General features: G+C 26.9%; 47 protein-coding genes, 1 other RNA gene and 2 pseudogenes (1 of these 50 running past the window's edge). 33 read left to right on the top strand and 17 right to left on the bottom strand.

Annotated elements, in window-relative coordinates; translation table 11 throughout:
• A protein-coding gene (folD, locus tag CRV12_RS03450) for a bifunctional methylenetetrahydrofolate dehydrogenase/methenyltetrahydrofolate cyclohydrolase FolD (protein WP_136131262.1) crosses the window boundary here: on the top strand, window positions 1–590 show its 3' portion. Its footprint begins 268 nt before the window's first position; only the last 590 of its 858 coding nucleotides appear in the window; its start codon lies off the left edge, out of view; its stop codon occupies window positions 588–590.
• Between the two features lie 30 nt (window positions 591–620).
• Here the strand turns inward: folD and cysS are convergent, their stop codons facing one another.
• Entirely contained in the window at window positions 621–2018 is a 1398-nt protein-coding gene (cysS, locus tag CRV12_RS03445) for a cysteine--tRNA ligase (RefSeq protein WP_136131249.1), read from the bottom strand.
• Between the two features lie 376 nt (window positions 2019–2394).
• On the opposite strand from cysS, the gene purE reads away from it, so the two are divergent.
• On the top strand, window positions 2395–2901 hold the full coding sequence (gene purE / locus CRV12_RS03440) for a 5-(carboxyamino)imidazole ribonucleotide mutase (protein WP_136131248.1): 507 nt from the start codon (window positions 2395–2397) through the stop codon (window positions 2899–2901).
• On the top strand, window positions 2901–3965 hold the full coding sequence (gene purK / locus CRV12_RS03435) for a 5-(carboxyamino)imidazole ribonucleotide synthase (RefSeq protein ID WP_136131247.1): 1065 nt from the start codon (window positions 2901–2903) through the stop codon (window positions 3963–3965). Before purE ends, purK begins: the two co-directional genes overlap by 1 nt.
• A 12-nt stretch (window positions 3966–3977) precedes the next feature.
• Here the strand turns inward: purK and proC are convergent, their stop codons facing one another.
• Window positions 3978–4793, bottom strand: coding sequence for a pyrroline-5-carboxylate reductase (proC, locus tag CRV12_RS03430; protein WP_136131246.1), 816 nt, complete (start codon window positions 4791–4793; stop codon window positions 3978–3980).
• A gap of 450 nt (window positions 4794–5243) precedes the next feature.
• Here proC and brnQ point away from each other — a divergent pair, with 450 nt between their 5' ends.
• The 10 genes from brnQ (at window position 5244) to thiL (ending at window position 15574) form a co-directional block, all read left to right on the top strand.
• Complete coding sequence (gene brnQ, locus CRV12_RS03425) at window positions 5244–6548, top strand: branched-chain amino acid transport system II carrier protein (RefSeq protein WP_136131245.1); 1305 nt, start codon at window positions 5244–5246, stop codon at window positions 6546–6548.
• Window positions 6549–6632: 84 nt separating this feature from the next.
• Complete coding sequence (queA, locus tag CRV12_RS03420) at window positions 6633–7706, top strand: tRNA preQ1(34) S-adenosylmethionine ribosyltransferase-isomerase QueA (RefSeq protein WP_136131244.1); 1074 nt, start codon at window positions 6633–6635, stop codon at window positions 7704–7706.
• A 60-nt stretch (window positions 7707–7766) separates the two neighbouring features.
• Window positions 7767–8888: a tRNA guanosine(34) transglycosylase Tgt gene (tgt, locus tag CRV12_RS03415; protein ID WP_136131243.1), complete on the top strand. Its 1122-nt coding sequence runs from the start codon at window positions 7767–7769 to the stop codon at window positions 8886–8888.
• Window positions 8889–8934: 46 nt separating this feature from the next.
• Window positions 8935–9267, top strand: coding sequence for a preprotein translocase subunit YajC (yajC, locus tag CRV12_RS03410; protein WP_136131242.1), 333 nt, complete (start codon window positions 8935–8937; stop codon window positions 9265–9267).
• 19 nt (window positions 9268–9286) lie between these two features.
• Window positions 9287–11131, top strand: a complete 1845-nt coding sequence (gene secD, locus CRV12_RS03405; RefSeq protein ID WP_136131241.1) for a protein translocase subunit SecD — start codon at window positions 9287–9289, stop codon at window positions 11129–11131.
• A gap of 68 nt (window positions 11132–11199) precedes the next feature.
• Window positions 11200–12060, top strand: coding sequence for a protein translocase subunit SecF (secF, locus tag CRV12_RS03400; RefSeq protein ID WP_420022065.1), 861 nt, complete (start codon window positions 11200–11202; stop codon window positions 12058–12060).
• Between the two features lie 377 nt (window positions 12061–12437).
• Entirely contained in the window at window positions 12438–13547 is a 1110-nt protein-coding gene (gene ribD, locus CRV12_RS03395) for a bifunctional diaminohydroxyphosphoribosylaminopyrimidine deaminase/5-amino-6-(5-phosphoribosylamino)uracil reductase RibD (protein ID WP_136131239.1), read from the top strand.
• Window positions 13548–13626: 79 nt separating this feature from the next.
• Window positions 13627–14097: a 6,7-dimethyl-8-ribityllumazine synthase gene (gene ribH, locus CRV12_RS03390; RefSeq protein WP_136131238.1), complete on the top strand. Its 471-nt coding sequence runs from the start codon at window positions 13627–13629 to the stop codon at window positions 14095–14097.
• 19 nt (window positions 14098–14116) lie between these two features.
• Entirely contained in the window at window positions 14117–14536 is a 420-nt protein-coding gene (nusB, locus tag CRV12_RS03385) for a transcription antitermination factor NusB (protein ID WP_136131237.1), read from the top strand.
• A 48-nt stretch (window positions 14537–14584) separates the two neighbouring features.
• Window positions 14585–15574 carry a thiamine-phosphate kinase gene (gene thiL, locus CRV12_RS03380; protein ID WP_136131236.1) on the top strand — a complete coding sequence of 330 codons (990 nt, stop codon included), beginning with the start codon at window positions 14585–14587 and terminating at the stop codon, window positions 15572–15574.
• Window positions 15575–15587: 13 nt separating this feature from the next.
• On the opposite strand, the gene dxs is transcribed toward thiL, so the two are convergent.
• Window positions 15588–17453 carry a 1-deoxy-D-xylulose-5-phosphate synthase gene (dxs, locus tag CRV12_RS03375; protein WP_136131235.1) on the bottom strand — a complete coding sequence of 622 codons (1866 nt, stop codon included), beginning with the start codon at window positions 17451–17453 and terminating at the stop codon, window positions 15588–15590.
• Between the two features lie 276 nt (window positions 17454–17729).
• Here dxs and thiI point away from each other — a divergent pair.
• A pseudogene (gene thiI, locus CRV12_RS03370) lies at window positions 17730–18029 on the top strand (thiazole biosynthesis protein); the annotation flags it as partial.
• Here the strand turns inward: thiI and CRV12_RS03365 are convergent.
• The 6 genes from CRV12_RS03365 to cyoA all read right to left on the bottom strand — a co-directional run bounded on the left by CRV12_RS03365 (window position 18019) and on the right by cyoA (window position 24286).
• Window positions 18019–19398, bottom strand: coding sequence for an MFS transporter (locus tag CRV12_RS03365; protein WP_136131233.1), 1380 nt, complete (start codon window positions 19396–19398; stop codon window positions 18019–18021). The pseudogene thiI and the gene CRV12_RS03365 sit on opposite strands and share 11 nt — an antisense overlap.
• A 56-nt stretch (window positions 19399–19454) precedes the next feature.
• Window positions 19455–20324, bottom strand: coding sequence for a heme o synthase (cyoE, locus tag CRV12_RS03360; protein WP_136131232.1), 870 nt, complete (start codon window positions 20322–20324; stop codon window positions 19455–19457).
• A 14-nt stretch (window positions 20325–20338) separates the two neighbouring features.
• Complete coding sequence (locus CRV12_RS03355; protein ID WP_136131231.1) at window positions 20339–20668, bottom strand: cytochrome o ubiquinol oxidase subunit IV; 330 nt, start codon at window positions 20666–20668, stop codon at window positions 20339–20341.
• Window positions 20668–21252: a cytochrome o ubiquinol oxidase subunit III gene (cyoC, locus tag CRV12_RS03350; RefSeq protein WP_136131230.1), complete on the bottom strand. Its 585-nt coding sequence runs from the start codon at window positions 21250–21252 to the stop codon at window positions 20668–20670. The genes CRV12_RS03355 and cyoC overlap by 1 nt, the downstream gene beginning before the upstream one ends.
• Window positions 21242–23233, bottom strand: coding sequence for a cytochrome o ubiquinol oxidase subunit I (cyoB, locus tag CRV12_RS03345; RefSeq protein ID WP_136131229.1), 1992 nt, complete (start codon window positions 23231–23233; stop codon window positions 21242–21244). Before cyoB ends, cyoC begins: the two co-directional genes overlap by 11 nt.
• Before the next feature lie 81 nt (window positions 23234–23314).
• A complete protein-coding gene (gene cyoA / locus CRV12_RS03340; RefSeq protein WP_136131228.1) occupies window positions 23315–24286 on the bottom strand; it encodes a ubiquinol oxidase subunit II in 972 nt (323 codons plus the stop codon).
• A 1049-nt stretch (window positions 24287–25335) separates the two neighbouring features.
• Between cyoA and bolA the strand changes: the two genes are divergently transcribed.
• The 7 genes from bolA to ppiD all read left to right on the top strand — a co-directional run bounded on the left by bolA (window position 25336) and on the right by ppiD (window position 34076).
• The gene (gene bolA, locus CRV12_RS03335) at window positions 25336–25653 is read left to right on the top strand and encodes a transcriptional regulator BolA (protein WP_136131227.1); all 318 of its coding nucleotides are present in this window, start codon (window positions 25336–25338) and stop codon (window positions 25651–25653) included.
• 153 nt (window positions 25654–25806) lie between these two features.
• Window positions 25807–27129 carry a trigger factor gene (tig, locus tag CRV12_RS03330; protein ID WP_158676345.1) on the top strand — a complete coding sequence of 441 codons (1323 nt, stop codon included), beginning with the start codon at window positions 25807–25809 and terminating at the stop codon, window positions 27127–27129.
• 85 nt (window positions 27130–27214) lie between these two features.
• Window positions 27215–27838, top strand: coding sequence for an ATP-dependent Clp endopeptidase proteolytic subunit ClpP (gene clpP, locus CRV12_RS03325; RefSeq protein ID WP_474117065.1), 624 nt, complete (start codon window positions 27215–27217; stop codon window positions 27836–27838).
• A gap of 97 nt (window positions 27839–27935) precedes the next feature.
• Window positions 27936–29216: an ATP-dependent Clp protease ATP-binding subunit ClpX gene (gene clpX / locus CRV12_RS03320; RefSeq protein ID WP_136131225.1), complete on the top strand. Its 1281-nt coding sequence runs from the start codon at window positions 27936–27938 to the stop codon at window positions 29214–29216.
• Between the two features lie 189 nt (window positions 29217–29405).
• The gene (gene lon, locus CRV12_RS03315) at window positions 29406–31742 is read left to right on the top strand and encodes an endopeptidase La (protein WP_136131224.1); all 2337 of its coding nucleotides are present in this window, start codon (window positions 29406–29408) and stop codon (window positions 31740–31742) included.
• 136 nt (window positions 31743–31878) lie between these two features.
• Window positions 31879–32151, top strand: coding sequence for an HU family DNA-binding protein (locus CRV12_RS03310; RefSeq protein WP_136131223.1), 273 nt, complete (start codon window positions 31879–31881; stop codon window positions 32149–32151).
• A 92-nt stretch (window positions 32152–32243) separates the two neighbouring features.
• Window positions 32244–34076, top strand: a complete 1833-nt coding sequence (gene ppiD, locus CRV12_RS03305) for a peptidylprolyl isomerase (RefSeq protein ID WP_136131222.1) — start codon at window positions 32244–32246, stop codon at window positions 34074–34076.
• Between the two features lie 23 nt (window positions 34077–34099).
• Here the strand turns inward: ppiD and queC are convergent, their stop codons facing one another.
• Window positions 34100–34795 (bottom strand): 7-cyano-7-deazaguanine synthase QueC, encoded by a 696-nt coding sequence (gene queC, locus CRV12_RS03300; RefSeq protein WP_136131221.1) that lies wholly within the window; start codon window positions 34793–34795, stop codon window positions 34100–34102.
• Between the two features lie 456 nt (window positions 34796–35251).
• On the opposite strand from queC, the gene CRV12_RS03295 reads away from it, so the two are divergent.
• The 3 genes from CRV12_RS03295 (at window position 35252) to ffs (ending at window position 39054) form a co-directional block, all read left to right on the top strand.
• Window positions 35252–37006 carry a SmdA family multidrug ABC transporter permease/ATP-binding protein gene (locus CRV12_RS03295; protein ID WP_136131220.1) on the top strand — a complete coding sequence of 585 codons (1755 nt, stop codon included), beginning with the start codon at window positions 35252–35254 and terminating at the stop codon, window positions 37004–37006.
• A 13-nt stretch (window positions 37007–37019) separates the two neighbouring features.
• Window positions 37020–38762 carry a SmdB family multidrug efflux ABC transporter permease/ATP-binding protein gene (locus tag CRV12_RS03290; protein ID WP_136131219.1) on the top strand — a complete coding sequence of 581 codons (1743 nt, stop codon included), beginning with the start codon at window positions 37020–37022 and terminating at the stop codon, window positions 38760–38762.
• A gap of 195 nt (window positions 38763–38957) precedes the next feature.
• Window positions 38958–39054: signal recognition particle sRNA small type (gene ffs / locus CRV12_RS03285), an RNA gene on the top strand.
• 125 nt (window positions 39055–39179) lie between these two features.
• Here the strand turns inward: ffs and CRV12_RS03280 are convergent.
• Window positions 39180–39395 (bottom strand): HHA domain-containing protein, encoded by a 216-nt coding sequence (locus CRV12_RS03280; RefSeq protein WP_136131218.1) that lies wholly within the window; start codon window positions 39393–39395, stop codon window positions 39180–39182.
• 646 nt (window positions 39396–40041) lie between these two features.
• Between CRV12_RS03280 and dnaX the strand changes: the two are divergent.
• The 5 genes and pseudogenes from dnaX to hemH all read left to right on the top strand — a co-directional run.
• A pseudogene (gene dnaX, locus CRV12_RS03275) lies at window positions 40042–41118 on the top strand (DNA polymerase III subunit gamma/tau); the annotation flags it as partial.
• 178 nt (window positions 41119–41296) lie between these two features.
• Window positions 41297–41626: a YbaB/EbfC family nucleoid-associated protein gene (locus CRV12_RS03270; protein WP_136131216.1), complete on the top strand. Its 330-nt coding sequence runs from the start codon at window positions 41297–41299 to the stop codon at window positions 41624–41626.
• A 329-nt stretch (window positions 41627–41955) separates the two neighbouring features.
• The gene (htpG, locus tag CRV12_RS03265; RefSeq protein WP_136131215.1) at window positions 41956–43830 is read left to right on the top strand and encodes a molecular chaperone HtpG; all 1875 of its coding nucleotides are present in this window, start codon (window positions 41956–41958) and stop codon (window positions 43828–43830) included.
• 239 nt (window positions 43831–44069) lie between these two features.
• On the top strand, window positions 44070–44729 hold the full coding sequence (gene adk, locus CRV12_RS03260) for an adenylate kinase (RefSeq protein ID WP_136131214.1): 660 nt from the start codon (window positions 44070–44072) through the stop codon (window positions 44727–44729).
• 66 nt (window positions 44730–44795) lie between these two features.
• On the top strand, window positions 44796–45758 hold the full coding sequence (gene hemH / locus CRV12_RS03255; RefSeq protein WP_136131213.1) for a ferrochelatase: 963 nt from the start codon (window positions 44796–44798) through the stop codon (window positions 45756–45758).
• A 9-nt stretch (window positions 45759–45767) separates the two neighbouring features.
• On the opposite strand, the gene ybaL is transcribed toward hemH, so the two are convergent.
• The 3 genes from ybaL to CRV12_RS03240 form a co-directional block, all read right to left on the bottom strand.
• Window positions 45768–47432: a YbaL family putative K(+) efflux transporter gene (gene ybaL, locus CRV12_RS03250; protein WP_136131212.1), complete on the bottom strand. Its 1665-nt coding sequence runs from the start codon at window positions 47430–47432 to the stop codon at window positions 45768–45770.
• Window positions 47433–48054: 622 nt separating this feature from the next.
• The gene (hpxK, locus tag CRV12_RS03245; protein ID WP_136131211.1) at window positions 48055–49323 is read right to left on the bottom strand and encodes an allantoate amidohydrolase; all 1269 of its coding nucleotides are present in this window, start codon (window positions 49321–49323) and stop codon (window positions 48055–48057) included.
• On the bottom strand, window positions 49320–50552 hold the full coding sequence (locus tag CRV12_RS03240) for a pyridoxal-phosphate-dependent aminotransferase family protein (protein WP_136131210.1): 1233 nt from the start codon (window positions 50550–50552) through the stop codon (window positions 49320–49322). Before CRV12_RS03240 ends, hpxK begins: the two co-directional genes overlap by 4 nt.
• Before the next feature lie 363 nt (window positions 50553–50915).
• Between CRV12_RS03240 and CRV12_RS03235 the strand changes: the two genes are divergently transcribed.
• Genes CRV12_RS03235 through CRV12_RS03225 form a run of 3 tightly spaced genes read left to right on the top strand, consistent with a single transcriptional unit; the run spans window position 50916 to window position 54133 of the window.
• On the top strand, window positions 50916–52511 hold the full coding sequence (locus CRV12_RS03235) for a gamma-glutamyltransferase family protein (RefSeq protein WP_136131209.1): 1596 nt from the start codon (window positions 50916–50918) through the stop codon (window positions 52509–52511).
• 36 nt (window positions 52512–52547) lie between these two features.
• The gene (hpxX, locus tag CRV12_RS03230; protein WP_136131208.1) at window positions 52548–52733 is read left to right on the top strand and encodes an oxalurate catabolism protein HpxX; all 186 of its coding nucleotides are present in this window, start codon (window positions 52548–52550) and stop codon (window positions 52731–52733) included.
• Window positions 52730–54133 carry an AtzE family amidohydrolase gene (locus tag CRV12_RS03225; protein ID WP_136131207.1) on the top strand — a complete coding sequence of 468 codons (1404 nt, stop codon included), beginning with the start codon at window positions 52730–52732 and terminating at the stop codon, window positions 54131–54133. The genes hpxX and CRV12_RS03225 overlap by 4 nt, the downstream gene beginning before the upstream one ends.
• A gap of 55 nt (window positions 54134–54188) precedes the next feature.
• On the opposite strand, the gene puuE is transcribed toward CRV12_RS03225, so the two are convergent.
• The 3 genes from puuE to dnaQ all read right to left on the bottom strand — a co-directional run bounded on the left by puuE (window position 54189) and on the right by dnaQ (window position 57024).
• Window positions 54189–55142, bottom strand: coding sequence for an allantoinase PuuE (gene puuE, locus CRV12_RS03220; protein ID WP_136131206.1), 954 nt, complete (start codon window positions 55140–55142; stop codon window positions 54189–54191).
• Between the two features lie 33 nt (window positions 55143–55175).
• Window positions 55176–55910, bottom strand: a complete 735-nt coding sequence (locus tag CRV12_RS03215; protein WP_136131205.1) for an aspartate/glutamate racemase family protein — start codon at window positions 55908–55910, stop codon at window positions 55176–55178.
• A 349-nt stretch (window positions 55911–56259) separates the two neighbouring features.
• Window positions 56260–57024 (bottom strand): DNA polymerase III subunit epsilon, encoded by a 765-nt coding sequence (gene dnaQ, locus CRV12_RS03210; protein ID WP_136131204.1) that lies wholly within the window; start codon window positions 57022–57024, stop codon window positions 56260–56262.
• A 57-nt stretch (window positions 57025–57081) separates the two neighbouring features.
• On the opposite strand from dnaQ, the gene rnhA reads away from it, so the two are divergent.
• Entirely contained in the window at window positions 57082–57549 is a 468-nt protein-coding gene (gene rnhA, locus CRV12_RS03205; RefSeq protein ID WP_136131203.1) for a ribonuclease HI, read from the top strand.
• Window positions 57550–57671: the final 122 nt, after the last annotated feature.

The following is a 57671-nucleotide window of genomic DNA, read 5'->3' as shown; positions in this document are numbered from 1 at the left end:
ATAAAATTGATGGTATTTTAGTGCAATTACCGTTGCCAAAAAATATTGATTATTTAAAAATTTTAGATAAAATTCAACCTGATAAAGATGTAGATGGTTTTCATCCTTATAATATAGGTAGTTTATGTCAAAGAATACCTAAACTGAGTCCATGTACTCCTCATGGTATTATAACTTTACTTAAATATTATAATATTAATACTTATGGACTCAATGCTGTAATAATAGGTGCTTCTAATATTGTTGGTCGACCAATGAGTATGGAATTACTATTGGTAGGATGTACTACTACAGTTACACATCGTTTTACTAAAGATCTTTATAAACACGTAAAAAATGCAGATCTTTTAGTTGTAGCAGTTGGTAAGCCAAATTTTATTCCTGGTAATTGGATTCAACATGGAGCTATAGTTATTGATGTAGGAATGAATCGTCTCAAAAATGGTAAATTAGTTGGTGATATTGATTTTGAAATAGCATATAAAAGGGCTTCTTTTATTACTCCTGTACCAGGTGGAGTTGGTCCTATGACTGTAGCCATGCTAATGCAAAATACTTTAAAAGCATGTGAAAATTTTCATGATAAATAAATTTAATTAATTTAAAAGCAATGGTATTTGTCATTTATATCTCCATGTAGATTGATGTAAGTGGTCTTCTATTATCACTCCGATTTCATTAAGTTTGTTACGTGCAATATCAGCTGTTATCCAATTTTTAGATCTTCTTGCTTCGTCACGAATTATCATTAAACGATTAATTTCAGCTATTTTATTAGTATTGATTTTATAATGTTGTTGTAAAAAAAGTTTTGGATCTTGTTGTAAGATCCCTAATACATTACCAATTTCACGTAATTTTGAAGCAATTGTATTAGCTAATACAGTATTTTTCTTTTTAAGTCGATTTATTTCATGTGCCATATCGAATATTATGGCATAGACTTCTGGTATATTAAAATCATCATTCATCGCATTAAAAAAACGATTTTCAAAATTTCTATTAATTACATTATGTTCTAAAAGTTCAGTACTTACATTAGTATCACGTAAGGCAGTATATAAACGTTCTAAAGCTATATGAGACTGAACTAAATTAGTTTCAGAATAATTTAGTTGACTACGATAATGAGAAGACATTAAAAAATATCTTATAGTTTCTGGATCATGCTTAGATAATACATCACGCAAAGTTAAAAAATTTCCTAATGATTTTGACATTTTTTGATTATTTACAATTACCATACCAGAATGTATCCAGTAATTTACAGTAGTATTGTCATGTGCACAAATTGATTGTGCTAATTCATTTTCATGATGTGGAAATATTAAATCTGACCCCCCACCATGAATATCTAGGTTCAACCCAATTTGTTTATATTTTATAGCAGAGCATTCTATATGCCATCCGGGACGACCATAACCCCAAGGAGAATTCCAGTAAGGTTCATTTTTTTTAGAAATTTTCCATAAAACAAAATCTGTAAAATTACGTTTTATTTTTGCCACATCATTACGGTTAGTAATATATAATTTTTTTAAATCTTGACGAGACAACATACCATAATTAAGATATTTTGTTACATCAAATATTACATCACCATTATGAGCAATGTATGCATAACCACGTTTAATAAGTTTTTCTATTAAATAAATAATTTCTACTATATGATTTGTTACTCTTGGTTCATGATTTGGTGGTAATATATTGATTGAAAAAAAATCACTATGCATATTGTTAATCATTCGATCGGTAATATCTTGAATATTTTCATTATTATGATTAGCACGTTGTATAATTTTATCATCTATATCAGTTATATTACGTACATAATTTAAGTTATAACCTATATAACGTAAATATCGTGAAATTACATCAAAAATAACAAATGTTCTTCCATGACCTATGTGACAAAGATCATATACTGTCACTCCACAAACATACATATTGATTTTATTTGGATTAATCGGTTTAAATATTTCCTTTTTACGACTTAAAGTATTATAAATTTTAAGCATATAAAACTTCCATTATTAAATGCTAATATTTAAGTTTATTCATGAAAATTGTTTGTTAAATTAATTTAAATTTCTTTTAAAAATTTATGTAATGATTATATCGAATATATTTATTTTATACAGTAAAGTAAATAAATCATTTGCAATAAATAGTAAAACTTTATATCATCACACATTTAATTAAGTAATATAAGTAATATATTTAACAGAACAATTCAAATCTTATAATTATTTTATTACTAATTGTATTAATTAATATATTATAATAAAAAGTAAAGTACTTGTTAGTTAATTTATTATATTTACATTTAATATTAAAACTATTTTTTATAATGATCTTTTTTAATTATATATTTTATTTTAAGAGTTATTTGATATGTCCTATAGTATAATTCCAGTTAATATAGCAATTATTATAGGCTCTAAAAGTGACTGGTCTACTATGAAATACGCTGTAGAAATTTTAAAAAAATTAGAAATACCATTTCATGTAGAAATAATCTCAGCTCATAGAACTCCAGATAAATTATTTAATTTTGCTGAAAATGCATTAAATAACAATTATAAAGTTATAATTGCTGGCGCTGGTGGTGCAGCACATTTACCAGGAATGTTAGCATCAAAGACTATAATTCCAGTATTGGGTGTACCAATACCAAGTACTTATCTTAATGGTATTGATAGTCTTTACTCTATTGTACAAATGCCCATCGGTATTCCAGTTGCTACATTAGCTATTGGCAAACCAGGAGCTATAAATGCTGCCCTATTAGCTTTACAAATACTTGCAAATGATAATAAAGATTTGGCATCACGTCTTATAGATTGGCGTCAATCACAAACTGATATTATATTGCAAAATTTAGATCCAAAGGAAAGTTAATGCAATCAGTTGTTGTTTTAGGCAATGGCCAGCTTGGGCGTATGTTACGTCAAGCTGGAGAATTGTTGGGTGTTATTGTTCATTTAGTTAATTTTAATAGTGATATTAATAAAATACCTATATCAGATAGCATTATTATAGCTGAAATAGAGTATTGGCCTAAAAATATTTTAACAGAAACTTTAAAAAATCATTTTTCTTTTTTAAATAGAAATTCCTTTCCATTTATAGTTGATCGTTTAAAACAAAAAAAATTATTAGATTCTCTTCATATTAATACCGTACCATGGCTATTTTTATCTAATAAAAAAGACTGGAAAAGTATATTTGATATGTTAGGTGAATCAGTTATTGTTAAAAATCGAAGAGGAGGATATGATGGACATGGTCAGTGGTATATTAATAGAACCCATTTTCAAGAAATACCTAATTCATGCTATGGTAAATGCATTGTTGAACAAAATATTAATTTTTTTCATGAAGTATCACTTATAGGTGCACGTAATAAAGAAGGCATGACTGTATTTTATCCTCTTATTAATAACTTACATCAAAAAGGCATACTCCGTATAAGCAGCACATTACCAAAAATTAATCAAATATATCAGAAACAAGCAGAAAATATACTTAAAATAATAATGCAAAAACTTAATTATATTGGAGTAATGACAATGGAATGCTTTATTACTTCAAAAGGATTGATAATCAACGAATTAGCACCAAGGGTACATAATAGTGGACATTGGACACAAAACGGTGCTTCTATCAGTCAATTTGAGTTACATTTAAGATCAGTACTAAATTTAGATTTACCAAAACCTATAATATTTGGACATTCAGTAATGATAAATATCATTGGCATATTAATAAATTTTGCTTGGCTTAAACAACCTATGCTACATCTCCACTGGTATAACAAGCAAGTTATAGCTGGAAGAAAGGTAGGACACTTAAATTTAACAGATTTTGATCAAAAACGCCTTAGATTAGCTTTAAATGCTTTAATAACAGAGATGCCTAAAGAATACTCAAGTGCAATTAAATGGGCCATATCTAATCTATAAACAAGATGTTTATTATTCATATATTTTGCTTAATTCAGTAGACTTTATTATACACTTTTGTATAGCTTCCATTATTATACCATTAAAATTATTTTTTTCTAAAATTTTTATTGCTTCTATTGTTGTACCTCCTGGTGAACAAACCATATTTTTGAGTTCTTCAGGATGTTTTTTTGTTTCTAATAACATCTGAGCAGAACCTTTTACTGCCTGAGCAGCAAATTGGTATGCTTGTGAATATGTCATACCATTTTTTATTGCTACAGTAGCCATAGCTTCTATAAACATAAAAACATATGCTGGAGCAGAACTACTTATACCGACTACAGAATGAATTAAGTGTTCTTTTATAATGTTAGTTTTACCGATGCATTTAAATATATTTACTATTAGATTAATATCGACTTGATTTAATAAATTGTTAGGAGTTATTGCAGTCATACCTTCAAGAACAATTGATGGAATATTAGGCATGACCCTAATAATTTTATGATATTCACCAATTATTTGTTCTATAGTATTAATAGTGATTCCAGCCATAGTTGACACTACTATCATATCTTTTTTGATATAATTAGCAATTTTTTTTAATACTTTTAATGCAATAGTAGGTTTTAATGTTATAAATAGAATATCGATTTTTTGGACTAAATCTTCACTACTTGTACAATAATTAACATTATATTTATCAGTGATGAATTTAATATTCATTAACTTATGATCATAAATCCATATTACAGAACTTGAAATATGCTTATTTTTAAGTAAACCTTCAATGATAGATCTTGCCATACGACCTATACCAATAAAACCTATTTTCTTTTGCAATTTACTGTTTCCTTTATTATTATTAATAATAATTTATTGTAAAATCAAAAATACTTTTAATATATAATTTAGTATTATACAATTAATCCTAATTTCATTTATACAAAACTATATTATTTTATACATATTATTAGTGTAATATGATTTAAATAAATTTTATTAATTATTGATAATAGTTGTGCGTATACCTAATTAATGGTATACAGTGCATATCGTATATTATTATTTAAAATAGTTTGATAACTTATAACACTATAATTAAATATTTAAATTGGTATATCTTATTTGAAATTTCATTATAGCCAAAAAAGCTTATTTCATCTATTTTTTTGTTGCTTTAAAATAAAGTAATTAATTTTATACGTATAATATTTCATAATTGATTATTAAATACATAATTATTTATGTTAATTCCGATAATAAAACAACAATTTGATAAATAAAAATTTTATGATACATCGCTTATCTTTTAAAGATATTATAGCTTTAGGTTTTATGACATTTGCACTATTTGTTGGTGCAGGTAATATAGTATTTCCTCCTGTAGTTGGTATGCAATCTGGTGATTATATTTGGATAGCTGCTGTTGGTTTTTTAATTACCTCAGTTGGGTTACCAATTTGTACTATAGTTGCTTTAGCAAGAGCAGGTGGAGGCATTGAAACAATCAGTGCTCCAATAGGTAAAATAGCAGGATTGATTTTAACAATTATATGTTATTTATTAATTGGTCCTATGTTTGCTATACCACGTACTGCAACTATTTCTTTTGAAGTTGGTATTATACCGCTAATTTCTACTAATAGTAATATTGCATTGTTGTTATATAGTTTAATTTACTTTGTATTTGTTACACTACTTTCTTTATATCCAAGTAAATTATTAGATGTTATTGGTTATTTTCTTGCACCGGTAAAAATAATAGCATTAATTTTACTCAGTATTTCAGTAATAATTTGGCCAATAGAAGGTAATTTATTGGTTTTAGCAACTAAAGATTACCAGACATCTGCTTTTTGTAGTGGATTTATTAATGGTTATTTGACTATGGATACATTGGGTGCATTAGTATTTGGTGTTGTTATTATTAATACAATTAAAGCTCGTGGTATACAGGCACATAAATTAATAATACGTTATGCTACTATGTCAGGATTCATTGCTAGTATTGGTTTAATAATAGTTTATTTAGGTCTCTTCAAGTTAGGTTATAATATTGGCAAAATATCAAATCAAAACTTAGATGGTGCAAGTATTTTAAATATTTATGTTCATAATACTTTCGGACATATGGGTACTTTATTTCTTGCTATATTAATTTTTATTGCTTGCATAGTTACAGCAGTAGGTTTGACTTGTGCATGGGCTGATTTTTTTGCAAAATATCTTGGATTATCTTATAAGTATTTAGTTTGTATATTAAGTATATTTTCAATGTTAGTATCTAATCTTGGTTTAAATATTTTAATAAAATTCTCTATGCCAATATTAACTATAATTTATCCACCATGTATTATATTAGTAATATTAAGTTTTACTACAAATTGGTGGTACAAAAATTCAAGGGTTTTCATACCAACTATATTCATTAGTTTAGTGTTTAGTATCTTAGATGCTATAAATTTTGGTTATTTAAAAAACAAAATAAATACATTTGTTCATTTAACATTATTTAATGAAATTCCATGGTTATTTCCAGTAATTATAATATTAATTGTTTCTGCTGTGGTAGATCGAGTGAAAGGTTATAGATAAATACATTATTATCTGTAATTAATACAACATATTCCAATTAAGACAATATTTGAAATAATTTGATTTATTGAGTACAATATTTTTATGTTTGTAAATAATTTTAATTTTGAATTGCCTAAATCTTTAATTGCTCATTTTCCCCTTAAAAAACGTAGAAATTGCAAATTATTATTTCTTAATGGGTTGAGTGGTTCTGTAACTCATGGTGTATTTAGTAATATATTAGATAATATTCAAAAAGGAGATTTATTAGTTTTAAATAATACTCGTGTTATTCCAGCTCGTATATTTGGTCATAAAAAGTTAACTGGAGGAAAAGTTGAATTATTAATAGAAAGAATACTAAATAGTAATTGCGTCTTAGCTCATGTGCGATCATCAAAAGAAATAAAACCAGGTACTGAACTGCAGTTAGGAGATAATAGAGATGTAAAGGCAATACTGATAATGCGTCATAATAAATTTTTCAAAATTATTTTTGAGGATAATCGTAATATAATAGATATAATTAATGATATTGGTCATGTTCCTTTACCACCTTATATTAATCGATTAGATGATGATATTGATGTTAAGTTATATCAGACTGTTTATGGGACTTGTCCTGGTGCTATAGCTGCTCCAACTGCTGGATTGCATTTTGATAATTTTTTATTACATAAATTAAGAAAAAAAGGTGTGGATATAGCTTTTGTCACGTTACATATTGGTTCTGGTACTTTTCAACCAATTCACGTTGAAAAAATTGCAGATCATTATATGCATCCTGAATATGTAGAAGTTTCAGAAAAAGTAGTAAATGCAGTAATAAATTGTAAAAACAATGGTAAAAAAGTTATAGCAGTAGGTACTACATCTGTTCGTTCTCTTGAAAGTGCAGCTAAAACAAATAAACAAAAAATAATTTCACCATTTTTTGACTATACAAATATTTTTATCTATCCTGGTTATAAATATAAAATTACAGATGCAATGATAACCAATTTTCATACACCTAAATCAACTTTGATTATGTTAGTGTGTGCTTTTGGTGGTTATCATCATACTATGAGAGCATATCAAATTGCTATTGCTGAAAAATATAGTTTTTTGAGTTATGGTGATGCAATGTTTGTTACTAAAAATCCTAATGCACCAAAAGAAATATCTGGCATATAAACTGAATAATAGCTATGTTATTCAGTTTATATGTTTTTAATCAAGGGAATCTAAAATTTTATGATATTCAGATTGCAAAATATAGATGGTTATGCTCGCCAAGGTTATTTTGTTTCTAATCGTGGTATTATAGAAACTCCAGCATTTATGCCAGTTGGTACATATGGATCTATAAAGTGTATTACATCAGAAGAAATATTAAAATCTGGTACACAGATTATGTTGTCTAATGCTTTTCATCTTTACATACGTCCTGGATCAGATATTATAAAATTACATGGTGGTATACATAATTTTATGAATTGGCAGGGTCCAATTTTAACTGATTCTGGTGGTTTTCAGGTATTTAGTCTTAGTAAAATTAATAATATTGTTGAAGAAGGTGTTTATTTTTTTGTTCCAACTAATGGTAAAAAGATTTTTTTAAATCCAGAAAAATCTATTGAAATTCAAACTGATATTAATTCAGATATTGTAATGATATTCGATGAATGTATAAAATATCCTACTAATTGGAATAATGCTAAATGCTCTATGGAAAAATCATTAAGATGGGCAGAGCGTAGCCGTAATAGATTTAATAGTTTAGGTAACAAAAATTTACTATTTGGAATTATTCATGGATCTATATATAAAGATTTACGTGATATTTCTTTAAATCATTTGTTAAACATTGGATTTGATGGTTATGCTATAGGTGGTTTAGCAGTAGGTGAATCAAAGGAAGAAATGTATAGTATAGTTGATTATATTTGTAGACAAATTCCACATGTTAAACCTCGTTATTTGATGGGAGTTGGCAAGCCTGAAAATATCATGGAATGTGTTATTCGTGGTATTGATATGTTTGATTGTGTCATACCTACACGTAATGCACGTAACGGTCATTTGTTTGTAACTAATGGAATAATCAAAATACGTAATAGTAAATATAAAGATGACATTACACCAATAGATACAGAATGTAGTTGTTATACTTGTTGTAAGTATAGCAAAGCTTATTTACATCATTTAGATAAATGTAAAGAGATATTAGGTGCTCGATTAAATACAATTCATAATTTACATTATTATCAAAATTTAATGACTGATATAAGACAAGCTATTAAAGATAAGAAACTAAAACAATTCGCCAATAAATTCTATAAAAAATTAGGTAAAGATATTCCTTCTTTTTTTTAAGAAATAATGGTTAAAAATATAATTATTTTTAAGTGAGGCATATTTAATGAATTTTTTTATTTCTGATGTATTTGCTGCATCAGGAACAACTATCCAGAAAAATTATTATTCTTTAATAATTATGTTAATAACATTTAGCATAATTATTTATTTCATGATATTACGTCCTCAACAGCAACGTATAAATGAACATAAAAAATTGGTAGACTCTATTTCTAAGGGAGATGAAATAATTACTAACAGTGGTTTAGTTGGTTTAGTAACAAAAATAACAAAAATTGGCTATATTACTATTGCATTGAATGAAACTACTGAAGTAATTATTAAAAGTGATTTTATATCATCTATTTTACCAAAAGGTACTATAAAAAAACTGTAATTTTTTAAGAGTGATCATTGTGTTAAATCGCTATCCAATGTGGAAATACGTCCTTTTATCGCTTATTGTTATTATAAGCGCACTATATGCAATTCCAAATCTATATGGTGAAGACCCTGCTGTGCAAATTATCAGCAAAAATAATGATTTTAATAACCAAAAAATTTTTTATACTATAAAAAAATTACTAAAACAAAATAATATCAAATATAAATCTATTTCAACAAAAAATGGAATTATTACAGCACTTTTTAACAATATAGATACTCAGCTTTTAGCACATGATACTATTGCTAAAAAAATTAGCAAAAAGTATATTGTAGCTCTTAATTTAGTTCCAGCAACACCAAATTGGTTAAATGTTATTGCAGCTAGTCCGATTAAACTAGGTTTTGATTTACGTGGTGGAGTTCAATTTTTAATTGAAGCTGATATACATAATTTATTAAAAAAAATTCAACACCAAAATATTAATAATATACGTAATGATTTGATTAAAAGAAATATACCTTACACTAAAATATACAGTAATAAAATGTATAGTGTAAAAATTAATTTTAATAACTTTCAAGATCTTAATAACGCTTTGGTTTACTTAAGATCAATTCATAAAAATTTATTAATAGAAATTAATGATCATAGTCTTATTGTAACTATAAATTTACCCTATATTAATCAATTAAAAAAACGAGTAATTGAACAAAACATTGCTATTTTACGTAATAGAATAAATCAACTTGGTATATCTGAATCTTCAGTTCAACGTCAAGGATCTGAATATATTTTAATTAACTTGCCTGGTATTCAAAATATAGCTCATGCTAAAGGACTTATAGGAGCAACAGCAACATTAGAATTTCGTTTAGTAAATACTGATATTAATTCAGCACTAATATCAAAAAAAATTATACCGTTTGATTCTGAAATTAAATATATGACTAATGGTCAACCAATTGTATTAAATAAAGAAGTTATATTGACAGGAGATCATATTACATATTCAAATGTAAATATAGATGAATATAGTAATCCTGAAGTAGATATTACATTAGATAGTATAGGTGGAGATATAATTGCTAGTTTTACTAAAAATAATCTTGGTAAATTAATTGCAACTTTGTTTATAGAATATAAAGACAGCGGTAAAAAAGATTCTCAAGGTCATGCTGTTTTAATAAAAAATGAAGAAGTAATTAATGTTGCTAATATTGGATCTCAATTAAGTAATAATTTTCGTATAACTGGAATCAAAAATATAACTAATGCACGACAACTTTCAATGTTACTTCGTGCAGGAGCTTTAGTTGCTCCAATTCATATTATAGAAGAACGTACTGTTGGTCCGGCTGTGGGTAAACAAAATATTGTAAGAGGATTAAAGGCATGTGTATGTGGTTTATTGTCTTGCGTTTTTTTTATGGTATTTTTTTACAAAAAATTTGGTTTAATTTCTATTAGTGCATTACTAATAAATTTAATAATTATTATTGGTATTATTTCAATTTTGCCAGGTATAACACTTACAATGTCAGGTATTGCTGGTATTGTATTAACTTTAGCAGTATCCATAGATTCTAATATTTTAATTAATGAACGCATTAAAGAAGAAATTTATAATGGATGCTCTATTCAAAAAGCAATTAATAAAGGTTACAAACATGCTTTATCAAGCATAATAGACTCTAATATAACTACTTTAATTAAATCTATTATTCTTTATGCATTTGGCACTGGTTTTATTAGAGGATTTGCTATTATGACTATAATAGGTATATTAACATCAATGTTTACTGCAATTTTAATTACTAAAGCTATTGTAAATTTAATATACGGTAATAGAAATATTACAAAATTATCCATATAGGATTATAACTTGTGTTATCAATTAATAATATTGATCAATTAAATACTAAACATAAAGTAATTGATTTTATGCGTTGGAATAAATTAGTATCTTCGATACTAGGTGTATTAATAATATCTTCTGTTTTGGTGATATTTGTTTTCCAATTTAATTGGAGTATTGATTTTACTGGAGGAACAGTAATTGAAATTAATTTTAAAAAATCAATTAATATTGATATGTTACGTACTAATTTGATGAAATTTGGTTTTAAATCACCAATAGTGCAGAATTTAGACAAAACTAATAATATAATGATAAAAATTAAATCATCATTTGATTCTATAAATATTGATAAATTACGTAGTAAATTAATTTCATTTATTAATAAAGATATAAAACAAAAAATAAAAATTAATCGTGTTGATTATGTCGGTCCTAGTATAGGTATTGATTTAATTAAAAACGGATCGATAGCAATTGTATCTGCATTAATAATTGTATTTTTATATATTGGTCTTAGATTTGAATGGTATATTTCATTTGGAATAGTATTTGCTTTATTAAGCGATATTATTATTACTTGTGCATTTTTATCTTTATTTCATATAGAAATAGATTTAACTATTATTGCATCATTAATGTCTGTTATAGGTTATTCATTAAACGACAAAATAATTATTTTTGATCGTATACGAGAAAATTTCAAGAAGAATCAAATATCATCATATTATGATATTATTAATGTTTCTTTAACTCAAGTATTAAATCGTACACTAATGACTTCTTTTGTTACTTTAATGATGGTATCAATTCTATTGATTTTTGGTGGTGTATTGTTAAAAGGTTTTTCGTTAACTATGTTAATTGGAATAATAATTGGTACTATTTCTTCAGTTTATATTGCTTTATCTTTAGCATTAATAAAAAATAACAAGATACCTCATTAAAAGGGTAGGTAATTAACTTTTTCTTTTTTTAGTCAACTGAAATATCCTTATTAAATACAAAAAACTTTATTAAATATATTTCATATTGTTATTGGTATTAAAATATGTTGATTTAATTTAAAAAAATATATCACATATTTTTTTTAAATAAATATTAAAGTAATTAGTTTTTGTGTTTAATAAATGTTAGTCATTATTAAAGTAAATAATAATATTTTAATACTTTTTAAAAGCACATGTAATCTATTAATTAGTAACAATAATAAACTATTATTGAATTTTTAAAGAAAAAACCACTATGATAGATAAAATAGTTTTTTATGTATTATATATATTTTTAATTGAAAAAATAAATTACTATTGTGTAGGGATAAGTTGTGATAGATAAAATGTATATGGCACGTGCTTTAAAATTAGCAAAAAGAGGAGGTTTTAGTACTTCTCCTAATCCAAATGTAGGTTGTGTGATCGTACTTGATGGTAATATAGTAGGTGAAGGATGGCATGAAAAAATCGGAGAAAATCATGCAGAAATAAATGCATTAAATGCCTCTGGTAATAAAGCTAAAGGTTCTACTGTTTATGTCACTTTAGAACCTTGTAGTCATTATGGTTTAACACCACCTTGTTGTACGGCATTAATTAATGCTGGAGTAAATCGAGTTGTAGTTGGTTCAAAGGATCCTAATCCAAAAATATCAGGAAAAGGTTTACGTATACTTCATGAAGCTGGTATTGAAGTTAGTCATGGCATAATGATGAAAGAAAGTAAAAAAATAAATTGTGGATTCTTTAAAAGAATGTCTACTGGATTGCCATGGTTGCAATTCAAACTTGCTGCCTCTTTAGACGGTTGTATTGCCATGCGTAATGGTGAAAGTAAATGGATTACTTCAATAAATGCAAGAAATGATGTTCAGCGCTATCGAGCACGAAACTCCGCTATAATTACTACCAGTACTACAGTTTTATCTGATAATCCTTCTCTTATGGTTCGTTGGTCAAGTTTAGAAAAAAATAACTTTATATCAAGTTCGAGTAAAAAATCTTTACATCAACCTATAAGAGTCATTATGGATAGAAGAAATCAAATAACACCTCAACATAAAATAATTAATCAACCAGGTAAAACTTGGTTGATAAGACAAAGTTATGATGATAATGTTTGGCCAGATAATGTAATTCAAATAATATTACCAATTTGTAATCAAAAAATTAATTTATCGCAAATGCTATTATTACTTGGTAAAAATCAAATGAATAATGTATTAGTTGAAGCAGGTGCAACATTTTTTGGTGCATTAATCAAGGAAAATCTTATAGATGAATTAATTATATACGTTGCTCCAAAGATACTAGGAAATGACAGTATACATTTATGTAAAATACCAGGTTTAAGTAATTTAAATGATGCACCCGTTTTTTTATTTACTAATATTAAAAAAATTGGGAACGATATACGTTTAACTTTAGTGCCAAAAAAATAAAAAATTTATATTCAGAATAAATTATTAATTAATTTAAATAAAAATTATATTTTTCAAAATAATAATAAAGAGAATCAATATGAAAGTAATTGACGCTACTATTATAGCCACTGATGCTAATGTTGCTATTGTTGTTGCACGTTTTAATAATTTTATTACTAATAACCTTTTAAATGGTGCAATATCATCTCTAAAGCGTATTGGGCAAGTACATCATGATAATATAACTGTTATTTGGGTTCCAGGTGCTTATGAATTACCTTTAGTATCATATGAATTAGGCAAAACTGGTAAATATGATGCAATAATTGCCTTAGGTGCTATTATTCGCGGTAATACTTCTCATTTTGAATACATAGCTAATCAGACCAGTTTAAGTATTGCTAAAATTTCAATAAATACTAATATTCCGATTGCTTTTGGAGTATTAACTACTGAAAATATTGAGCAAGCTATTGAAAGATCCGGCACGAAATATGGTAATAAAGGCTCTGAAGCAGCCCTGGCAGCACTTGAAATGATAAATGTATTAAAAGCCATAAAAAATTAATAATTCAGGGAAATATATTATGAATTTTATCGCTCGTCGTCGTGCTCGTGAATGTGCTGTACAAGCAATTTATTCTTGGCAATTATCTAATAATGATATATCTGATATTGAATTATACTTTTTAAAAGAACAAAATGTTATTGGAGTTGATATTAATTATTTTCATAAATTATTGTTGGGAGTTGCAACAAATAACGTTTATCTAGATCAACTTATGAAACCATATTTATCGCGTCAATTAGAAAAATTAGGTAATATTGAAAAAGCTATTTTGCGTATTGCTTTATATGAAATTAGTAAATGTCATGATATGCCATATAAGGTAGCTATTAATGAAGGTATTGAATTAGCAAAAATTTTTGGAGCCCAAGACAGTCATAAATTTATTAATGGAGTACTAGATAAAGCTGCTTTGCAATTTAGATTACACCAAAAATAATAAATATCATTGTTCAAAATTATTAGTTTCTTAAGAGATTTATTAAATATGAGCTTGGGTGAATTTGATTTAATAAATAAATTTTTTAATAAAAAAAGATACCAATGTAATTATATTGATTTAGGTATTGGTGATGATTGTGCATTAATAACATTACCAGAAAATCACGTTTTAGCAGTTAGCAATGATACTTTTATTGCTAATGTGCATTTTTTACAAAATATTCGTCCCTCTGATTTAGCTTATAAAGCTTTATCAGTTAGTATTAGTGATTTAGCTGCAATGGGAGCTGATCCAACTTGCCTTACATTATCAATAACTTTACCTAAATTAAATAATTCATGGTTATTCAGTTTTAGTAATAATCTTTTTAAATTATTAGATTATTATAATATGCAACTAATCGGTGGTGATACTAATCGTGGACCATTAAGTTTAACTTTTAATGTTTATGGTTATATACCGAAAGGTTTTGCAATAAAACGTTCAGGAGCAAAATTAAATGACTTAATTTATGTTACTGGTACTTTAGGAGATAGTGCTGCTGGTTTAAAGTTATTACAAAATCATATAAAAATAAAAAACAATAAAGTATATAAATCATTAATTAAACGTCATTTAAGACCAATACCTCGTATTTTACAAGGACAAGCACTACGTTATATTGCATCATCAGCTATTGATATTTCAGATGGATTAATATCTGATTTGAGTCATATATTAAAACACAGTAACTGTGGTGCTCATATTAATATAGAAAATATTCCTTTATCTTCTGATTTAATTGAAAATTTTGAATTCAATCAAATTTTATATTGGGCATTAAATGGTGGAGAAGATTACGAACTTTGTTTTACTATACCAGAGATAAACTGTGAAAAATTAAATATAGCACTAAATAATTTCAATGTACCCTATACCTGCATCGGTAGGATAGTACATAAATCAAAAGGTTTAATTTTTTTTAAAAATGGCAAACCCCTAAAATTTCGTAATGAAGGTTATGATCATTTTAAACAAAAAAATCATAATAAATAGTAAAATTCAGGTATTATGTTTTTAACCATTCATTAATTTGAAACTGTATACCGTAAGAATCAAGTTTATAGTCTCTGCGAATTTCATCTTGGTTACCTTGAGGAATAAATTCATCTGGTAATCCAATATTTAGAACTGGTATTTTCAATTTTTTAATCATTATAAATTCATTTACTCCACTTCCTGCACCACCTTTTATACAACCTTCTTCTAGGGTAACTAATACCTCATAATTCATTGCTAATTTAAATATAAGTTCTTCATCTAATGGTTTTACAAATCTCATATCAATTAAGGTTGTATTTAAGATTTCTGCAACATGCACAGCTTCTACTAATAACGGACCAAAATTAAGAATTGCTATTTTTTTTCCTTTTCTTTTAATAACACCTTTACCTAAAGGTATCCTTTTTAAAGGAGTTAGTGGTATTCCACAACCATGTCCACGTGGATATCTTACAGCACTTGGACCTTTATTATATTTATATCCTGTATAAAGCATTTGACGACATTCATTTTCATCACTTGGGGTCATAATTACCATATGTGGTATACAACGTAAAAAAGCAATATCAAAAGCACCTTGATGAGTTTGTCCATCAGCGCCTACAATACCTCCTCGATCAATAGCAAAAAGCACAGGTAATTTTTGAATGGCTATGTCATGAATAACTTGATCATAAGCACGTTGTAAAAAAGTAGAATAAATAGCTACAACTGGTTTATAACCACCAATAGCAATTCCTGAAGCGAATGTTACTGCATGTTGTTCAGCAATTGCAACATCAAAATACTGTTTAGGATATTTGTGTGAAAAATTAACCATACCAGAACCTTCACTCATAGCGGGTGTTATTGCTATTAGTTTAGGATCTTGAGATGCTATTTCGCATAACCAATTTCCAAAAATTTTTGAATAGGTAGGTATATTTTCTAATTTTTTTGGAAATATACCACTTATTGGATCAAATTTAGGAACAGCATGCCAGGTAATTGGATCTTCCTCAGCAGGAGCATACCCTTTACCTTTTTTTGTAATAACATGCAATAATTGTGGACCTTTTAATTTGCGCATATTGTTTAATGTACTAATTAAATTTAATAAATTATGTCCATCAATAGGTCCTATATAATTAAATCCTAATTCTTCAAATAGTACTCCTGATGCTGTTATACTTTTTAAGTATTCTTCAGTACGTTTGAATAGTCCTTTAATTCTAGGAATCCCAGTTAAAACTTTTTTACTACTTTCGCGAATTCTTGAATAAGTTTTTCCAGATAAAATTTGTGCTAGCCTATTATTGAGGGCACCTACATTTTTAGAAATAGACATCTCATTATCATTTAAAATAACAAATATATCGGGTTTAATATCACCAGCATGATTCATAGCTTCAAATGCCATTCCAGATGTAATCGCACCATCACCAATAACACAAACAATATGACGACCTTCACTTTTATATTTTTCAGTTATAGCAAGACCTATACCAGCACTAATAGATGTAGAAGAATGTCCTACAGTTAAAACATCATATTCACTTTCATCCCTACATGGAAAAGCATGCAAACCATTTCTTTGCCTAATTGTACTTATAAGATCACGCCTGCCAGTTAAAATTTTATGTGGATAAGCTTGATGACCAACATCCCATATTAAATAATCAAAAGGAGTATTATATACATAATGTAATGCGACTGTTAATTCAATTACCCCTAATCCTGAAGCAAGATGTCCACTAGAATGACTTACAGTATTCAATAAATATTGACGTAATTCTCCACAGAGTATTATCAACATTTCCATATTTAAATAACGAATTTCTTTAGCTGTCTTTATTAACGATAAAGTTGGATATTGTGCAGTGTTAAAAATCATGTAATACTCATTATTTTAAATTTTAACATAATTAAATCTTAGAAATTGTTATAGTAGTTTTATGCTCATTAAATTTTATTTAATTAAAACAAAATCTTATATATAAAAAATCAATAAAACAAAAAATACTTTAAAATATTACTTAAATATTTAACAAAAAATATAACTACAATAATATTATATAACTAATTATAATGATATAATATTATTTAAAAAAAATAAAAATACATACTTTAGATATTTTTGTTATCTTGATTGAGTTTTTTAAGGAAAATTGTAGTGAAATTAGAAACAGTATTGTGTTTAAAAGATAACGAAGTTATCATAGATATTCGTTCTATTGATGAACAAAAAAATAAACCACTCGTATTTAAAAATAATAATATTAAGATTAAATCAATTCCTTTCTACAATCTTAATACTAAATTCAAAAAATTAGACCAAAATATAACCTGGTTACTTTATTGTGATAGTGGTGTAATGAGCCGCCTTCAAGCATTGTATTTAATTGAACAGGGTTTTTATAATGTAAAAATTTATGAACCATCACAAAATATTTTAATAATTAATTATTAATTTTATCTATACAAGCAAGAAATTTTTCTATTTTATTTCTGTTGGTAATTTTATTATCAATTTTAATATATAAACTTTTTTCTGCAGTTATTATTAATACTTCTGAAATTCCTGGTTGTTTTTTAATTTTTTCTTCTAAATTAGATATTGCTAATATTTTATTGCTTAAAGTTATATTCATACTAGTTATATATTGAGGTTCTTGTATATTTAAGCTAATTAATAACCAAAATATAGCAATTAGTATACAAAATAAAAAAACACCTTCAATATTAAATCTAGTTAATATCCAACTACCTATGCTACTACCAAAAGCTACTCCAAAAAATTGGCTAGTTGAATAAAAACCCATAGCTGTACCTTTATAACCTAATGGTGATTCTTTACTAACTAAAGAAGGTATAATAGCTTCCATTAAACTAAATGCAAAAAGAAAAAATTGCAAACCAATTATCAATATCCAAAAACTATTAATGGAATTTCTTAATGCTATTTCTGATAATAAAATAATAGTAATACCAAATAAAAATATATGTCTTATACATTTATTTCTTTCGGCATAAATAATGATGGGCATTACAAGAGAAAATGAAATTATCATGGTTATTAAATAAATTTCCCAATGCCTCGATACAGGAAAACCAAGATATTGTAATTGATTTGGTAAAACAATAAGAATACACATTAATAATGTATGTAAGAGAAAAATACTAATATTTAACTTAATTAACTTATCATTAGTTAAAATTTTTAATAAGCTATTGCTCATTATGCCAATTTCACGATTAAATTTATGATTCGTTTCTTGTGGAACAAAAAACATTACAATAATTATACAAATTATTGTAAATAATGTAATTATCCAAAATAAAGCATGTAAACCAAATTCACGAGTAACTATAGGACTAATTATTAATGCAATAGCAAATGTAATACCAAAATTAATGCCAATATAAGCTGTTACTTTACTTAAATTTTGTTCACGTGTTAAATCAGATAATAAAGCCATAACTACAGCAGAAATTGCACCAGATCCCTGTAAAGCACGACCAAAAATAATACCCCATATAGAGTAACTATTAGCAGATATTAAACTACCTAAGATTAATAATGATAATCCAAAAAATATTAACTGTTTACGTCCAATTCGATCAGAAATCAAACCAAATGGAATTTGAAATAATGCTTGTGTAAAACCATAAATACCTATTGCTATACCAATAAGAGTTTTATTTGCATGATGTAATGACATTCCATAAGTAGTAAGTACAGGAAGAACCATAAACATTCCTAACATACGTAAAGAAAACACCATGCCAAGACCTACACTTGCACGTATTTCAGTTATATTTAATTTACTATCTTTCATTCATTATGCTCTCATGATTTATAAATCTTATAAAACATCATTTAATTGTTTGCAAGCTAATTAAAATTCACTAACTTAATTGAATCTAAAGACATCATTATACTTAATACTGTGATAGTAAAAATAGAAAATACAAATAATTGACGAGCCCAAATATTATTATCAGATGTTCTATAACCTAATAATGCTATAATAAACCATATAGCACTTACTAATGATGAAATAGTTAAATATTGATAACTAGCATATCCACTTGCTGTTAAAATAGAAGTAAATACAAAAAAAATAAATATATAAAATATGATATGATTTTTTGTTGTACTTATACCTTTAATCACAGGTAACACAGGGATATTTGCTAGTTGATAATCTTTAAGACATAATATCGCGATAGCATAAGAATGAGGTATTTGCCATAGACCAAAAATTAATGATAAAATCAAAGCACATGTATCTAAATTATTAGTTACTGCACAATAACCAATAACAGGAGGGGTAGCGCCTGCAATGCTACCAACTAAAGTACTATAAATAGATCTTCTTTTCATGTAAAAGCTATAAACAATTACATAAATAGTAAATCCTATAATTGCCAATAACATTGACAATAAATTAACATAATAATATAAGAGATAAAATCCCGTTAAACCTAAAATAAATGCATAAATTATACTATTTTCTATTGATATAGTACCTTTAACCAATACCCTGTTTTTTGTTCTTTCCATTTTTTTATCTATGTCACGATCTATAATATTATTTAAAATACAACTTGAAGCAATTACCAAAGACACACCTATTAAAGAAATACTTAGCAATTCATAGTTAATGATACCTTGTGAAGCGAGCAAAAAACCACCAGTAACGGAAATTAAATTTCCAAAAATAATTTTTGGTTTTATTAATTGCAAGTATTCTTTAAACATTTAAGATAGATTTCCTATCTAACCATCATATTATAATTTAAGTTCCACATGATCCAAATAGATCCTGCAACTATTATTAAAATAATTATTGAAGAAAAAACTAATGCTATCATATTCCATCCATTCTCAGTTTTATTGTCTAAATGCAAAAAACAAAACAAATGAACTAAAATCTGAATAATTGCACAACTCACAACTACAACAAGCATAAAACTACGAGAAGTATTTTCAGCCATTACTATCCAAAAAGGAATATTCGTTAAAATAATAGATAAAATGAAACCAATAATATACGATTTTATATTTACATGTGATGTATTATCTTCTTTGATAACATGATTCATTATATAACCCCCATTAGATATACAACAGTAAATACGCAAATCCAAATTACATCTAGAAAATGCCAAAAAAGACTAAAACATAAAATACGTGTGATATTACTTGTTCTTTTACCATATTTAAGGATTTGAGCAATTATTACTAATATCCAAACTAAACCAGAAATAACATGAAGTCCATGAGTACCAACAAGAGTAAAAAAACTAGATAAAAAACCACTTCTATCTGGACCACAACCTTTTTCAATTAAGTGATGAAATTCATATAACTCCATACTTATGAATCCTAGGCCCAATAAAAATGTTATTATCAACCAAATAACAATATTGCTGTTTTTTTTATTTATTGATACTACAGTCATACCACAGGTAACAGAACTAAGCAGTAACAAAAAAGTCTCTATCAATACAAAAGGTAATTCAAATATCTCTTTTCCTGAAGGACCATCCGCGGTGTTATTGACCATAACTGCATAGGTTGCAAATAAAGTTGCAAATATAATACAGTCACTCATTAGGTATATCCAAAATCCGAAGATTTTGTTAGATTCTATATCCCTGTAATGTTTAAGAGTTTCAATTGACATCGTTTAAACCCATTTTGTTAATCTTATCAAGATGTTGTTGTTCAATTTCTTCAATTTCTTTTGTTGCAACATAATAATATGTATTGTAATCAAAACTTCTTATAATCCAAGTAACAATCATACCACAAAAAGATATAGCAGCTAACCACCAAATATACCATACTAATGCAAATCCTAATGCAGTGCCAAAAGCAGAAATAATAATTGCTGTACTACTATTCTTTGGCATATGAATTTTTTCATATTTTTCTGGTTTTTTATAAACTTCACCTTTTTGTTTCATATTCCAAAAAGCGTCAAGACTATTAATATGAGGAATAACAGCAAAATTATAAAATGGCGCTGGTGAAGAAACAGACCACTCAAGTGTTCTTCCATCCCAAGGATCACCGGTTAAATCTTTATTTTTTTCACGATCACGGATAGAAACATAAAACATAATCAATTGGCATAATATACCTACTGCAATTAAACCTACTCCACATGCTGCTATAGCTAAAAGTAAATGAAATTGAGGATCTATATTTTGACTAATACGACGAGTCATACCCATAAAACCTAATGCATACAATGGCATAAATGCGATAAAGAAACCAATAATCCAAAATGCAAATGAGAGCTTGCCCCATGTTTCGTTTAAAGTAAAACCAAATATCTTTGGAAACCAATATGTTATGCCAGCCATACAACCAAATACTACACCACCAATAATTACATTATGAAAATGCGCAATTAAAAAAAGGCTATTATGTAACACAAAATCAGCACCAGGCATAGCTAATAAAACTCCACTCATTCCTCCTATGGAAAAAGTAATCAAAAAACCAATAGTCCATAACATAGCGGAATGCATTCTGATTCTTCCCTGGTACATGGTAAAAATCCAATTAAATATCTTTACTCCCGTAGGAATTGCTATAATCATTGTCATAATACCAAAGAAAGCATTAACATTTGCACCTGCTCCCATTGTAAAAAAATGATGTAACCAAACTATAAATGATAATATAGTGATAGCAATAGTAGCCCATACTAGAGAATTATAACCGAATAAACATTTTCTAGAAAAAGTTGCAGTTATTTCTGCAAATATTCCAAATACTGGTAGCACTAATATATATACTTCTGGATGTCCCCATACCCAAATTAAATTAATATACATCATCATATTACCACCCATTTCATTTGTAAAAAAATGAAAACCTAAATAACGATCAAGTGTTAATAGAAATAATGTAGCAGTTAATACGGGAAACGATATTATGATTAAAACATTTGTACAAAGAGCAGTCCAAGCAAATACTGGCATTTTAAACAGATCCATACCTGGAGCTCGCATTTTGAGAATAGTTACAAAAAAATTGATTCCAGTTAATGTACTACCAATACCGGATAATTGAACACTCCAAATCCAGTAATCAACTCCTACCCCTGGACTATATTCACTTCCAGCAAGTGGAGGATATGATAACCATCCTGTTTGTGCAAATTCACCTATACCTAAAGATAAGTTAACTAATATTACACCAATTACCGTTAACCAAAAACTTAAACTATTTAAAAAAGGAAAAGCCACATCCCTTGCACCAATTTGTAATGGAATAATAATATTAATTAATCCAACTACAAAAGGCATCGCCACAAAAAATATCATAATGACGCCATGTGCAGTAAATATCTGGTTATAATGATGTGGTGGTAAAATTCCTGCTTCACCAGCAGAAGATAACAATTGTTGAGTACGCATCATTATTGCATCAGCAAAACCACGTAAAAGCATTATGAATGCAATGATAATATACATCACACCTATTTTTTTATGATCTAACGAAGTTAGCCATTCTGACCATAAATAGGTCCATTTTTTAAAATAAGTAATTGCTGAAATTATTAATAGCCCAACTAATATAATACAAAATACTGTAACCATAATAATTGGTTCATGATAAGGTATTGCATCTAATGTTAATCTTCCTAACATATTATTATTCTCTATCCTCCCAAATACCTTGATAATTAATTTAATTTATATTTTATTTTTATTAAGCCCTAATAATATTTTTTATTTGTTATGGTTCATGTTATGGTTCATGTTATGGTTCATGTTATGGTTCATGTTATGGTTCATGTTATGGTTCATGTTATGGTTCATGTTATGGTTCATGTTATGGTTCATGTTATGGTTCATGTTAAATTTGTCAATTATCTGCAAAAATAAATTTGGATTAACTTGAGAAAAATAAGTTATTGGATTATTTTCACTAGGTAATGCAATTTTTTCAAATGTATTCATATTATTTAACACATTATTTGACTTTTTAATTTTAAGAATCCATTTTTCAAAATCTATATTGTCTTTAGTTACTATAGTATTAAATTTCATACCAGAAAATCCTGAACCACTAAAATTTGAAGATATTCCATTGTAAATGCCTGCTTTATTAGCAATCAAATTAAGTTTTGTTTCCATTCCAGCCATAGCATAAATCTGACTTCCAAGAGTAGGTATAAAAAAAGAATTCATAACAGAATTAGAAGTGATTTTAAATGTAACAGGAGTATCAATTGGAAATGCAATTTCATTGATAGTAGCAATACCTTGTTTAGGATATATGAATAACCACTTCCAATCTAAAGAAACAACGTCTATTTCTATGGGATTAATTTTAGAGGATATTGGTTTACTTGGTTCTAATTCATGAGTTGATTTCCAACTTAATACGCTGAGAAAAAATACTATTATTACTGGGACAGTCCATACTACAGCTTCTATCTTATTTGAATGTGACCAATTAGGACTATATTTTGCATTTATGTTAGATGCTCTATATTTCCATGCAAATAATATTGTCATAAAAATAGCTGGTATTACAACAATTAACATCAAACAGAAAGAAGTAAATATCAAAGAACGTTGTTGTAATGCTATTTGTCCTTTTGGATTTAATAACGCACTTTCACATCCACTTAATAATGGAATACACAAGATCAACAGCAAAAATTTTTTTATTGTTTTGCATTTTTTAAATATCATTTAATTACCTCATTAACAACGGGTTGTAGCTTCATATCATTTATTATCTTTAATAATTTTTTATTTAATATGTATTACAAGAAAATAATTACAAAAAGCAAAACAACAATAAAATACATTAAGTTCATTGATGTATTTTTTGTTACGGTATATATTAAACAATACTGTCTTATTTGATAGATTTTTATTAAATATTTAATATCATAAATATTACTAAATAACTAGCATATCTTTCGAAAAAACCATCTGTAATTTCTGTAAAAATTTTTTCAGAATATAATTTTACTTGCACAACATATATAACAGTATATTATATAATATTTATAGATGAACATTATAATCTATATTTTTGAATAATTTAATACTAATTTTAAAGTTACTAAAGTATTTTATTATGTTTTTATTAATTTATTATCTATTATTAGACGTTTTAGAAATTACTTATATTAATAAAATATTTCATTATTTACTCTAATATTAATTTCTTTGTATTGTAAATATTGACTATAGTATTAAATATTTTAATTAACTTGTTAAATTAATTAATAGATAATTGTTTTTTATTATAAAATTACTATTTAATCAACAAAAATTTATTATAAAAATTCAACATAATTCATGTCTAATTTTAGTTTATAAAAAAATACTTAATAGTAGATATAAACGTAATCATATGACTATTTTTAATAACAACATAGTAATTATAATTAAATAATATACTTAATTTTTTTGTATTTAATTACAATAAATATTCTATTTTATTTAAATAGCATGTAGAAAATTCCGAATAATTTTCTAATTATTTGATGTTTAATAACAAATTAAATAAATCCATTAAAGATATCATTTTGAATTTTATGTATTATAAAAATATGAAAATTATTAAAAATATTTTGCTTTATAATATAAATTTTATTTTATGATATTACATCTGAATAATAAACTAATAAATAGTACATTACTCAATTGTATTTAATGAAAGAGTTTTAAAAGATACTAATATTTAATTATTAGCGATTATGAAAGCTTTCTATTTAAGGAGCAAAATAATGATTCGCGAAAAAATAGAACAAAAACTTCGCCTAGCCTTTAAACCAATTCATTTGGAAGTACATGATGAAAGTTATAGACATAATGTTCCTGCAGGTTCAGAAAGTCATTTTAAAATAATTATTGTAAGCAATCACTTTAAAGGTCAGCGTTTTTTAATTCGCCATCGTGCTATTTATAGTGAGCTTGCAAGTGATATTTTAGGTAATATACATGCTTTAGCATTACATACATATACATTAAAAGAGTGGTCAGTATTACAGTATGCTGTACCTAATTCACCTTGTTGCAATAGCAGTAAAACTCAAATTGCTTAGGATATTTTATCCTATCTAACGGCCTAAGGGCCGTTTCTTTTTTTATATGATTGTTATTTACTCGACTGACTTTAATGATTTAGTTATAATATTTTAACTTTTTATTTGTTATCTAGTATTTAATGAAAACATATAATGTTTTGGAGTAATAAAATGCAAGTTTTAGACGATAACACACAGAACTTGAATAGAACAATTACTATTACCATAAATTCTGAAAAACTTAGCAAGGCTATAGAAAAAGAACTAATTAATATGTCGAAGACAATTCGAATAAATGGTTTTAGGCAAGGCAAAGTGCCAATGCAAATAATATTTCAACGGTATAAAAATTCTATAGTTCAAGATACTTTAAATAAGTTGATGAAAGAAAACTTTATTAATATAATGATTAAACAGAAAATTAACGTAATTGATATACCAATATATACTCCAGGAACATATATTGAAAATAGTGATTTTACATATACAGTTGAATTTAAAGTTTATCCAATAATCAAATTGAAATTTTTAGAAGAAATTAAAGTTGAAAAACCATTAATTACAATTAGTGATTATGATATTAATACAGCGATAGATGTAATTCGACAACAAAATATAAAATGGATCAAACAGGATACAATAGCACAAAAAGAAGATCGAGTTACTATTGATTTTATCAGTTATATTGATGGTAAAAAAATAAAAGATGGAAAAATTTCTGACTTTATTTTGATTTTAGGTAAAGGTCATATGATACCTAATTTTGAAGACAATATAATTGGATATAAACCCGGAGATAAATTTAATATTAATTCGAATTTTCCCAAAGATTATCATTTAAAATTTTTAAGAGGAAAAACAGTAAATTTCGATATAAAACTTAAAAAAGTTGAAAAACCTATTTTTCCTGAACTAAATAAATCATTTATTGACAATTTAGGAATAAAAGATGGGTCAGTTTCTAGTCTTCGTAATATAATTCATAAAAATATGGAACTAGAATCAAAATCTTTGATTTATAAATCGATAAAAAATCAAATAGTTAAAGAAATATTACAATTAAATATAATTGAAATACCAATCGCATTAGTTAATCATGAAATTGATGTTATAAATTATCAATCATTACAAGAACGTAAAAAAAATAAAAAATTACATACAGATAGCAATTTACCAAGAAAATCATTAGAAAATAAAGCCAAAAAAAGAATAATTATCAAATTATTGATAAATAATATAAGTAATCAATATAAATTGGAAACGGATGAAAAAATAGTTAACAAAATGATTGAAGAAATAGCATCTATTTATAAAGATCCACAAGAAATTATAAACCTTTATAAAAACAATGATGATATGATTAACAATATTAGATATATAAATATTGAAAAACAATCAATTGATATAGTACTTAGTCAAGCTAAAGTAATAGAAAAAGAAATAGATTTTAATACATTAGTGAGTCAATTCAAAGAAACAACAGATAACATATAGTAAATTTCACTATTTAAGTATAATGTATTTTATATATAAAAGGCAAAAAACAAAATATAATATAAACATATCTAGGAGATCATTGTTGGTGTCATATAGTAATTACAAATTTTCTACATCGCAAAACAATCTAATACCTATGGTAGTTGAGAGAACAAACCATGGCGAGCGTTCATATGATATATATTCTCGTCTACTTAAAGAAAGAGTCATCTTTTTAACTGGACAAGTTGAAGATTATATGTCCAATCTAATTGTTGCTCAAATGCTTTTTTTAGAAGCAGATAATCCAGAAAAAGATATTAATCTTTATATTAATTCTCCAGGAGGCATTATTACATCTGGACTATCTATTTATGATACCATGAAATTTATTACACCAGATATTAGTACTATTTGTATTGGTCAAGCTTGTTCGATGGGTGCATTTTTACTAGCTGCAGGAACTAAAGGAAAACGTTTTTGCTTGCCACACTCGCGTGTAATGATACACCAACCTCTTGGCGGATATCAAGGTCAAGCCACTGATATTGAAATTCATGCAAAGGAAATACTAAAAGTGAAACAATGTATGAATGAATTACTAGCAAAACATACTGGTAGATCTTTAAAACAAGTAAAAAATGATACAGAACGTGATTATTTTTTATCATCACAAGAAGCATTAGAATATGGAATTATTGATTCAATTCTAACTTCTCGTAAATAAAAATATTATTAATAAACTATAAAATCAACACAAATAATTTAATACATTCATCCCGATTTCTAGTATTATAGTAAAAGTAAAAGAAGGGAATTGAGTGATGACAGATAAAAATAAAGAAACTTTAAATAAATTGCTTTGTTGTTCTTTTTGTGATAAAAATCAACAAGAGGTTCGTAAATTAATTGCTGGACCATCAGTTTATATATGTGATGAATGTGTTTTTATGTGTAGAGATATTATTTATGAAGAAAGTAATAAAGAACCGTCTCCAAAGCATGAAATTCAAAAAATCCCTACACCACATGATATTTATTGTTATCTTGATGAATATATAGTTGGTCAAGAACTGGCAAAAAAAGTATTAGCCGTAGCAGTTTATAATCATTATAAACGCTTATATAGTAAAGATATTAATAGTAATATTGAATTGGGAAAAAGTAACATATTACTTATTGGACCAACCGGTAGCGGTAAAACATTACTTGCTGAAACATTAGCAAAGTTATTAAATGTACCATTTATTATTGCAGATGCGACTACTCTAACTGAGGCAGGATATGTAGGTGAAGATGTAGAAAATATAATACAAAAATTATTGCAAAAATGTAATTATGATGTAAAAAAAGCACAACATGGTATTATCTATATTGATGAAATTGACAAAATTTCCAGAAAATCGGAAAATATATCTATAACTAGAGATGTTTCTGGTGAAGGTGTTCAGCAAGCTCTTCTTAAGTTAATAGAAGGAACCGTAGCTTCAATACCACCTCAAGGTGGCCGTAAACATCCGCAACAAGAATTTATTCAAGTAGATACTTCAACAATTTTGTTTATCTGCGGAGGTGCTTTTACAGGTTTAGATAAAGTAATTGCTCAACGTGTAAAAATAAGTTCAGAAATTGGATTTGTTGCAAATATACATGATCAATCAAAATATCTTACTGAAAATAAATTACTTACACAATGTAAGCCAGAAGATTTAGTTAAATTTGGACTAATTCCAGAATTTGTTGGTAGATTACCAGTCATTACAATTTTAAATGAACTAAATGAAAAGACCTTAATTGAAATTTTACATAAACCTAAAAATGCTTTAACAAAACAGTATCAAGCTTTATTTGAGTTAGAAGGAGTTAAACTTAACTTTCAAGAAAATGCATTAATTGCTATAGCAAAAAAAGCAATAACACACAAAACAGGTGCTCGTGGTTTAAGATCAATCATTGAAGGTATATTATTAGAAACTATGTATGACCTACCTTCAATGAAAGGAATAGAAAAAATATTAATTGATAGATTAGTAATAGAAGGAAAGTCAACGCCTAAATTGATTTCAAAATCTCAAGAAATTTGTAACAATCCAATACAGCGTTAATTTTAGTTTTACAAAATGAAAAAGGGATTGATACTTTCCCTTTTTCTTGTTATTGATAATATTGAATGTTGAACAATCATCCCCATATGATTAATGTTCGTAAGTTTTAAAACAAGATAAATGAATTTTTAAACAAAATAATATAAATGTGGTTCCCATCTAGCAGATTTAGAATTAAGAGAGAGCTCCATGAATCCTGAGCGTTCTAAAAGTATTGAAATACCCGTATTACCTCTACGGGATGTGGTGGTTTACCCACATATGGTTATTCCGTTATTTGTTGGACGAGAAAAATCAATTCGATGCCTGGAAGCTGCAATGGATCATGATAAAAAAGTTATGTTAGTTGCACAAAAAGAAGCTTCAATAGATGAACCTGGAATTAACGATTTGTTTTCAATAGGAACGATAGCATCAGTTTTACAAATGTTAAAATTACCAGATGGAACTGTTAAAGTTCTTGTTGAAGGTTTACAAAGAGCTCATATCAAGACATTGGCTGATAATGGAGACCATTTTATTGCAGAAGCTGAATATTTGATTTCACCAAAAATTGCAGAACGTGAGCAAGAAGTACTAGTACGCACAGCAATTAATCAATTTGAAGGATATATAAAACTAAACAAAAAAATACCGCCTGAAGTACTTACTTCTTTAAATAGTATTGAGGATGCAGCACGTTTAGCTGACACTGTAGCTGCCCATATTCCATTAAAATTAGGAGATAAACAATCAGTTCTTGAAATGTCTGATGTGAATGAACGTTTGGAATATCTTATGGCTATGATGGAATCTGAAATAGACTTAATGCAAGTTGAAAAAAGAATTAGAAATAGAGTAAAGAAACAAATGGAAAAAAGTCAGCGTGAATACTATTTAAATGAACAAATGAAAGCAATTCAAAAAGAATTAGGTGAGATGGATGAAATTCCAGATGAGTATGAAACTCTAAAAAGAAAAATTGATATTGCAAAAATGCCAATAGAAGCACGTAATAAAACTGAATCTGAATTACAAAAATTAAAAATGATGTCACCAATGTCTGCAGAAGCAACAGTAGTACGGAGTTATATTGATTGGATGATTCAGGTACCATGGTATAGAAGAAGCAAAGTAAAAAAAGATATACGTAAAGCTCAAAAAATATTAGACATAGATCATTATGGTTTGGAAAAAGTTAAAGATCGCATATTAGAATATCTTGCAGTACAAAGCAGAGTTAACAAAATTAAAGGACCTATTTTATGTTTAGTAGGACCACCAGGAGTAGGTAAAACATCATTGGGTCAATCTATTGCTAGAGCAACTGGTCGTAAATATATTAGAATGTCTCTTGGTGGAGTACGTGATGAAGCAGAAATTAGGGGTCATAGGCGTACTTATATTGGTTCCATGCCTGGAAAAATAATTCAAAAAATGGCCAAAATAAAAGTAAAAAATCCACTTTTTTTACTAGATGAAATTGACAAGATGTCTTCAGATATGCGTGGTGATCCAGCATCGGCATTATTAGAAGTTCTTGATCCAGAACAAAATATTTCTTTTAATGATCATTATTTAGAAGTAGATTATGATCTTTCTGATGTAATGTTTATTGCAACTTCTAATTCAATGAATATACCATCACCTTTATTAGATAGAATGGAAGTAATTCGTCTTTCAGGGTATACAGAAGATGAAAAATTGAACATAGCAAAAAGATATCTCTTACCAAAACAAATTAATTGTAATGCACTAAAACCAGGAGAGATTACTATTGAAGATAATGCTTTTCTGGGTATTATTCGTTATTATACTCGTGAGGCAGGAGTTCGTAATTTAGAACGCGAAATTTCTAAACTATGTCGTAAAACTGTAAAGCTTTTGTTGATAGATAATACAAAAAAAAGTATATTGATTAATATTAAAAATCTAGATGATTTTTTAGGAATACAGCGCTTTGATTATGGTAAAGCTGAAAATGCAAATAGAATAGGTCAAGTAACAGGATTAGCTTGGACTGAAGTAGGAGGAGAATTATTAACTATAGAAACTGCATGTATTCCAGGTAAAGGAAAACTTACTTATACTGGTTCTTTAGGTGAAGTTATGCAAGAATCTATTCAAGCAGCACTTACAGTAGTACGTGCTCGTGCAAAAACATTAGGTATAAACATAGATTTTTATGAAAAAAGTGATATTCATGTTCACGTTCCTGAAGGTGCAACACCGAAAGATGGGCCTAGTGCCGGTATTGCGATGTGTACTGCTTTAGTTTCTTGTTTAACGTGTAATCCAGTGCGTTCCGATGTGGCAATGACTGGAGAAATTACTTTACGTGGTCAAGTCTTACCAATTGGTGGTTTAAAAGAAAAGTTATTAGCAGCACATCGCGGATATATTAAAACAGTATTGATTCCAGATGACAATAAACGTGATCTACAGGAAATACCAAAAAACATAATTTCCGATTTAACTATTTATCCAGTAAAACGTATTGAAGAAGTGTTGAATTTAGCATTAGAAAATAAACCATATGATATGTAAATTAATTAGAGAGAAACGTCTTTATTTTAATAAAAATTTTGAATTTTATATAAAACAGTTGAAAATTCTGATTTTATTTAATAAACGTTCTAAATTAATACCTATGTTAATATTTATCAGGGGAGATTTAAATAAAGTGAATAAATCACAATTAATCAGTAAAATTGCTCTAGATTATTCTATTCCTAAAACAGTAGTGGGTCGTGTCCTAAATGCTTTTACAGGATCAATTTCTTCTGCTTTAAAAAGTGGAGATGATGTTGTTATAATTGGTTTTGGTACATTTTCTGTACGTAATCGTGCCGCTCGTATAGGAAGAAATCCTCAAACTGGTCAAGAAATTAGTATTCCTGCAGGTAAAATACCTGGTTTTCGTGCAGGTAAAACACTAAAGAATGCTATTAATTGATAATTATATTCCTTCTATAATAAAGGAATATATAATTTTGTTTTGAATTTAACATTCAAAATTTTCTTAGACATATTGAGTTTTATTATATTATGATAGGTAGTATTCGTACATTATTTAATTCAATAACAATTAAAATCATATTAGGCATCACAATCTTACTATTTATTTTAACTGGTATTGGCAGCTATGTAATTAATGATCATAAAGATTATATAGCTAAAGTTAACGGTCAAAAAATAACTAATACTGAATTTGATCAAGCATTTAATGATGAAATTGATCATCAACAACAAATCTTAGGAGATAATTTTAAGTATATAATAAAAAATGATTTTTACTTAAATAAAATACGTCAACAAGCGTTAATGTATTTAGTCGATAAATCATTATTGAGTAATTATGCAAACAATTTAAATTTGCGTATTAGCGACGATCAACTTAAGCAAGTTATCTTTAATCAACAATATTTCCAAATTAATGGAAAATTTGATAACACTCAATATAAGAATGTTATTAACAAGATAGGTTTAACCGTTGATCAATATATAGAATTACTACGAAAAGAACTTTCTATTCAACAGTTAGTTAATATTATAGTGAATAGTGATTTTATTTTACCAGGTGAAATTAAAAAATTAGCAAATTTAATTTTTCAAAAAAGATCAATCCGTAAGGCAACTATTAATGTAAATAAACTAGAGAAACAACAAAATACAACTGATGATGAAATAGAACAATATTATCGACAGTATAAAGATAGATTTATGATACCAGAAAAGTTTCGTATTAGTTATATTAAGTTAAATGCTGATAATATCAAAACAATAGTTAATGAATCTGATATTAAAAATTGGTATAATAATAATAAATTTAAATATAATATTTCTGGTAGAAATCATTATAAAATAATTCAAACTAAGACAGAAAATGATGCAAAATACGTTTTAGATAAATTGAAATCAGGTATGCCTTTTTCTGAATTAGCTAAAAAGATATCTGTTGATCCTATTTCTGCGCAAAAAGGAGGAGATATAGGTTGGATAAAATTTGCAGATATACCGAAGGAAATAAAAAATAGTCATCTAAATAAAAAAGGACAAATATCAGATATAATCAAATTATCTAAAGGTTTTTTAATTGTTTATTTAGAAGATACTATTCCAAATAAAAGTACACCATTGTCAAAAGTGCACGATAATATCCTTAATCAAATTAAGAAAGAAAATATTCAAAACATATTTGATAAACTTAATAAAAAAATCAGTATAACAGCACTTAATAATAGAGATTCTCTAAAAGATGTTGAAATAGCTACAGGCTCTAAAATAGTAAAAACAAATTGGTTTAGTATTGATAATATGCCTAAAGAAATTGATTACAGTGCTATTATGGATATTTTATATAAAGGCAATATAAGCACAGGTATTAATTCTGATGTTATCAAATTAGACGACTATCACTCGATTGTAATTCATATCGATGAACATAAGCAAAAAGAAATCAAGCCTATTAAACAAGTTAAGTTGCAAATTATAACTATGTTAAAAAAAGATAAAGCAAAACAACAAGCAAAATTACAAGCAAATCAGTTAATAAATGCAATGGATACTCAAAAAGAATTAAATATAGCTGGTATACCTCTAACTAAAAGTAAGATAATCAGTCGCAATAGTCAAGATCCAATAGATCAAAGAGCATTTGATCTTCCATCTCCTGATAAAGGTAAATATTCTTGGGGTATAGCTGAAGATGCTAAAGGTAACGTAGTAATAATTATGTTAAACAAAATAGTTCCATATCACGTATCACAAGACACAATAGAAAATCTTACTAAAATTTTTATAAAAAATAACTCTGAAATAATTCTTAAGACATTGGTAAGTAATTTATCTAAAAATGCAAAAATTAAATACAATTTATAATATAAAAATTTTTAAAAATAATCTTATTTAAGATTGTTTTTAAATTTTATTTTTTGTAAAATTTTATTTTGATTTTTAAGGAAAATATTTAAACCTTTAGAACGTAGATAACATGCAGAACAATAGCCACACCCGTCACCTATTATTCCATTATAACATGTTAATGTATTTTCTTTTATTAGTGAGAATTTATTCCAGTAATATGCTAATGCCCATATTTCAGCTTTATTAAGATGCATAAGTGGAGTTTCAAAACGAATATTACTAGAAATAGCTAAATTAATAATTTTATTAAATGATTTTATAAATTCTTCACGACAATCTGGATAACCGGAAAAATCTGTTTCACATATTCCAGTTATTATAACTTCTGCTTTTACTTTATAAGCATATATTGAAGATAAAGTTAAAAAAAGAATATTTCTACCTGGTACAAAGGTATTTGGTATACAATTTGTACTTTCCATATGATTAGGTACAGATATATCAGAGCACGTTAAACTACTGATAGTTAATGTATTAAGTACTGTAATATCTAAAATTTTATGTGTGTGTACTTTTAATTCAGAAGCTATCTTATCAGCAATATTAATTTCTTCTCTATGACGTTGTTTATAGTCAAAAGTCAAACAGTGAATTTCATCGTATTGGTTTAATGCTTGAACTAAGCAAGTAGTTGAATCTTGTCCACCACTAAATATAACAACAGCACGCTTCATCGCTATTATCCTAAAACATGAATATTATTTGATTGTGTTCACTAATATATCGTAATAATTAATACAATATAATTCAAATTACTCAGTTGTTTAAATAATATTTATTAAATAAGTTATTTTAATAATATGATCTAACAAAAACAATTACAAAAAACAACCTAAGTATTCATCTAAATTAAATTAACCAATTAAAATATATATATAATTCACATAAAGAATAATATAAATATAACAATGATCCTTTATATAATGATCAATTATAAATAATTTTGAATAATTTTACGAATTTTTATTTATCATAGAATTTATGATGACTTTTTAAAGATTGCTTAATAAATTAAGTCAATCATATAAAAAATAAATTCTTATAAAATTGCATCTCCTTTCATAACAAAAATATTTTATATCAATTTTTGTTATCCTGTTTAATGATTTTAAAAAAATGAGAATAATTTTGTGCGATTATTTAATAAACTAAGTTGGTATTTTATTCGTGAATGGAAGCGTTACATAGGTGCAATTATTCTATTGATTATTATTGCTATTATGCAATTATTACCACCATATGTAGTTGGTATTGTTATAGATGGAGTTACATATAAACACATGAGTAACGAAGATATATGTATGTGGGTTATTTTGATGTTGATAACCGCAATTATTATTTATATACTGCGTTACACTTGGCGTATTTTATTATTTGGAGCATCTTATAAATTAGCAATTGAATTAAGGGATCGTTTCTATCATCAATTAAGTATACAACAAACAGCTTTTTATTTAAAATATCGAACTGGAGATCTCGTTGCTCGTGTTACACATGATGTAGATTGCGTAGTATTTGCTGCAGGTGAAGGTGTGTTAACATTAGTAGATTCTATAATCATGAGCTTAATAGTTCTTATAACTATGAGTATTAAAATAAATTGGCAATTAACATTAATATCACTAATACCAATGCCAGTTATGGCGTACTTTATTCACTATTACGCTGAAAAACTACATCACAGTGTTAAATTAGCTCAAGCTTCATTTTCCACTTTAAATAACTATATACAAGAAAGTATTACTAGTATTCGTATGATTAAATCATTTGGAATTGAACAAAATAGATTAAATAAATTTGTTACAATTGCTGATGACAATAGTAAAAAAAATATTTTTGTATCTAAAATAGATGCACGTTTTGATCCTACTATTTATATTGCCATAGGTATATCAAATATTCTAGCAGTAGGTTGTGGTAGTTGGCTTGTATGGCATAATCAAATGAGTTTAGGACAACTTACAAGATTTATAATGTATCTTGGATTAATGATTTGGCCAATGTTAGCATTGGCATGGACATTCAATATAGTCGAACGTGGAAATGCTTCCTGGAATCGTATTAACGCTATACTATCAGAAAAAAATTCTATTGAAGATATTAATGATAATAATATATTACCTCATCATCCAGGAATATTAGAAGTGTCAATTAACAAATTTTATTATCCAGATAGCTCTGATTTAATATTAGAAAATTTAAGTTTTCAACTTAAACCAGGTAAAATATTAGGTATATGTGGTCCCACTGGATGTGGTAAAAGTACATTAATTAGTATAATCCAACGTTGTTTTGATATTAAAGAAGGTCATATATCCTATCATGGAACATCGTTAAAAAATGTAAGTTTAGATAATTGGCGTAGTCGATTAGCAATAGTTAATCAAATACCCTTCTTATTTTCTGACAGTATAATAAATAATATTAGTTTAGGTAAACCAAGTGCTAGTCAAAAAGAAATAGAAAATGTTGCAAAAATAGCTTGTATACATAATGATATATTACTTTTAAATAAAGGTTACAAAACAGAAGTGGGTGAACGTGGTACGATGTTATCGGGAGGACAAAGGCAGCGTATTACTTTAGCTAGAGCATTATTAATTAATTCTGAAATATTAATTTTAGATGATGCTTTATCTGCAATAGATAGTGTTACTGAAAATCATATTTTAATGAATTTAAAAAATTGGATTAAGAATCATACTTTAATTATTATCACAAATCATTTGTCATCTTTAATTGAAGCCGATGAGATTTTAGTTTTAAACAAAGGTAAAATATTAAATCGTGGAAAACATAGTAAACTCGTAACACAACTTGGTTGGTATAAAGAAATGTATTGCTATCAACAGTTGGAAGCAGCGCTATATAAAGACAAAAATTAAATAGGAGTGCTGTATGAATACATCGCAACATTGGTGGCCAGTTTTAAAACGTTTATTACATTATGGAAAACGTTGGAAAAAATATTTGTTTTATGCAATAGGAATGTTATGGATTGCTGTAATTATTGAAGTAAGTGGACCACTTTTAATTACTTATTTTATAGATCATTTAGTATCAAAACATCAAATACCAGGAACACTATTTAAATGTTTGATCGTAGTTGTTATTGTTTTACAATTATTAGCAGCTATTTTACATTATTGGCAAGTTTTTTTGTTTAATAGTGTATCTATTAATGTAATTCAAAAATTACGTATAGATTTAATGAAGGTTACTTTATATCAACCAATGAATATATTTGATACAAAACCGATTGGTCAAATAATTTCTCGTGTAACAAATGATACTGAAGTAATTAAGGAATTATATGTTACAGTAATTGCTACAGTGCTAAGAAGCACAATTTTGATTGTTACTATGATAGTTGCTATGTTATTATTAGATTGGAGAATGGCATTGATGGCTATGTTGTTGTTTCCAATGGTTTTATTAGTGATAATTATCTATCAATATTACAGTACTCCTATTACTCGTCAAGTAAAAAATTATTTTGCTGATATTAATAATAGTTTTAATGAAGCAATAATAGGCATGAACGTAATACAACAATTTCGTCAACAAGAACGTTTCAGTCAGCGTATACGTAAAATTAGTAGACTACATTATTTAGCCAGAATGAAAACATTACGCTTAGATGGCTGTTTACTTAGACCATTACTGAATTTATTATCTACATTAATATTATGTGGCTTATTAATACTCTTTAATTTATATATAAACGATATTTTTAAAATAGGTGTTCTTTATGCTTTCATAGCATATCTTAGTAGATTAAATGAACCTTTAATTCAATTTGCTGCTCAACAACCAGTATTGCAACAAGCAGTTGTTTCAGGAGAACGTATTTTTGAATTAATGGATTCCAATAAACAACAATATGGATGGGATAAACGTCCATTGGCTTCAGGTAGTATTAGAATAGATCATGTAAATTTTGATTATAATAATAGTAATATTTTATTTGATATTAACTTACATATTACATCTTGCAGTTTTGTTGCTATTGTAGGATATACTGGTAGTGGTAAAAGTACACTTGCAAATTTATTAATGGGTTATTATCCTGTTAATTATGGTAAAATTTATTTAGATAATCGTCCAATAAATCAATTAACACATTCTGTACTGAAACATGGTATTGCAATAGTGCAGCAAGAACCAATAATTTTAGCAGATAGTTTGTTAGTAAATATAAGTTTAGGAAGAAATATTAATGAACAGGTTATTTGGAATACATTAGAAAAAGTTCAATTAATAAGTTTAGTTAATTCCCTTTCCAATGGTATTCATACTAAATTAGGTGAAGAAGGTTGTAATTTATCAGCTGGAGAAAAACAATTATTATCTCTAGCGCGTGTACTAGTTGAATTACCTAAAATTGTTATTTTAGACGAGGCTACTGCAAATATTGATTCCGGCACGGAACAAGCTATACAAAAAACCTTAAATACATTACGTCATAATACTACGTTAGTAGTTATCGCACATAGATTATCTACTATAGTAAAAGCTGATAATGTTATAGTTTTAAATAAAGGTAAAATAATTGAAAAAGGAAATCATAAAGAACTAATAGCTAACCAAGGTCATTATTGGCAAATGTATCAATTACAAAAATCTAAAAATGATTATTAAATTTAATATTTAAACAATTTTTGACTGTAGTTATAACTATATGTATCTTGCACATTTAAGTATGAAAGTTAATTAACATTGAAGTAAATTTCATAAGTATTTAAAAAATATTTGATGTAAAACTTGCAATCTTTTAATTTGCAAATTAGAATAAATAAGAATTGGTCAATATAATTAAAATATTAATGCTGTACCTGTTGGTTCTTCTGCAATGTTAAATTGTTAACCTGGTCAGGTCTGGAAAGAAGCAGCCACTGCAACGGATACATGTGCCGGAATGTAACTAACAGGGACACCGGTTAATGTGTCTCTGTTAGATTATCTACTAGAGTGTATTTTATTTGCGAAATATCTAAATGTTACAACAAGGCCTAATTCAAGATTTATTTTAAAGATATGACATAAAAAACATAGAAATTAACGTACAAATCTCCATACACAGCTAGGTACTTTGTCGTAAAGCTTGTTCATGGTTAATTCTGCTAGCCGGTGGTCTGCTGCTGAGTAAAATATAGCTAGTTCATCATCAGGTAATTTATATTTATTTTTTTCAATTATTCTTTCAAGAGTGTCTATTGAACGACAACGTCTCAATCTCATTAAATAATCTATTTTTGTCATGGATTTGTTCATAAATAAACCATTTTGAAATATGTGCTAATTATACATAACATATGTTTTTTAATAGATAATATATATCTTTTAAAATTGCTCTATTTTTTAAATTAATTATAAAAATACAATAATTAATCTAGATGATAATTTAATATATAGTATAGTAAATATTATATATTATGCTTTTAAATTAAATTTAAAATTACTTTACTTGAAAAGATTAAATTATACTTTAATTTAATATTAAAAATATTAATTTACTGTTTACAGTTAAATTTTATCTTGAAATTAATTTTTATTTTCTTATTTTAAGAATACTACTATGTAATATTTATGTGAATAATAGTTGATTAAAATCAACATATATAATATTTTATTTTAATATATTATTTAATATAATATTGTTTTATTACTGAAATGCTTATGTAATGCATTATTAAATATATTTGTATTTATTTTTTAAAATTTATTTATAACAATTTTTTGATTAATAAGATCGGAAATTATTTATCTATTTTGGTTTTGATATATTCATTAAACTTATTTAATTGTGATATCATTTTCAGAAAATGTCTATATATACCAATTGAATATTAAGTAGCGAACATGTATAATCCAAACTAATTGTATCATATAAAATTCGAGACTAATAAAATATATTTTTATGATTTATAAAGTACTTGCTACAAAATGGCGTCCAAAAAAATTTTCTGATGTAGTTGGACAAAAACATGTTCTAATGGCATTAAAAAATGGATTATCCTTAAAAAGGATTCATCATGCTTACCTTTTTTCAGGTACAAGAGGTGTAGGCAAAACTACTATAGCACGTATTCTGGCTAAGTGTTTGAATTGTGAAATTGGTATTACGGAAATTCCATGCGATGAATGTAATAATTGCTTAGAAATATCTCAAGGCAAGTCTATTGATTTTATTGAAATTGATGCTGCTTCTCGTACTAAAGTTGAAGATATACGAGATTTACTAGATAACATACAATATAATCCAGTAAGAGGTAGATTTAAAATTTATTTGATAGATGAGATACATATGTTATCACGTCATAGCTTTAATGCTTTATTAAAAACATTGGAAGAACCACCTGTTCATGTAAAATTTCTAATTGCTACTACAGATCCTCATAAAATACCACTAACTATATTATCTCGTTGTATGAAATTTTATCTTAAAATAATTCATGCTGATCAGATATGCGAAAAAATTAGTTATATTTTAAAACAAGAAAAAATATTTAGTGAACCAGGTTCATTAAAATTATTGTCTAAAATAGCAAATGGTAGCATGAGAGATGCTTTAAGTCTCACTGATCAAGCTATTGCAACATGTAATGGTTTTATTACTAATATTGGGATCAAAGATATGTTAGGTATTCCAGATAATGAATATCCTATTTGTCTAATAGAATTATTAGTTGCAGGTGATGGAGAAAAAATCATTGATGTATTAAATACAATAGAATCAATGGGTTATATAGATTGGGATTTACTATTAATAGATATTCTATTTTTATTACATCGTATTTTAGTGATTCAAATATTGCCTAAATCAATAAATGCAAAAGAAAATCATATTTCACGTTTAAATAAATTAGCAAAAACTGTATCCCCTAATGATTTACAGCTTTATTATCAAATTATTTTAATGGGACGAAAAGATTTATCAATAGCTCCAAGTTATCGTATTGGAATTGATATAACACTCTTACGAGCATTAGCATTTCGTTATGAAAATTGAAAAAATAAAAATAAATATAGAAAATATTTCATTAATATAATGTAGATAACTTATATTAAATATATGTATAAAATTTGTTTTAATATATTAATTTTAATTAGATGAAAAATTAATATTTTTTATTAATAAAGGTATTATAGATTTAGGTAATTGAGAGGAGATTATGTTTGGTAAAGGTGGATTAGGTAATTTAATGAAACAAGCACAACAAATGCAAGATAAAATGTCTAAGGTTCAAGAAGAAATAGCATTATTAGAAGTGATTGGTGAATCAGGTGCAGGTTTAGTTAAAGTTACTATTAATGGTGCACATAGTTGTAGACGTGTTGAAATTGCTCCAAGTTTATTGGAAGATGAAAAAGATATGTTAGAAGATTTAGTTGCTGCAGCATTTAATGATGCAGCACGTCGTATCGATGAAATTCAAAAAGAAAAAATGGCTTCCTTATCATCTGATATGCAAATACCGTTAGGTTTTAAAATACCTTTCTAAATTATAAAATAAATAACAACTGCTGATAATTTAATATGTATAATAACTAATAATTGTTTGTTATTCAAAATACATAATAAAATTATATTATTAGTAAATTTAATTATAAATAATAGGAATAAAATGAATCATTAATAATGAAAAAAATAATAAATATATGTAAATATGAATCCATTTTATCAAAAAATATTTCTATAGATTTTAGGATAACTATTTTTCTACTTTTTTACTAAATTAAATTACTTATTATAAATAAAATTTGTTAAAATTATTATTTGATTATTACTATAGTGTCTTATTTTTTAATTTTAACTTAAATTGAGGTATTTATTATCATGAAAGGACAAGAAACTCATGATTTTCAGTCTGAAGTTAAACAGCTTTTGCATTTAATGATTCATTCCCTATATTCAAACAAAGAAATATTTTTAAGAGAGTTAATATCTAATGCATCCGATGCAGCAGACAAATTACGTTTTCTTGCTTTATCTGATTCTAAATTATACGAAAATGATCATGAATTACGTGTGAGAATTTCTATTAATAAAGATAATAGAACTATTAAAATTAGTGATAATGGTATTGGAATGTCTCGTAAAGAAGTTATTGATAATATCGGAACTATTGCAAAATCTGGTACTAAATCATTTATTGATTCGATTAGTTCTGATGGCAATAATCAAGATAAACTTATTGGTCAATTTGGAGTAGGTTTTTATTCATCTTTCATTATTGCTGATAAAGTTTCTTTACGTACTAGACTAGCAGGCTCATCTTTAGATAAAGGAGTATTGTGGGAATCAACAGGTGAAGGAAATTATACGATTGCTAATGTTAAAAAAGCTGATCGAGGTACTGAAATCACATTGCATTTACGTAAAGGAGAAGATGATTTTCTTGATGTTTGGAATATGCGTCGTATTATTAGTAAATATTCTGATCATATTGCATTACCAGTAGAAATTGAAATTAACGATCAAGAACATAATACTACTAAATGGGAAAAAGTCAATAAAGCAGAAGCAATGTGGCTTCGTAATAAATCAACAATAACCAATAAAGATTATCATGAATTTTATAAACATATTACAAATGATTTTAAAGATCCATTAACATGGAGTCATAATAGAGTAGAAGGTAAACAAGAATATACAAGCTTATTATATATTCCTTCACATGCACCTTTTGATATGTGGAATCGTGATCATAAAAGAGGTATTAAATTATATGTAAAGCGTGTTTTTATTATGGATAATGCTAAGCAATTTATACCTAATTATTTACGTTTCGTTAGAGGTTTAATTGATTCTAGTGATTTGCCACTTAATGTATCAAGAGAAATTTTACAAGATAGTAAAATTACAAAAAATTTATGTATAGCATTGACTAAGCGTGTGCTTCATATGTTGGAATTACTAGCAAAAAATAATAATGAACAATATAAAATTTTTTGGAAAGAATTTGGTTTGGTTTTAAAAGAAGGGCCAGCTGAAGATACTATTAATCATAAAACTATTACTAAGTTATTACGATTTACTTCAACAAAAAATAATAATAGTGAACAAACTATATCATTAAAAGATTACACTAGTCGTATGGTAGAAGGTCAAGAAAAAATTTATTTTATTACTGCTGATAGTTATACTGCTGCAAAAAGCAGTCCAAATCTAGAATTATTTCATAAAAAAAATATAGAAGTTTTATTACTTTCAGATCGTATAGATGAATGGATGATGAGTTATTTAAACGAATTTGATGGTAAATCTTTCCAATCTGTTAGTAAAGTAGATGATTCATTAAATAAATTGTTAGATAAAGAAATTAAAGAACAGAAACGCATAGAAGAAACATTACAACCATTTATAAAACGTGTACAAAATATATTAAATAATAGAGTAAAAGAAGTTAGGTTAACTCACCGCCTTACTAATACACCTGCAATTGTCACTACTGACTCAAATGAAATGACAACACAAATGGCAAAATTATTATCAGCAGCAGGTAAAGAATTACCAGATGTTAAATATATTTTTGAGATAAATCCTGATCATGCATTAGTAAAAAATATATCAAATATTAAAGATGAAAATAATTTTAATAACTGGATTGAATTATTATTAGAACAAGCTCTTTTAGCAGAATGTGGTACTTTAGAAGATCCTAATAAGTTTATTTTAAGAATGAACAAATTACTATTATCATAAAATATTATTAAAATACAGTGATTTTTTTATTTGTGTTAACTTGAATAAATTAAAATTTTTTTATTAAATAGTTTGAAAGCAATAAACGTTTTATTTATCATAAAATCAAACTAAAAAAACTAACTATTATAAATGAAAAAATACCTTGCTTTTATTATAATTCAAGATAAGTTTTATATGTTTTAATTATATTTTTATAAATCGTAATATTATCTAACTGTGTTAAGGAGATTAGCGTAATGCGTATTGTTTTGCTAGGAGCTCCAGGTACCGGTAAAGGTACTCAAGCTCAATTTATTGTAAAAAAATATAGTATTCCTCAAATCTCTACAGGAGATATGTTACGAAAGTTAGTTAATGAAAATACAAATATTGGAAAATCAACAAAAGATTTTATGGATCAGGGGAAACTAATTACTGATGATATAGTCATTTCTCTAGTAAAAGATCGCATTTATCATAAAGATTGTAAAAATGGTTTTTTGTTAGATGGTTTTCCTCGTACCATTTTTCAAGCAGAAGCTATGAAAGAAGCAGATATTAAAATAGATAATGTCTTAGAATTTATTGTTCCTAAGGATATGATAATCAAAAGACTAATAGGTCGTAGAGTACACATACCATCTGGACGTGTCTATCATGTATTATTCAATCCACCTAAGTTAGAAAATATAGATGATATAACTGGTGAACAATTAAAAATTCGCAAAGATGATAAAAAAGGAGTAGTATTTAATAGACTTAAAGAATACTATAAAATTACGGCTCCATTAATTGAATATTATGTCAAAGAATCACAATTAGGTAATATTTCTTATTATAGAATAGATGGTACTAAAAAAGTATATGAAATACATTCACAATTAACTAAAATATTAGATAAATCAAAATTTTTGTAAGATAATAAATAATTATTGTATAAGTTTAATTTGATTAGTAAATATTATAAAATTATTAGGTACTAAATGAAAAAAAATAATCCAGGTATATTATTAGTTAATTTAGGTACTCCAGATGCACCAACTAGACCAGCTATTAAACGTTATTTAAGACAATTTTTAAGTGATAAACGTGTTATTAATATACCAAAATTTATTTGGTGGCCTGTTTTAAATTTTATTGTTTTACCATTTAGATCTATACATTTATCAAAAATGTATAGATCTATTTGGAGAAAAGAAGGATCACCATTAATGGTATATAGCAAAAATCAGAGAGATGCCCTGGCTTCGGTTGTTAATTTACCAGTAGAAATTGGAATGAGTTATGGTAATCCTAGCATAAAACACTCAATAGATAAGTTAATTGCACAAAAAATAAATAGATTAATAGTATTACCGTTATATCCACAATTTTCTTCTGCAACTGTAGCTGCAGTATGGGATGGTATATGTAAAGTTTTCAAAAATTATAAGTCATTACCAGATATATGCTTTATTAGGGATTATGCTGAACATCCAGCTTATATTAATGCACTTAAGATCTGTGTTAAGCGTTCTTTTAAAAAATATGGCAAACCAGATTTATTAGTTATTTCATATCATGGTATTCCAAAGCGTTTAGTGAATGAAGGTGATGATTATTATCAACGTTGCCTAGATACTACAAATGCTTTAGTTCAAGCACTTGGATTAAATGATAAACAATTTATATTTACTTTTCAATCTCGTTTCGGATATGAACCTTGGTTAACTCCGTATACTGATACAACAATAAAATCTTTACCTTCAAAAGGAATAAAATATATTCAAGTAATAAGTCCTGGCTTTTCTTCTGATTGTTTAGAAACGTTAGAAGAATTGAATAGTCGTAATCGAAATTATTTTATAAATGCTGGTGGAGAAAGATTTGAATATATTCCTGCTTTAAATACTGAAAATACACACATTGACATGATGTATCAATTAGTAAGTGAATTTTTATATTAATTTTTTTAATTATTTGTTATCTATATCATCTTTAAGCTTTTGTAACATACTATTAGCTATTTCTCTTTCACCCATTACTACTTGATTAGCACCTCTATCCATAATATAATTTACTTCATCATCATAGTGAGCTCTTGCTATAATTTCAATATTTTGATATTTTTCTCTAACTATAGTAACTACTTCTCCTGCTTCATATCCATTAGGAATGGTCAGTAACAACCATCGTGCACAATCTAAATTAGTTAAGCTAATAATATCTCCTCGAGTAGCATTTCCAAGAACAGCATTGATATTTTGTTTTCTTAAAGATTCAACCATTGGAAGAGAATTTTCAACTACTACTAATGGTATTCCAATATCATTTAATTTTTTTCCTACTATACTTCCAACTCGACCATAACCTATAATTACTGCATGATTGCAAATATTTACTGGCACTTGTTTTTCTTTTTCATTGATTTTTTCCACATGTTGTTTTTTTATGTTTTTAATTTTATCTAAATAGCTTTCCACTAAAGTAAAAAGCATCGGATTAATAATTATCGAAAGAATAGCTGTTGCTAATACTAAACTCCGCACTTCATCACTCAACAATCCTAAAGAAATACCAAGCCCAGTCAAAATAAATGCAAATTCACCAATTTGTGCTAGGCTAACCGCAATTGTTAAAGCAGTTTTACGTGAATGACCCAACATTATAACTAATGTCCAAGCTACCAATGATTTTCCAACTATAATAATAACTAATGATCCTAATACTGCTATTGGTTGTTTAATTAAAATCATTGGATCAAATAACATACCTACAGAAACAAAAAATAAAACAGCAAATGCATCTCTTAAAGGTAAAGTATCATGGGCTGCACGATTACTTAATTCCGATTCATTAAGTGCCATACCAGCAAAAAAAGCACCGAGTGCGAAAGAAATTTTAAAAAATTTAACAGCACCAAATGCAATACCTAATGCCAGTGCTAAAACCGCTAAAGTGAATAATTCACGTGAACCTGTTGCAGCACTTTTGGCAAGAATCCAAGGTATAGCACGACGTCCTACTATCATCATTAATGCCATAAAAGCAATAACTTTACTTATTGTTAGTAAAAAATCTATTATTAATACACTAAAACTTGTATTACCTTTTTCTAATATACTTGCTATAGTGGGTAGTAATACTAGCGTAAGTACCATTACTATATCTTCAACGATTAACCAACCTATAGCAATTTGACATCTTTGAGTATTAATTATTTTTCTTTCTTCTAATGCACGCATCAGTACTACTGTACTTGCAGTTGATAACGACAAACCAAATACTAAGCCAGTTATCCATGACCAACCTATTAGCCAAGATAAACCTATCCCCAATATGGTTGCCATAGTAATTTGAGCAATGGCTCCAGGAATAGCTATATTTTTTACTGCAAGCAAATCTACTAAAGAAAAATGTAAACCAATACCAAACATTAATAAAATTACTCCTAATTCTGCTAATTCAGGTATTAAATTAATGTCTGCAACAAAACCTGGAGTAAATGGACCAGCTATTACACCAGCAGCTATATAACCTACTAGAGGAGAAATTCTTAAACGATTTGCTAGCATTCCAAAGATAAAAGCTAAAATAAATGCACCTACAATAGTATTAATCAATGGAGTTGGATGATGCATGCTGATTCCCTATATGAAATTACTTTTACGTACGTATTATTTAAATATACTAACACATCTATAAAGGAATGACTAAATATCAGAGTATTCACATATTTAGCTTATTGCAGTAATAATACACAAGTTTAAAGAACTAATAATTTATTAATAAGTAAATCTTTAGTTTTTATATTTTTTAAAAACTAAAGATTTATTTTTTATTTAAGATAAATTAACTTATCTTTTTTTCTTAAAAAATTAATATTATATATTAAAATCACATTATAATAATATTTAGTAGATTAATTTAATACTCCAATGATAAAAGTACTAAACTTAGCAAGTAAATAATTTTGATTTAATATTTATTAACTAGCGGATGTTTTTTAAATAAAGATAAACTTAAAAAAAGTACATACTAGACCAGTATAGTATTTTCGATTTAACTTTACTAGATAAATATAATTTATATATTAAGTAATTAAATAAAAAAATATGTAGCATTAATAATACAATATTTATTTAATATTAATAATAAAAGATATATAATAAAAATCACTATATACTTATCAGCAAGTAATTTATATTACTAATATATAATTATTTTTACATAAAAAATAAAAATTGATACAAGCATTTGTAATTACATTAAATTATTTGTTTTTATTTCAATAAATTTACATACTGATTCAGAATAAGCTTGTAAAGCTAATATTATGTCATTTATGTTAACTAATTCTTTCGGATGATGACTAATACCACGATAATTACGTATAAATAACATACCCACTGGCCAACATTTAGAGATAGCAACTGCATCATGGCCTGCTCCACTTGATAACAATAAGTTGCTTCCTTGAACTTTTTTTACTGCATAACATAAAACTTTTTGTAAGTTAATGTCACATATTGTTTCAGAAGTTTTATAAAATTCTTTGTATTCAAAAAACAAATTTCTGCATTTAGCAATTTGTTTAGCTTTTTCAAAAACGATAGAAGACAAAGATTCTATAAGTATATCTTGAGGACCTCTAATATCTAATGAAAAATCTACTGTTCCAGGAATTACATTTGTTGTACCAGGTTTACAGATTACAGTTCCTACTGTAGCTACTAATTGAGGATATTGTTTAACAGTAGTGTATTCAAGGAATATTATCCATTCAGCAAAGGCAGTAAGAGCATCCTTACGATAAGACATTGGTACTGTACCAGCATGTCCAGATTCTCCTATAAATCTACAATTAAAACGACTAGCTGCGTTTATACTATTCACAACACCAAGAGATAAATTTTCTTTTTCTAAGCAAGGACCTTGTTCTATATGTAATTCAATATACGCAACAATATCTTTTATATTCCTAGCTGCATTTTTAATATTGTTACTATGCAGACCAAAATTTATCATAGCTTGATGTATAGTAATTCCATTATTGTCAGTATAATTAAGCCATTTTCTTTCCCAAGTACCAGTAATACCACGACTACCAAGAAGAGTTATGCCAAATCTAGTACCTTCTTCATCACAAAATCCAATTACTTCAATTGCTAATTTCAAAACAATATGTTTTTTATTCATCCAATATACTATCTCAATAGCACTTAAGACACCTAATATACCATCATAACGACCAGCATTTTTTACTGTATCTAAATGTGAACCTAAAATAACTGCTGGTGTATCGATAATATTTGAATCATAACGACCACAAATATTACCTACTGCATCTTGCCAAACTGACATACCAGCTTCTTTCATCCATTTACCAACTAATTGATTAACAATTAAATGTTCCTTAGATAAATAAACTCTCGTGATTCCAGATGTTGCACATGTTATTTTAGCTAGTTCATCACAGCGAGACATAATACGAGTTGCAGATATTTTAGCTTCACTAATATTTATCATTATTTATTCTCATAATAATTCCATGCAGCTTGTAATGCAGCTCCTTGTACTGTAAGATATCCAAGATGATTCAATACAGCATCTAATGCAGATAAAGTTTGCATTACACAATCCTTTCGGGCATTATAACCCATGGTGCCGATACGCCATATTTTGCCTTCCAATGGACCAAAAGAGGTTCCTATCTCAATTGAGAAATCTTCTAGCATCAATTTTCTTACTTGATCACCATTAATACTGGATGGAATTTTTACTCCTAAAATATTGTTCATTTTATATTTTATATTGCCAAAAATTTCTAAACCCATGCCTTTTATTCCTTCTAACATAGCCTCACCATGTATTTTATGACGAAGAATATTATTATAAAGTCCTTCTTGTAAAATAATACGTGCACATTCACGAGCTCCATAAAGAGCTGTAGTGGCTTCAGTATGATGATTAAGACGTTGCGGACTCCAATAATCCATTATCATTCCAAGATCAAAATAATTGGAATATATCATTTCATTACAGCCATTTTCATGCTTGTCTGTTCTAATACCTTCTTCTACGCAGTTTCTTTTTCGAATTATTTTTTCTATTTTGGAACTTAGAGTAATAGGTGAAGTACCTGAAGGACCACCAAGACATTTTTGCATTCCGGCAGATACCGCATCTAAATTCCATTTATCAGTTTCCAATAAATTACCACCTAATGATGCAGTAGCATCAGCATAGAATAATACATTATATTGTTTACATACTGTACCTATATCTTTTAGAGGTTGTAACATGGTAGTTGATGTATCTCCATGTACTGTAAGTAGTAAATTTGGTTGAATTTTTTTTATAGAATCTTCTATTCTATCAGGTATAATAATTTCTCCCCAAGGAACTACTATAGTGTAAATTTTTGCATGACAACGACGCGCAATTTCACATAGTAAATGCCCAAATCTACCAAAAACTAAAATGAGTACTTTATCTCCTGGATGAATTGTAGATATTAAAATAGATTCTATACCTGCTCTTGATGTTCCATCAATTAACATAGTCCAACGATTTTCTGTTTGGAATAAATTACGATAAAGTATCATAACTTCGTTCATATAATTAGTCATTGCAGGATCGTATTGACCTATTAATTGGCTTGACATGGCACGAAGAACACGTGGATCTGCATTTATAGGTCCTGGTCCCATGAGTAAACGTTTTGGTGAATTAATTTGCTGGTATTGAGTGATATCCATATTTAGTTTTCCGTTAAATATTTATCATTGTATATATTTTAGAAATATGTTGTGTGATGATCATTAATTACAAAACAAACTAATATTAACTAACTACAATAAAATATAATGTTCTAAATACAAAATGAATTGATTTGATTTTATATTTTTTTAAAAATAATAATTAGTTTATACAAAGTTTTTTACTAACTTACATATAAATCCATTATCATAATTCACCAAATAATTCACTAATTAAGAATTATTATTTAAAAAATAATAAATATATATAAAATAAATACTATGTTTTATATATATTTACTTCTAAAAAAAATATTTTTAGTTTACAGTGAATATATTAGTTATTTAATAAAATAAAAAATAATGATTTATAGTAATATGTCTTCATTGGGTATGGTAGTTACTCCTCACCATCTAGCAAGTGGAACAGCACTAACAATATTAAAAGAAGGTGGTAATGCAATTGAAGCTATAGTTGCCGCAGCTGCAACTATGTCGGTTGTCTATCCGCATATGAATGGATTAGGTGGAGATGGTTTTTGGTTAATAGTTCCTCCTCAAGGTAAACCAATAGCTATTGATGCAAGTGGTGCTGCCGGTTCTTTAGCTAATATTAATTTTTACAATAATTGTTCTGTTATTCCAAATCGTGGAATAAAAGCAGCATTGACGGTAGCTGGTACTTTAAGTGGTTGGAAAGAAGCACTTTGTATTTCTTCAGAATTTAAAAAAAAATCTAAATTAATATCATTATCAAGTTTATTAAATGATGCAATTATATATGCTATTGATGGAATACCAGTAACTACATCACAATTTAATGCTACTAAAATGAAAATTATAGAACTAAAAAAACAACCTGGTTTTGCTAAAACTTTTTTATCTAAAGGAGAAATACCTAAGGTTGGCAGTCGTTTTTTACAACCAGAATTGGCAAGAACACTAAAACAAATATCTGAAGAAGGTATTGATACTTTTTATCGTGGGAATTTATCTCGTTACTTAGCAAAACAAATGTCAAAACTTAAAATACCAATTACACTTCAAGATCTTGAACAACATCATGCTTTGAGATATACACCATTTCATATTTCTCATAGCAAAGGGATAATATGGAACACCATGCCACCAACGCAAGGATTAGCATCTTTATTAATTTTAGGAATCATTGATCAATTAGATATGGTTAATGCTGATAAAATACAAACAATACATAGAATTGTAGAAGCAACGAAAAAAGCGTTTGTATTGCGTAACAAGTACATTACAGATCCTAGATATATGATTAAAAATATTCAAACTTTTCTTAGTAAAGAAAATCTTATTAACTTAGCTAATCAAATCGATGATAAAAAAGCTTCAATTTGGAATCATAGAGGATATTATCCTAATGATACGGTATGGATGGGCGCAATAGATAAAGAAGGTCTAGCTGTATCATTCATTCAAAGTATTTATCATGAATTTGGCAGTGGAGTAGTGATACCAAATACAGGTATCATTTGGCATAATCGTGGTGTTGCATTCAGTCTTAACCCTAAACATATCCTATCATTAATTCCTGGTAAAAAGCCATTTCATACATTGAGTCCAGCAGCTGCCAGACTTCATGATAATCGTATTATAGTTTATGGTTCAATGGGTGGTGATGGTCAACCTCAAATTCAAGCAACTATCTTTGCTAGATATGTAATTCAAAATATTCAACTTCAAAAATCAATAACTATGCCAAGGTGGATATTTGGAAGAACATGGGGAGACTCTTCAGATTCTTTAAAAATAGAGAAACGTTTTGGATTGAATACAGTAAAAAAATTAGAATATTTAGGTCATAAAATAGAAATCTTACCTGCTTTTAGTGAAGAAGTTGGTCATGCTGGAGCTATAGTACGTCATAATAACGGTATATTAGAAGGAGCTAGTGATCCACGTTGTAATGGTAGTGCTTCAGGTTTTTAGAAATAAAAAAATAATTTTTTAATTTAGGATTCAATAATGAATAATAATATCAATTGGAAAAATTATATAATTCAAATGGAATATTTAATGAATTTAAATTTAGATGAATCAATTCGTTCTGAATTAATAAAACAAATGAAATACATTGAATATATTGCTAGTCCTTTAATGTCATTTCCATTAGAAGATCGTTTGTCTATTGCAGGAGTGTATAAAGCATGAAGTTAAATAACATGTCAATTTTAAATTTAAATAGTGCAATTCAGAATGGTGATATCAGTGTAAATGAAATTGCAAATAAAACTATCGAAATGATACGAGAGTATAACCCAATATTAAATGCTTGGACTGAAATTACTAAAAAACGTATTTTAAAAGAGGCTAAAATAGTAAATCAAAAACATAAAACAGGTAAAAAATTAACATTATTATCTGGTATTCCTTACGCTGTTAAAAACATATTTGACGTATCTGGATATACTACGATATCTGGTGCCAGTATATTTATCACTCATCCTGTAGCTCAAGATGATGCTTGGGTTATATCTAAATTATCAAGTTCAGGTGCAATGCTTTCCGGCATGTTAAATATGGATGCTTATGCTTATGGATTTACTACAGAAAATAGTTATTACGGTACTACACATAATCCACATAATTTAAAACTTATAGCAGGTGGTTCTTCTGGTGGTTCTGCTGCTGCCGTAGCAGCAGGGTTAATTCATTTTTCATTGGGTACCGATACTAATGGTTCGGTTCGAGTACCCGCTTCATTATGTGGTATTTTTGGACTAAAACCTACTTTTGGAAGATTATCTCGTAGTGGAGTACATACTTTTGCTCCTAGTTTAGATCACATAGGTTTATTTGCACGCAGAGCAGAAGATTTAGCTATTGTATATGATTATATACAAGGGATAGATATTAAAGACCCATTTCAGGCTGATTATCCTATAATAAAAACTTTATTACATTTAAAAAAATACAACAAAAAATTAAGATGTGCTACATTGGGAGGTTTTTTTTCATATTGGTGTAATGAAGATGTTTATAAGGTAATGCTTATTGCAAGTAAAGCATTACAATCAAATGATGAGATAGTGATTCCAGAAACTGAATTAGCACGTTCTGCTGCATTTATAATAACAGCTGGAGAAAGTGGTAATCAATATTTACCCGCATTACGTCAAATACCGGAAAAATTCGAACACAATTCACGTGAACGTTTATTAGCTGGAGCAATTATACCAAGTCATTGGTATATACAAGCACAACGTTTTCGTCGATATTTTCAACAGCAAGTGCTACCTCTTTTTAAACATTTTGATATATTCATTGCTCCAGCAACACCATGTACTGCAATTAATATAGGTCAGCTAGATATTAATATTAAAGGGCATATTTTACCAGCAAAATCTAGTATTGGTATGTTAACACAACCTATTTCCTTTTTAGGCTTGCCCGTTTGTACTGTCCCATTTAAAACACAAAATGGACTACCAGTCGGCATTCAACTAATTGCTGCTCCATTTAAAGAAGAAATAACCTTACGTGCGGCATATTTTTTAGAAAAACAAGGATTAACTATGCCACAAATAAGTATAAATGATAAAACAATATAAAAAATTTTTAGTTTGAATAATATGCTGATGTATAATTGTTAACATTTGTTTTTTATCAAAAACAAGAATGCATATTAATCCAGTGGTCTGCAATTTGTTGACGGGTACAAATCCATACATACTTATAATGCTGAATATAATCTAGAAATTTTTTTAATGCGTTAAATTTTCCTGGTCTACCTAATATTCTGCAGTGCATACCTATCGACATCATTTTAGGTGTAGTTTTACCTTCTGTATATAAAATATCAAATGTATCTTTTAAATAAATAAAAAAATGTTCAGCATTACTAAATCCTTGTGGTAATGTAAAACGCATATCATTACATTCCAATGTATAAGGAATAATTAAGTGTTTTTTTAAAGTATTATTGTGACATTTTATATATATCCAAAAAGGTAAATCATCTCCATAGTAATCACTATCATAAGTAAATCCGCCTTGTTCTACTAATAAATTACGCGTATTTGGACTATCTCTGCCAGTATACCAACCAGTTGGGAACTTTCCAAATAGATCAAAATATATTTCAATAGATTTATTAATATGTTTACGTTCGGTTTCAATATCTATTTTTTGATAATTAATCCATCTCCATCCATGATTTACTATATCATAATTAGCTTCTTTTATTGCTTTAACTACCTCATGATTCCTAGCTAAAGCCATAGATACTCCAAATATTGTTAATGGTAATCCTCGTTGTTGAAATTCATTATGAATTCTCCAAAATCCAACACGTGAACCATACTCATAAAGTGAATCTATGGACATATGGCGATCTGTGTAACTATCAGTACTAATAAGATCAGAAAGGAATTTTTCAGAACAATCATCACCATGTAATATATGACTTTCAGCACCTTCCTCATAATTTAAAACAAATTGTACTGCTATGTAGGCCTTTTGTGGCCAATCAGCAAAAGGTGGATTAGATGCATAGCCAATCAAATCACGAGGATAATCTTGATCAAAAGTTTGTTTTTTGTTTTTTATTTTATTATTCATAATAAATTTTTTGTTAATATTTAAGTAAATAAATTAATAAAAATTTTTAAATATACCACTCAATTCCTTTTTTGAAGGAAAATCTAAATCACCATGCTTACTTGTATTGAAACCCAATTTAATTAGTGATTCAACAATACTAATTGCAGCACTAATACCATCTATAATTGGTAATTCAAGTTCTTTTGTTAGTGTAGATGATAAATCAGACATAGCAGCACAACCTAAAATAATAGCTCCAACACTATCATTATTTTTTGACTCTATACAATATTTCATTATTTTTTCTTTTGCTTGCTCTTTATTTTTAGTTAATTCTAATACTGAAAAATTAATATTATGTATTGCAGCACAATATTTTGTAAATCCATATTGTTGTAATAAATGTCTAATAATCATTACTGTGCGTGGCAATGTTGTTATTATAGAAAATCTAGTTGCTATCAATGTAGCAACATGCATAGCTGCTTCAGCCATTCCAATTACAGGTCCTATAGCTATTTCACGTGATGCAAGTAAACCTGGATCACCAAAACAGGCTATAACATGACCATGAGCACCTTGCAATTTACCATTTTTTATTTGATCTAATATACCTATGGAGGCAATTGTTCCATCAAAATTTCCTTCAATTGATGTTACCCCTCCTATATTTGGTGAAACTACAGAAATATTAATGTAATTTGATTTAAATTTATTAGCTATTTGATTAATAAATTTGGTAACATCTTTGTTAGTATTCGGATTAATTACTTGAATTAATTTCATGACATTACTTCTTCCTAACTAAAAGTTTATTGAATTACAATGACTACAAATAATATACCAACGTGATACATAACATTTATTATACAATTTGTAATAAATTTTAATTTTTAAAAAAGAACTCTTAGTATTTTACTAATATGAACTTAAGATTATCTTTATATCAATAAAATATTATAAATTCACCTATGGAATAATATATTTGTTTTGTTAAAATAACATTGATTGTTATAAAAATATTCAATATAAATCAATAAATGTTATTATTTAAAACTTAAGAAAGTTAATTTTTGCATAAATGTTTTTATAAATAAACATGAAAGAAATAAACGGGATATTGTATGATTTAGAATCATTCATAGCTATTATTGTTGATGGTGACTTTATATTCTCCTCTCCATAAACAGAGACCACTTTTTTGTTTTATTAAATCTAAAGTCATTTCATGATTTAACATTTCTTTTTCATTAGCCATAATAACTAACAAAGGTGGAATTTTGGCAACATGTTTGAAATTTTTAACATGTTTTTTTTCAAAAAAAATTTCCTTATTCACAAATGATAAAGATAATTGACCACTAGTCATCATTAAAAAAACTTCAGATAACATCTGGGCGTCTAGTATTGCACTATGTAATTTACGTTTATTAGTATTTATGTTATAACGTAAACATAAAGCATCAAGACTATTTTTTTTACCAGGAAATAATTTACGTGACATTTTAAGAGTATCTATAATATTATTACAAATATTCTCGATCTTAATATCCAATTTTAATTGAGATAATTCATGATTTATAAAATCAATATCAAATAATGCGTTATGAATTATTAGTTCAGCACCACGAATATAATCAATCAATTCTTTAGCTATTTCACTAAAAGTCGGTTTATTAGTTAAAAAATCATTTGAAATACCATGAATTTTAAATGACTCATCCGTTACTGATCTACCAGGATTTAAATATTTGTGAAAATTATTACCTGTTGGACGACGATTAATAATTTCAACAGCACCAATTTCTACTATCCTATGACCTTCATAATAAATACCACTTTTATTGATGCCAGTAGTTTCAGTATCTAAAAATATTTGACGATTGCATATAATAGTCATAAATTCTCATATATAAAAATTTTTATCGTAAATAACTAATTAGAGTATATTATAATAATGTATAAAGAAATAGAAATCTTTACAGACGGATCTTGTCTTAAAAATCCTGGGCCTGGAGGTTATGCTTTTATTTTAAAATATAATTGTTATGAAGAAATTTTTAGTGCTGGTTATTATTTTACTACAAACAATAGAATGGAACTTATGGCAACTATTATATCACTAGAAACATTAAAACAACCATATAAAATATCATTAAGCACTGATAGTCAATATGTACGTTACGGTATTACCAATTGGATTCATTATTGGAAAAAACACAATTGGAAAACTACTAATAGAAAACTAGTTAAAAATATAGATCTTTGGAAACGTCTAGATACTGCAATTAATTATCATAACATTCAATGGAAATGGATTAAAAGTCATTCAAATCATTCAGAAAATAACCGTTGTGATCTATTAGCTCGCAAAGTAGCAAAAAATCCAATTTATTACGATTCAGGCTATTTTAAAATTAAATAAGTCAAAACATCTAAACAAACAATAACATATTATCAGACAATTTATGTAGATACTACGTAGAAAAGTATTTTATAAATATAAGGAGGTGATCCAACCGCAGGTTCCCCTACGGTTACCTTGTT

The sequence above is a fragment of the Candidatus Pantoea edessiphila genome (assembly GCF_002933315.1).
Classification (GTDB): Bacteria; Pseudomonadota; Gammaproteobacteria; order Enterobacterales; family Enterobacteriaceae; genus Pantoea_C.
This window is presented reverse-complemented; position numbering and strand designations above follow the sequence as displayed.

Coding starts and splice junctions, on each gene's coding strand:
- cysS (WP_136131249.1), bottom strand. CDS start 2,018: ATGCTTAAAATTTATAATACTTTAAGTCGTAAAAAGGAAATATTTAAA.
- purE (WP_136131248.1), top strand. CDS start 2,395: ATGTCCTATAGTATAATTCCAGTTAATATAGCAATTATTATAGGCTCT.
- purK (WP_136131247.1), top strand. CDS start 2,901: ATGCAATCAGTTGTTGTTTTAGGCAATGGCCAGCTTGGGCGTATGTTA.
- brnQ (WP_136131245.1), top strand. CDS start 5,244: ATGATACATCGCTTATCTTTTAAAGATATTATAGCTTTAGGTTTTATG.
- queA (WP_136131244.1), top strand. CDS start 6,633: ATGTTTGTAAATAATTTTAATTTTGAATTGCCTAAATCTTTAATTGCT.
- tgt (WP_136131243.1), top strand. CDS start 7,767: ATGATATTCAGATTGCAAAATATAGATGGTTATGCTCGCCAAGGTTAT.
- yajC (WP_136131242.1), top strand. CDS start 8,935: ATGAATTTTTTTATTTCTGATGTATTTGCTGCATCAGGAACAACTATC.
- secF (WP_420022065.1), top strand. CDS start 11,200: ATGCGTTGGAATAAATTAGTATCTTCGATACTAGGTGTATTAATAATA.
- ribH (WP_136131238.1), top strand. CDS start 13,627: ATGAAAGTAATTGACGCTACTATTATAGCCACTGATGCTAATGTTGCT.
- nusB (WP_136131237.1), top strand. CDS start 14,117: ATGAATTTTATCGCTCGTCGTCGTGCTCGTGAATGTGCTGTACAAGCA.
- thiL (WP_136131236.1), top strand. CDS start 14,585: ATGAGCTTGGGTGAATTTGATTTAATAAATAAATTTTTTAATAAAAAA.
- dxs (WP_136131235.1), bottom strand. CDS start 17,453: ATGATTTTTAACACTGCACAATATCCAACTTTATCGTTAATAAAGACA.
- CRV12_RS03365 (WP_136131233.1), bottom strand. CDS start 19,398: ATGAAAGATAGTAAATTAAATATAACTGAAATACGTGCAAGTGTAGGT.
- cyoE (WP_136131232.1), bottom strand. CDS start 20,324: ATGTTTAAAGAATACTTGCAATTAATAAAACCAAAAATTATTTTTGGA.
- CRV12_RS03355 (WP_136131231.1), bottom strand. CDS start 20,668: ATGAATCATGTTATCAAAGAAGATAATACATCACATGTAAATATAAAA.
- cyoC (WP_136131230.1), bottom strand. CDS start 21,252: ATGTCAATTGAAACTCTTAAACATTACAGGGATATAGAATCTAACAAA.
- cyoB (WP_136131229.1), bottom strand. CDS start 23,233: ATGTTAGGAAGATTAACATTAGATGCAATACCTTATCATGAACCAATT.
- cyoA (WP_136131228.1), bottom strand. CDS start 24,286: ATGATATTTAAAAAATGCAAAACAATAAAAAAATTTTTGCTGTTGATC.
- bolA (WP_136131227.1), top strand. CDS start 25,336: ATGATTCGCGAAAAAATAGAACAAAAACTTCGCCTAGCCTTTAAACCA.
- tig (WP_158676345.1), top strand. CDS start 25,807: ATGCAAGTTTTAGACGATAACACACAGAACTTGAATAGAACAATTACT.
- clpX (WP_136131225.1), top strand. CDS start 27,936: ATGACAGATAAAAATAAAGAAACTTTAAATAAATTGCTTTGTTGTTCT.
- lon (WP_136131224.1), top strand. CDS start 29,406: ATGAATCCTGAGCGTTCTAAAAGTATTGAAATACCCGTATTACCTCTA.
- ppiD (WP_136131222.1), top strand. CDS start 32,244: ATGATAGGTAGTATTCGTACATTATTTAATTCAATAACAATTAAAATC.
- queC (WP_136131221.1), bottom strand. CDS start 34,795: ATGAAGCGTGCTGTTGTTATATTTAGTGGTGGACAAGATTCAACTACT.
- CRV12_RS03290 (WP_136131219.1), top strand. CDS start 37,020: ATGAATACATCGCAACATTGGTGGCCAGTTTTAAAACGTTTATTACAT.
- CRV12_RS03280 (WP_136131218.1), bottom strand. CDS start 39,395: ATGAACAAATCCATGACAAAAATAGATTATTTAATGAGATTGAGACGT.
- CRV12_RS03270 (WP_136131216.1), top strand. CDS start 41,297: ATGTTTGGTAAAGGTGGATTAGGTAATTTAATGAAACAAGCACAACAA.
- adk (WP_136131214.1), top strand. CDS start 44,070: ATGCGTATTGTTTTGCTAGGAGCTCCAGGTACCGGTAAAGGTACTCAA.
- hemH (WP_136131213.1), top strand. CDS start 44,796: ATGAAAAAAAATAATCCAGGTATATTATTAGTTAATTTAGGTACTCCA.
- ybaL (WP_136131212.1), bottom strand. CDS start 47,432: ATGCATCATCCAACTCCATTGATTAATACTATTGTAGGTGCATTTATT.
- CRV12_RS03240 (WP_136131210.1), bottom strand. CDS start 50,552: ATGGATATCACTCAATACCAGCAAATTAATTCACCAAAACGTTTACTC.
- CRV12_RS03235 (WP_136131209.1), top strand. CDS start 50,916: ATGATTTATAGTAATATGTCTTCATTGGGTATGGTAGTTACTCCTCAC.
- hpxX (WP_136131208.1), top strand. CDS start 52,548: ATGAATAATAATATCAATTGGAAAAATTATATAATTCAAATGGAATAT.
- CRV12_RS03225 (WP_136131207.1), top strand. CDS start 52,730: ATGAAGTTAAATAACATGTCAATTTTAAATTTAAATAGTGCAATTCAG.
- puuE (WP_136131206.1), bottom strand. CDS start 55,142: ATGAATAATAAAATAAAAAACAAAAAACAAACTTTTGATCAAGATTAT.
- CRV12_RS03215 (WP_136131205.1), bottom strand. CDS start 55,910: ATGAAATTAATTCAAGTAATTAATCCGAATACTAACAAAGATGTTACC.
- dnaQ (WP_136131204.1), bottom strand. CDS start 57,024: ATGACTATTATATGCAATCGTCAAATATTTTTAGATACTGAAACTACT.
- rnhA (WP_136131203.1), top strand. CDS start 57,082: ATGTATAAAGAAATAGAAATCTTTACAGACGGATCTTGTCTTAAAAAT.